A 57,671-nucleotide genomic window follows, 5' to 3' on the forward strand; every position below is an offset into this window, starting at 1 on the left:
GACCAGGCCGGGCTCGACCACGTCGCCGACGAACTCAACGGAAGACCCCGCATGACCTTGGGCTGGGCCAACCCAGCTGCAAAAATGGCTGAGCTAGTCGGTGTTGCAACCACCAGTTGAGTTCGCCCTAACGACCGCAGGTCCACAAGATCGGGCGTCCGTGGGGTGACGTGCTAGCGGCCGGGGCGTTCGCGGTTGGTCCAGCGGCTGCCGACCGAGGGCATCCGGCGTGGCTGCCGCTGACCGGGCACGACACCCGGTGGGACGGCCGGGTCCGGGCCGGGCGGCTGAGCTGCCGGGTCGGCACCGGCGCCGGGGGCCGACGGAGCGCCGGGGTAACCGGGGCCGGCGTTGGCTGCCGGGTACCCGGCGACCGCGGGCGGAACGGCGTCGCCACCCGACCCGTCAGCGGCTCGGACACCGGGAGCAGCCTGGCCTGCACCACCGGCTCCGCCGAAGCCGGAACCGACCTGACCGGCGCCGTGCATCCCCCGGAAGCCGGGACCAGCCTGACCCGCGCCACTCATCCCGCCGAAGCCAGGCCCGGCCTCACCCGCTCTACTCACCCCGCGGAAGCCTGAACCAGTCTCACCGGCACTTCCGGCACCCCGGAAACCAGGACCAGCCTCGCCCGCGTCACCCCGGAAGGGAGGACCGGCCTCGCCCCCGGCACCCCGGAAACCAGGACCGGCATCACCCACACCACCCCGGGAAAGGGAACCAGCCTCGCCCCCGGCACCCCGGAAACCAGGACCAGCCTCGCCTGCACCACCCCGGAAACCGGGGCCGGCGTCGCTCGCGCCCCGGAACACCGGGACGTCGGCCGGCCCCGTGGCGCGTGCACCGCGGACACCGGCATCGCCGAGGCCGCGGAAGGCCGGACCGCCCGCCGGGTCCTGGAAGACGGAACCTCCGGTGGCCCGGTGGCCGTGGCCGCCGAAGCGGGGGCTCTCGGACGCCGCCGGGGGTGCGGGATCGGCTTCGGTGCCCGGGGCGACGGCGGCGTCCGGGGCGACGGGCTTTCCGGCGCGGCGGGCCTCCAGGTAGGCCAGCGCGGCCCGGTCCTCGTCGGTGGGTGCGGCCATCAGGGCATACAGGAGGCCGAGTACGCCGAACAGGACGGCCACGCCGATCGGGATCAGCAGGGTGGTGGCGGTGGCGCCGGCGGGGGTGACGGTCGACGTGCCGGCCTGGACGGACATGGCGGACATGCCGGTGAAGTGCATGCCGTTCACGGCCACGCCCATGATCAGGGCGGAGACGACGATCGCCGGTGTGCCGCGGACCGTGACGGCGAGCCAGAGGGCGACGGTGGCGGCGACCACCGCGATCGCCAGGGACGCGCCTACCCGGGTGTCCGCGTAGCTGATCTCGCCGTCCAGGCGCATCGCGAACATGCCGGTGTAGTGCATGGCGGCGACGCCGAGGCCGGTGAGGACGCCGCCGACCACGATGCGGGTGCGGCGGGCGCGGGTCCCGAGCGACACGATGGCCAGGCCGACGCCGACCGCCGTCACGGCGATCACCGCGCTGATGGCGGTGGTGGGGACGTCGTACCGGATCGGCGTACCGACCACGCTGAAGCCGAGCATGGCCACGAAGTGCATGGTCCAGATGCCGGTGCCGCCGATGGCGACCGCGGCCAGGCCGAGCCACCAGGCGCGCCAGCCGGTGCTCGGCGCGGAGCGCAGTCGGACCGCGCAGATGAGCCCGAGCAGTGAGCCCAGGACCGACAGAACGTAACTGATGGTGGGTGTGACCCATCCATGTTCGAGGTGATGGATCTCCGCCATGTCCGGTTCCCCTCCGGTTGAGGTACAGCATGCATCCTGCCCCCTGACCAGCAGATTTGCAGTTCGGGAGCGACCTGCGAGGCAAGAAGGGGACGATGGGCGGGTGTGCACTTAACCGGTTCGGTGACCGGGCGTGGACCGATCGGCACCCATCGTGGTGTGGCTCACAGCACGTGGGACGCTGCGGGGTAGCGGCGGGAGCCGGTGAGGCGTTACGCACGATATGAGTCTTCGCTTATATAAGCTTGGTCTGATACATTCGGCCGGTGCACGCCTTCGATGTGCTCGGCGATCCGGTGCGCCGGCGGATTCTGGAACTGCTCGCCGACGGTGAGCAGTCGTCCGGCGCGCTCACCGAGGTGATCCGCGCCGAGTTCGGCATCTCGCAGCCGGCCGTGTCCCAGCACCTGCGGGTGCTGCGGGACAACGGCTTCGCCTCGGTCCGCCCGGACGGCGCCCGCCGGCTGTACGCGGTGGACGACACGGCCCTGCGCGAGGCCGACGCCTGGCTGGACCGGTTCCGCCGGTTCTGGACGCCGCACCTGGCGGCCATGGCCACCGAAGTGGCGCGCGGGAAACGACAACGGCGTCTCGCCGCCGAGACCCGCGCCGACGATCACCGCAACGATGAGACTGGAGCCCACGATGATTGACACGAAGCATCAGATCAGTGCCGTCCGCCGCGCCATCGGCGACCGGGAGCTGGAGGCCGGACAGGCGCGGGTCCTCACGGTGAGCGAGGTGTACGACACCGACATCGACGACCTGTGGGACGTGGTCACTAGCCCGGAACGCATCCCGCGCTGGTTCCTGCCGATCTCCGGCGACCTGACCGTGGGCGGCCACTACCAGCTGGAGGGCAACGCGGGCGGCACGATCACCCGTTGCGACAAGCCCCGGTCGTACGCCGCCACCTGGGAGGCGATGGGCCAGGTCAGCTGGATCGAGGTACGGCTGACCCCGGAGGGCGACGGCCGCACCCGCTTCGAGCTGGAGCACGTGGCGCACGTGGGTGACGACATGTGGGACCAGTTCGGACCGGGCGCCGTCGGCATCGGCTGGGACATGGGCTTCCTCGGCCTGGCGAACTACATGAGCGACCGGGACCCCACATTGGACCCGAAGAACGGGGTGGCCTGGGCGGCGTCCGCAGAGGGCAAGGAGTTCATGCGGCTGAGCGGAGAGGCCTGGGCGGAGGCGGCGATCGCGTACGGCGACGACCCCCAGGCCGCCCGGGAGCGCGCCGATCGGGTGTATGCGGCGTACACCGGCAGCTGACGATCCTGAGTGGAGTCCGCCGTCCCCGAGGGGGCGGCGGACTTTTCATATAGACATCTTTACTTTCGTCGATGCACGGCTTAAGTTTCTCGCATCTGACAGAAGTTGTGATCTTCCCGATCAAAGTCTGTAACAAGCAGTACGTCGGCGATGGCGGCGCCGGCCGAGCACGACGCTTCCGTGCCCCGGCACGCCTCAGTACATCCGATTAGACACCTGTCACCGCACGATGGCGGCCCGGTCCACCGTGCCCGCCGGACCGTGAAGGACGCGCATGGACGACAACGTTGTCAGGTGGGACCGCCTCCCGCTACCCCGTCGCTCGGTGATCGCCACCGGCGCGCTCGGCCTCACCGCTTCCGCGGTCGGGGCGGGCGCCGTGGTCCGGGCCGAGCCGGCCCGCGCGGCGGGCGCCACCAGGAAGATCACCATCTACGCCGAGGCCCTGCCGGGTGGCCTGTTCGGCTACGGCCTGACCCCGGGCAGTGCCACCGTGCCGGGGCCGGTGCTGGAGATGTGGGAGGGCGACACCCTCGAGATCACCCTGGTCAACACCACCACCCAGCGGCTCTCGATCCACCCGCACGGCGTGGACTACAGCACCGACTCGGACGGCAGCCCGCTCAACGCGTCGTACAACAACCCGGGCGAGACCCGGACGTACGTCTGGCGGTCGCGGGAGATGTTCGCGGCCGCGGGACGGCGCTTCATGCCGGGCAGCGCGGGCTACTGGCACTACCACGACCACGCGATGGGCACCGACCACGGCACCGGCGGCGTCGCCAAGGGACTGTACGGCGCGCTGATCGTCCGGCGGCGCGGCGACATCCTGCCGGAGAAGCAGTTCACCGCGGTGTTCCACGACTCGACGATCAACAACAAGCTGGCGCCGAACACCCCGATGTTCGAGGCGAACCTCGGCCAGCGGGTGGAGTGGATCGCGATCGGGCACGGCAACCTGTTCCACACCTTCCACCTGCACGCACACCGGTGGGCGGACAACCGGACCGGCATGCTCGAAGGCCCGTCGGACCCCAGCCACGTCATCGACAACAAGGACCTGAACCCGGGCAGTTCCTTCGGCTTCCAGGTGCTGGCCGGCGAGGGCGTCGGCCCGGGCGTCTGGATGTACCACTGCCACGTGCAGCTCCACTCCGACACCGGCATGTCCGGCCTGTTCCTCGTGCGCAACGCGGACGGCAGCATGCCGGCCGGTGCCGAGGAAGCGATCCACCGGTTCCGCGGCCACACCCACACCGCGGGAGACCACGCAGCACACGGCGGCTGACCCGCCAACGGAGAACCGACGACGCAGCGAGGGAGCACAGCAATGACGCGAAGGCTTACCGGCAGACATCGACCAGTGCTACGACGGGCCCTGGCGGCGACCACGGCCGCGGTGCTGGTCCTGGGGATCGCGCCGGTGACGGGGGCCGCTCCCGCATCCGCCGCCGCGGCGGCACCGGTCTCGGTGCTCGTCTTCCACGGCGCGGCGTCGGCGCAGCAGGACCCGGTGGTCCGGGCGGCACAGGCGATCAAGGATCTCGGCAAGGCCGACGACGTCGCGGTCACCACGACCACCGACCCCGACGTCTTCAGCGCGAGCGGGCTGGCTCCGTACCGTGCCGTGGTGTTCCTGTCCGCGGACGGCGTGACGCTCACCGCCCAGCAGGAGTCCGCGCTGCAGGCCTTCATGAAGGCCGGCGGCGGCTTCCTCGGCATCGGCGACGCGGCCAAGGCGCAACTGGACTCGACCTGGTTCACCGGCCTGATCGGCACCCGGCCGGCCGGCAGCATCGCGGTCCCCGAGCCGGTCTCCGCGGTCACCGCCAGCGGGGAGAACCCGCCGAACGAGACCAAGGAGAAGCTCACCGACGGCGACGCCAACACCAAGTGGCTCACGTTCAACCCGACCGGATGGGTGGCGTACCAGCTCGGCAAGCCGACCCGGATCACCGCGTACGCGCTCACCTCGGCCAACGACGCACCCGGCCGCAACCCGAAGGACTGGACGCTGCAGGGGTCCACGGACGGGCAGAACTGGTCCGATGTGGACCGTCGCACCGGCGAGGCGTGGACCGACCCGTTCCAGACCCGCCGGTTCCAGGTCGCCAGCCCCGCCGAGTTCCTGCACTACCGGCTGAACATCACGGCCACCGCCGGTGACCCGCTGATCCAGCTCGCCGACATGCGGCTGTCCGCCGGCGCCACCACCGCACCGGAAGCGCCCGCGGTCAACCGGGCCGTGGTGGACATCCTGGACCGGCAGCACCCGGCCACCGCCGGCCTGCCGCTGACCGTCACCCGGTCGGACCGCTGGTACAACTGGGACCCGAACCCGCTGGGCACCGTGCACACGGTCGCCCAGGTCGAGGAGCGCCACTACAACCCCGGACCGGGGGCCAACGGCGCGTTCCACCCGGTGTCCTGGTGCCGCGACTTCGAGGGCGGCCGGTCCTTCTACACCGGCATGGGCCACACCGAGGGCAGCTACGGCGAGGACGCGTTCCGCCGGCACCTGTCCGGCGCGCTGCGCTGGACCAGCGGCATCGTGCGTGGCGACTGCCAGGCCACCATCGCCGCCAACTACAAGGTGGAACGGCTCACCGCCACCAACAAGACCGGCGAACTGGACCAGGTCGGCGAGCCGCACGGCCTGACGGTCGCGCCGGACGGCACCGTCTTCTACGTCGGCAAGGCGGCCTGCCCGAGCGGGCCGGTGGAGGACTGGGCCAACCCGAACGTCGGCCTGGGCTGCGGCACCATCCACTCCTGGAACCCGGCCACGAAGCAGGCCAAGCTGCTCACCACGCTCGCGGTGATGGGCAACCGGGGCAGCGGCTCGGAACTGGTGAAGAACGAGGAGGGTCTGCTCGGCATCGTGCCGGACCCGAAGTTCGCGGACAACGGCTGGCTGTACGTGTACTGGATGCCGCACGCCTCGATCGACCGGGAGAAGCGGATCGGCCAGCGGACCGTGTCCCGGTTCACCTACGACCGGACCACCGGCACCATCGACCAGTCCACCCGCAAGGACATCCTGCAGTGGCCGGTGCAGATCCACAGCTGCTGCCACGCGGGCGGCGGCATGGCGTTCGACAAGGACGGCAACCTGTACATCGGGTCCGGTGACAGCAACTCGTCCGGCGGTTCCAACGGCTACTCCGGCAACAACTGGACCGCCGACTACCAGGGCTTGTCGTTCCAGGACGCGCGCCGGACCTCGGGCAACACGAACGACCTGAACGGGAAAATCATCCGCATCCACCCGGAGGCGGACGGCACGTACACGATCCCGTCCGGGAACCTGTTCCCGCCGGGCACCGAGAAGACCCGCCCGGAGATCTACGTAATGGGCGTCCGCAACATCTCCCGCCTGCAGATCGACCCGAAGCGCAACTGGCTGACCGCCGGTTGGGTGGGCCCGGACGCCGGCGCGCCCAGCCCGGAACTCGGCCCCGCCAAGTACGAGACGGCCACCATCATCACCGAGGCCGGCAACCACGGCTGGCCGTACTGCATGGGCAACCGGCAGCCGTACCGGGACCGCAGCAACACCGACGCCACCGTGCTGACCGGCTGGTACGACTGCAACAACCCGAAGAACACCTCGCCGCGCAACACCGGCCTGGTGGACCTGCCGCCGGTCAAGGACAACATGATCTGGTACTCGCCGGACGGCGGCGGCCCGGTCTTCCCGCTCCGCCCGGACGGCAGCGGCATCCCGACCTACAAGGCGGCCGACGCCACCTACACCCAGCCGTACGTGCGCGGCGGCTCCCAGGCCGTGATGAGCGGACCGACGTACCACCGTGACCTGGTGGACCCGAAGAGCACGGTGGCCTGGCCGGCGTACTGGGACAACAAGTGGCTGATCGGCGACCAGTCCAGCGGGAGCAACCGGATCGCGGTCACGGTCGACCCGGCCGGGGTGGCGAAGCAGGCACCTCCGGCGTTCGCCGAGTCGCTGCGGGCGATCGTCCCGTTCGGCACCGCCGGCAACCAGCTGTACTCCTGGATGGACGCGAAGTTCGGCACGGACGGCGCGCTCTACCTGCTGGACTACGGCGGCGGCTTCTTCAGCCTGCACCCCAACCAGAAGCTGATCCGGATCACGTACCAGGGCGGGGCACCGACCCCGGCGCCCAGCGCGACGTCGGTGGCGGTGCAGAACAAGCCGCTGACCGTCGCGTTCACCGGCGCTCGCTCCGGCGGGGTGAAGCACGAGTGGAACTTCGGTGACGGCGGCACGTCCACCGAGGCGAACCCGCGGCACACGTACGCCCGGGTGGGCACCTACACCGCCACGCTCACCGTCACCTACGCCGACGGCGAGAAGGTGACCACGCGGACCACGGTCACGGTCGGCTGCGCGGTGACGGACAGCGGCACGACGGTACGCCTGGACGAGGCGGACACGAAGGTGCCGAACCGGGCGGTGGGCCAGGGCTGCACGATCGACGACCTGATCGACGACGAGAGCACCTGGGCCGACCACGACAGTTTCGTCCGGCACGTCACCGCGGTGGCCCGCACGTTGCAGGACGACGGCCTCCTCAACGGCCGGGAAGCCGGCACGCTCACCCGGGCGGCGGCGGCCTCGCCGATCGGCCGGGCCGGGCACACCGGGTACGAGCCGCTGTTCGACGGCACCGCCGAGTCGCTGCTGGACTGGGCGCAAGCCCCGACCGGGCAGTTCACCATCCAACCGGACGGCTCACTGCGGCCGAGCGGCGGACTGGGCATGCTGTACTACACCAAGCCGTTCAAGGACTTCTCGCTGAAGCTGCAGTTCCGGGACATCGCCCCGGGCACCGTCCGGGCCAACAGCGGAGTGTTCACCCGCTTCCCGGACCCGCGGATTCCGCTGGAGGAACGCCCGCCGGGCAGTTGCGGCACGGTGGGCTCGGCGCGCACGTCGCAGGCCTGGGTCGCCATCTACTGCGGACACGAGGTGCAGCTCTACGACGGCGAGACCGGTGAGCCGCAGAAGACCGGATCGATCTACAACTTCGACGTGAACCCGCTGAGCGCGGCCGGCGCCACCGCCAAGAACGTGTGGAACACGTACGAGGTCCGGGTGGTCGGCCAGCACTACACGATCGCGCGCAACGGCGTGGTCATCAACGAGTTCGACAACACCCCGGGCAAGCAGTCCTCCCGGGCCGGCGACCCGCCGACCGATCTGCGGCAGTTCGCCGAGGGCCTGATCGGGCTGCAGAACCATGGCGACAACGACCTCATGGAGTTCCGCGACATCAAGGTGCGGGCGCTGTGAGGGAGAGGACACGGATGACCCGGGTACGACTGACCGCGGCGCTGGCGGCGCTGCTGCTCGTGGCGACGGCGGCCCCGGCCGCCGCCGCACCACCGGCCGAACGCGCCGCCGCGCAGACCCTGACCTGGACCGCCGACGACGACATCACCCGCTACAAGACGGCACCGGCGCAGGCCGTGGCCGGCGAGACCACGATCGTCTTCGAGAACAGCGCGGCCACCGGCAACACCACCGGGATGCCGCACACGCTCACCTTCGACACCAGCACCGACGGCTACAACCACGACGTCAACCTCAACATCCTGGCCAACCCGTTCGACGCGAACAACGGCCGGCACACCGCGACGGTGCGGCTCACCCCCGGTCGGTACCGCTACTTCTGCGCCATCCCGGGCCACCTCTCGATGGTCGGCGAGTTCGTCGTCACCGAGGGCGGCGGTGAACCGGACACCACCGCACCGACCGTGTCCGCGCAGGTGTCCGGCACCCGGAACACCGACGGCCACTACGTCGGCAGCGCGACCGTGGCGGTCACCGCCACGGACGCCGGCTCCGGCGTCAGGACGGTGGAGTACGAGCTGGACGACACCGGGTTCCGGCCGTACACCGCGCCGGTGCCGGTCACCGCGATCGGCGACCACGCGGTGCAGTTCCGGGCCACCGACAACGCGGGCAACACCTCCGAGGTCGGGTCGGTGTCGTTCCGGGTGGTCGAGCCGGAGCCGGCCGAGGACACCACCCCGCCGACGGTGACCGCGCAGATCACCGGGGCGCGGGACGGTGCCGGCAACTACGTCGGTACGGCCACCGCGACGCTCACCGCCACCGACGCCGGATCCGGGGTCAGGTCGGTGGAGTACTCGCTGGACGGCGGGGCGTACACGGCGTACACGGCGCCGCTCGTGGTCGACGCGGTCGGCGCGCACATGCTGCACTACCGGGCCACCGACGTGGCCGGCAACGTGTCCGCCGAGCAGATGGCGCACTTCACCGTCGTGGCGCCGCCGCAACCGGACACCACGCCACCCACGGCGACCGCGACGGTCGGCGGGGAGCGCGACGGCGACGGCAACTACGTGGGCGCGGCCACCGTCACCGTCACGGCGACCGACACGGAGTCCGCGGTCGCCTCGATCGAGTACGCGCTCGACGCCGGCGGGTGGACCCGGTACACGGCACCGGTGGCGGTCCGCAGCACCGAGGCGCACACCGTGCGGTACCGCGCCACGGACGCGGCCGGCAACACGGCGGCCGAGCAGTCGGTGACGTTCACCGTGGTCGGGTCCGGGGCGGACACCTGTCCCGGCTCCGACACCCGGAGCACCGTGATCATCGGGGCCGACGACACCGGCGTACCCAATTCCGACACCGGCAACGGCTGCACGGTCAACGACCTGATCGCCGAGCACGGCGACTACGCCGACCACGCCACGTTCGTCCGGCACGTCGAGGCGGTCACCGCCGAACTCGTCACCGGCGGCACGCTCACCAAGCGGCAGCGGGGCGCGATCGTCCGGGCCGCCGCCCGATCCACCGTCGGCTCATGACCTCGTTCCACCGCCCCACCGCCGCCCGACAAGGGAGAATCGTGATGCCCATACGAACCGTCACCACGTTGGCCACCGTGACCGCCGCCGTCACCGTCGGGGTCCTGGCGGTCGCACCCGCCGCCAACGCGGGCCTCGTCACCCACTGCATCGGCACGGGCGGGGCGGTGACCGTACCCAATGATCTGTATGTGCCGGCCGGCGAATCCTGCGCCCTCACCGGGACCACCGTCACCGGCAATGTCAGCGTCGCCGCCGGTGGCAATCTGGTGATCACCGGCGGGCACCTGGCCGGCGAGATCAAGGTCGCCGGGGACAGCTACCTGGACGCCAGCAACACCGTGATCGGCGGCCCGGTGGTGCTGGCCGCCGGCGGCTACGGCGTCTTCCTGAAGGACGCGCAGAGCGGCGCCGTGACGGTCAAGCCCAAGGGCACCAGCACGGTGGACAGCTTCCTGTTCGTGGAGGGCACGACGATCGGCGGCAACGTCACGGCCGGCGCCGGGGAGGTACGCCTGGACCGGACCACCGAGGTGGAAGGCAACGTCAACACCACCGGTACCTACTACACCGACGTGCACGACTCGTTCGTCGACGGCACGCTGTCGGTGCTCAACAGCGCGACCGGCAGCGTGGTGTGCGGCAGTTCGGTCCGCGGCCGGGCCACGTTCGCCGGCAACCTCGGCGGCGTCCAGCTGGGACCGAACGGCTCGCTCGACGGCTGCGCGTCCGGCGGCTTCTGGGGCCGGGACGTCAGCGTCACCAGCACCACCGGCGGGGTGACCGTCGACGACAACATCATCGACGGGAAGCTGACCGCGACCGGCAACACCCCGGTCGCGCAGATCGCCGCGAACAACCGGATTCGCGGCGGCGTCGTCGGTGACCCGCCGGCGGCCGCGGCGGCGGCTCGCTCCGCCCGCGCCGCGACCGGTGCGGTCGAGGGCCGGGACGACGCCGGCGATCAGCGGGCCACCGCCCGCCGGTCGTCCGCCGTCCAGGAGGCGACCGCGGCCGGTGCCGCCGACCTGTAGGACGGCACCGGAAGCGCGCAGGCTCCCGGCCAGGGACAGTGGGGTCCCTGGCCGGGAGCCTGCCCGTTGGGGCCGACCTGGGGTGATGGTCTTGACGCCCGGCGAAGACCGTCAGAAACAATGCGGCCCGGGGCGGGGGTGGTGGCACGATGTGGGACGAACTCGGGCTGACCGAGACGGAGGAACGGGTCTACCGAGCGGTGCTGGCGAACGGGTCCGGCACGGTGGCGGATCTGGCCGGACGGCTCGGCGGCGAGGTGGAGCCGGCGCTGGTGGCGTTGCAGGAGAAGGGCCTGGTGCAGCGGGACGGCGACGGTGCCCGGGCGGCGCCGCCCGACCTGGCGATCGACTCGCTGCTGCTGTCCCGGATGCACCGGCTGCAGGAGGCGCGGATCGAGCTGCGCGACTGGGCCACCCGCCAGCAGGCCACCGGCGCGGTGGACCAGGGCGTGCACATGGCGGTCGGCGCGGCCGCGATCACCCAGACGTTCGACCAGTTCCTGCGCGCGGCCCGCGAGGAGGTGCTGGGTTTCGACCGGCCGCCGTACACGACGGCGAAGTACGAGAACCCGGCGGAACTGGAACTGCTCGGCCGCGGCGTGCGGTTCCGGGTGGTGTACGACCGGCGGGCCCTGGAACGTCCGGACGCGTCCGCGGTGATCGGCCGGTTCGTCGCGGCCGGCGAGGAGGCCCGGGCGGCGCTGGACGTACCCGGCAAGCTGGCGGTGGCCGACCGGCGGGCCGCGCTGTTGTACTTCCCGGGACGCAACGCCGACGCCGAACCGTGGGCGCTGGTGGTTCGCGGGCCGGCCTGGGTGGAGGTGCTGGTGGCGCTGTTCACCGAGGTGTGGGAACGGGCCAGCCCGCTGCGGCTGGCCCCGGCCACGGACACGCTGGCCGATCTGGACCGGTGGACCATGCCCACCGCGACCGACCGGCGGATGCTGTCCCTGCTGATGACCGGCCTCCCGGACAAGGCGGTGGCGTCCCAGCTGGGCATGTCACTACGGACCGTGCAGCGCCGGCTGCGGCAGCTGATGGACATCACCGGCAGCGCGACGCGGATGCAGCTGGGCTGGTTCGTCGCGCGCAACGACTGGTTGTGACCCGCGGGCCCGGATGGCGGTCCGGGCCCGCGGGACCCCTCAGGTGACCGTGAGGGTGACGGTCACCGGCACCGCCGGCGCTTTCGCGCCGTTGCTGACCAGCAGGACGTTCATGGTGTACGTCCGTCCCGCCTGCAGTCCCGTGGTGTGCACGGTCAGGGTCAGCGCGCCGTCCGCGCCGGCGGCCAGTTCCCCGGTGGGGTTACCGACCGACAGCCACGGCACATCCCGGTACTTCGTCGTGCCGGCCTCCACGTGGTAGACGACCGCCCGGTACGCGGGGAACCGGTAGCTGCCCACCACCCACAGGTTGCCGTCGTCGTCGAGGTGCAGCCCGGCGCCGCTGTTGTAGGACGGATCCGGGTCCGGCAGGGACCCCTGGACGGCGCAGGTGTCCGGGTCGAGCGCATAGATCTGCCCGTCGGTCTGCTCCATCGCCCACAGCGTGTTCGTCTTCTCGTTGAGCGCCATGCCGGCGATGTACGGCTCCGGCGGCGTGCAGCCGCCCAGCACCGCACCCGGTTCGGGGTGGGACAGTCCGGCGAGCCGCTGGATCTGGTCGCCGCCGGAGATCAGGAACGTGTCGTCGGCGGCCCGGTAGGTGAGCCCGTAGTGCGGGTTCTCCAGGCCCGGCGTCGGGATGGAGTGCTTGATCTCGTGGGTGTCCGGGTCGAAGCAGAGGATCGGCAGGTCGCCGTTCAGCGAGATGGTGGCCCCGCAGTACAGGTCCCGTTCCTTCAGATAGGTGATGTCGGAGAGGAACCTCCCGTCCGCCGCCACCCGGGACAGGCCGCGGGACCTGCCCTTGGTGTCGAAGCGCTGCACCTGGCCCCAGAAGTAGCTGTCGGTGACCAGCAGCTCGTTGTTGCGGTAGCCGACGCCGTACGTCTTCGGCATGTCCCCGGACCGGAACGAGCTCAGCACCCGTCCCGGCGTGGCGGCCGGTGGAACCGCCTCGTCCAGCTCCCGGACCTCCCAGGTGGCCGACGCGGTGCCGGTGTTGGCGATCGGTACCGAGACGGTTCGGGACTGGCCGGCCGGCACGGTCAGTGCCACCCGCGGATCGGCGGTCAGCCGACCGGTACGCAGCGCCAGGTTCCGGACGGTGACCGCGGATTCGGCCACCGTGGCCGGTTCCGACGCCTCGGTGTAGGACGCCGCCGCCGCGGCCGTCTGAACCGTGGCCGCCGGCGCCTCGACCTGGTAGCGGCCGGCGGAGTCGGTGACCGTGCTGACCGGCACGCCCCCGGGATCGGCCGGGCCGGTCACCCGGACCGTGGCGCCGATCACCGGTGTGCCGTCGTTGGCGTCGGTGACCGTGCCGCGGAGCACGCCGGCGTTCGCCACGTGGAACGTGAACGGCCGGTCCGGGCCGAGCACCGCCTGGTTGTGCGAGATCTGCAGGCTGCTGCCGGTGAATCCGGGCGGGCCCTGGATGCCGACCGTGGCACCGGCGCCCGACGCCGGGCCGGCGCCGGACGAGAGGTGCTCGACCCGGATCGCGCCGCCCTCGGAGAGCACGGCCTGGAACTCCACCCGGACGCCCGGCTTCGCCTTGAGCTTCGCGCCGGACCAGGTCACCCAGAAGGTACGGTTCGGCTCGGCGCCGGCGGTGCGGGTGCGCACCGTGGACGACTCGTCCAGGATCAGGTCGTCCCAGAACGCGAACACCGCGGGGGCGGTGACGGCGGCCGCGGGCAGCGCGGTGTTGTCCCCGCCGCCGGCCGCGTCCGGCTTACCGAAGGCCAGGTAGCCGTTGCTGTGCACGGTCGCCGACGAGTACGTCTCGCCGTAGAACGTCAGCGGGAACGGCAGCGCGACCTCGGCGGTGGCCTCGTCGCCGGTCAGCTTGAGCGCGCGGCCGGAGTTGTTCCGCTTCGGCGCCGCGACGCCGGCCACGTACCCGTGGGCGTCGGTCTTGGCGGCGAGGGCGACGTCGACCTTCTCGTCGCCGTCCACGGAGACCGGCACGGTGGCCGGGGTGAGCCACCCGCCGACGTCGACGGCCAGGTCGAAGTCGCCCTCCGGCAGCGCGGCCTTGAACCGGCCGCCGGGCCCGGTGGTGAACGTCTGCTCCGGGTAGCCGGCCACGCTCACCGCGGCCTTGGCGACCGGCTCGCCGGCCGGGTCGGTCACCGTGCCGGACACCACGTGCCACGGGACGTGCTCGTCCAGGTCGACGGTCACGTTCGCAGCCCCGGTGGCGGGCACCGTGACCGTGCTGGTGTGGGTCTGCATACCGAAGTAGCTGACCCGCAGTGTGTAGTCGCCGGCCGGCACCCGGCCCAGTTGCACGGTGCCGGCGGCGTCGGTCCGCCCGGAGCGGGTGACCTGCGACGAGGTGAGCGTGACCCGGGTGTCCGGCAGCTTCGCCGCGGTCCGGGTGGCGGTGACGGTCACGCCGCCGAGTGCCGCCGTCGACCCCTTGGTGACCAGCGCGTACGCGTCGAGGATGCCCTCGCCGTACACGTTGTTGTCGGCCGCGGTCCCGCCACACTGCAGGTCCTCGACGTCTCGCGCGGTGGCGTCCAGCAGTTCGCGGGTGGTGGCCACGTCCCGGCGCAGGTTCGGCACCGCCGACCAGAGCAGCGCGACCGCCGCGGTGACGTGTGGCGCGGCCATGGAAGTGCCACTCATCGTCGCGTACCCGCTGCCCGGCACGCTGGACCTGGTGTCGACGCCCGGTGCGGCGATGTCCGGGCGGATCGAGCCGTCGGAGGCGGTGCCGCGGCTGGAGAAGTCGGCCGCCTTGCCGTCGGCGCCGACCGCGCCGACCGCGTAGGCCAGCGGGTGGGTTGCCGGGTAGCCGGCGGTGTCGCAGCCGCTCAGGCCGTCGTTGCCGTTCGAGAAGACCGGGAAGATGCCGGCCGCCACCCATGCCTCGACGATCTCGTCGTAGAGGTGGTCCCGGGTGCCCCAGGAGTTGTTGATGACGTCGGGCGACAGTTCCGGCTTCGGGTTGGCGCCGGTCCGGTCGGTCGGCGCGAGCATCCACTGTCCGGCGGCGAGCAGCGCCTCGTCGCTGCAGTACTGGGTCTCGCAACCCTTCGCCGCGATCCACTTGGCGCCCGGAGCCACGCCGAACGTCGCGCCCCGGCCGTCGTCGCCGACCATGGTGCCGACGGTGTGCGTGCCGTGGCCCATGTTGTCGCAGGCACCGCTGGTCGGCCCGCCGCAGACGCCGGCCGGGTCGTACCAGTTGTAGTCGTGGTCGACCGTGCCGTCCGGCCGGGTGCCGCGGTACTTCCGGAACAGGGCCGGGTGGTCGAACTGGACGCCCGTGTCGATGCTGCCGATCACCACGCCCTCGCCGCGGACGCCGTACTCGGAGCGGACCTTGTCCGCGCCGATCTGGGCCAGGTCGGGGAACACGGGCAGCGCCGCACCCTGGGTCGTGGTCGGTGCGAGCGGGGTGGCGGACACCGGTTCGATGGCGGCCACGTCGGACCGGCCGGCCAGTTCGGTGATCAGGCCGCGATCGCCGGACACCCGGATCACGTTGGCGATCCAGAACGGCGTGAAGTCGGCCTTGCGCTCCCGCAACAGCGACCGGAGCCCGTGCTGGGTACGGTCGGCGTGCCGCACCTTCGCCCGGTACACCGCGGTGGTGCGGGCGACCCGGCCGGCGCGCACGGAGGAACCGCCGGCGGACCGCTCGGCCGAGTCCAGCGCGGCGTCGTCGAGGTCGGCCTTCCCGGTCAGCCGGACGAAGAACTCGGCCGGTGCGGTGCCCGCGGTGGCCCGCAGGACGCTCTCGTCCACCTTCGACAGCGGATCCGGCTTGGCCGGGTCCGGCGCCGCCACCGCGGCGGCGTTCGGGAACGCCGCCACCGCGACCAGTATCCCGGCGAGCCCGGCCGCCCATCGGCGCCTTGACGTTCTCATGTAGCGATCTCCCCTCCGTGCCGCGCCGAGGTCCGGGCGCGCACCGCGGTCGAGTCTGGACCGGCCGGAGGCGGTTGGGCCGGGTTGCCCGCTGGCGGATCACTGCCATGACGCGATGCCGCCACGGGTTTGTTTTGGATCGATGTCTGGCAGGTGACGGACAGGGCCCACACTGCGCTGTGTTTCGTCGTGTTAACGTCTCGTGATGGCTTCCGGATCGACGTTTGTGATGGCCGGGCCGGACCTCTCGGCCGACGATCTCCGAGCGCTGCGGCGTTGGATGATCGACACGGGTGACCTGCGTGGACCGTTCGATCTGCGGCAGGCCGATCCGCGACCGGGTGAGCTGGGTTCGCTGACCGACGCGCTGGTGGTGGCGGCCGGCTCCGGTGGTGCGGTCACCGCGCTGGCCGGGGTGCTGATCTCCTGGCTGCGGCACCGGACCACCGACCTCACGATCAAGGTGACCCGTCCGGACGGCAGCTCGCTGGAGGTGAGCGGCAGCCGGGTGCGCGGCCTGGACGCCCCGGCGCTCGGCGCCGAGATCGAGCGGCTGGCCGGCCAACTCGCGGCCGCGGCGCCCCCGGCGGTGGAAGCCGGCGAGAAGGGGACGACCGACGCCCGCGCCTGAGCGCGGGAGGGGAGCGCGGGGGTGCTGGACGAGAGCGGGGTGACCGACGCCCAGAAGCCGGACGACGGTCGGCGGCAACTGCGCGGCCTGGGCGACGCGATGGTCCTGCTGTGCGGCACGGGCAGCCACAAACGCGGCTCCCGGCTGCCGGACATCCCCGCGGTGAAGTCCACCCTGGCCGATCTCGGCGAGGCGCTGGTCGACCGGTGCGGCGCCCGGCAACCCCGGGTGGTCACCGATCCGCGGTCACTGTCCGACCTGGGCGACGCGATCAGCAACGCCGCCCAGGCCGCCGAGGAGATCCTGGTCCTCTACTACGTCGGGCACGGCCTGGTCGACCCCAACGGCAACCTGTTCCTGGCCGCGGTGCAGACCGACCCCCGCCCGAACCGGCTCGGCCACACCGCACTCCCTTATCAGACCGTCCGCGAGTACGTGATCAACAGTCCGGCCCGGCTGAAGATCGTCATCCTGGACTGCTGCTACTCGGGGATCGCGATCGGCAACCTGAGCGCCACCACGGACATCGCCGGGCGGGCCGCCATCGAGGGCGCGTACGTGCTCACCTCCGCGGCCCGGGACACCGCGGCACTGGCCCCGCCCAGGGCGCGGTACACCGCGTTCAGCGGCAAGCTCATCGAGCTGCTGTCCGACGGTGACCCGGACGGCGGCCCGATGATCACGCTCGGTTCCGTCTACACGTACCTGGACAAGGTGCTACCCGCGTCCGGCTATCCGCGCCCGCGGCAGCGGACCATCGGCGGGGCGAGCCAGTTCGTGCTCACCGACAACCCGGCCTTCGGCGGCGTGCCCGGCCCGCACCGGCGACTGCCCCCGCCGCGCCGCCGGGTCCGGGTGCCGGTGGTCCTGTCCGCCGTGCTGGGCGGGACCGTGCTGGTGCCGTTCCTCGCCTCGGTGCGGCACGGCGGCGGCTGGCTGACGATCCCGGCCGGGGTACGCGGCGACATCCTGCGGGACCGGTGGGGCCTGCTGCTGCTCGCCACCACGGCGGCGCTGGCCGCGTTCGCGGTGGCCGGCCCGATGGCGCACTGGATCACCCGGGTCGCGTTCCGGTCCCGGTGGCGCCTCCTGCGCCGCCTGCGGGTGCCGCTGCTCGGCCTGGTCGCGTTCGTGCTGGCCACCCTGCTGGGCAGCGCCGCGCTCACCGCCGGCGCGGGCACCCGGGTGTGGGCGGCGACCTGCCCGACGACCGCGCACGTGAGCGTCCTCGTACCGGCCGAGAGCCAGGAGCCGGCGCGGGAGGTCGCGCAGGCGTTCGAACGCGACACCGCCACCGGCAACTTCGGCTGCCCGGACGCGCGGCTGCTGGTCTACTCGGCCACCGCGCCGCAGATCCACACCGCGCTGGTCCGGGGCTGGGGCGACGCGGAACACGTCCGGATCGGTCCCCGGCCCGACGTGTGGCTGCCGGACTGGTCCGGCGAGACCCGCGCCGCCCGCGCCGCCGCCGGCGCCACCGGACGGACCCTGCCGATCGTCGCGGAACACACCGTGGCGTCCACTCCGATGGTTCTCGCGGTCGCCGCCGGATCGGCCGACGCCGCCACCGAGACGGGGCTGGTCGACGGCGTCGTCTGGCCGAAGCTGCTGGACCTCATGCGCCTACGCGGCTGGGGCACCGTCGTGCCCGACCCGGTCACCTCGCTCGGCGGGCTGGCCCGGATCGCGCTGTACCACCCGCCCGCCGACCCGGGCCTGCCGGAGCTCACCGAACGGACCGTGGAACGGCACATCGAGCAGTCCTACGACCGCGGCAACCACACCCTCGGCGCGGACGCCGCCACCCTCGTCTGCGCGCCGGACGGCCTCCGGGACCGCACCGGATACTTCGTCACCGAACAGACGGTGGCCCGGTTCAACCACGGCGACCCGATCGGACCGGCCTGCCCGCAGCGGCCCCCGGTCCGGCTCCGGGCCGTCTATGCCGGGCACACCCCGGTGCTGGACCGGCAGGCCGTCCGGTTCCGCTGGACGTCGGACGACGGCCCGCGGACCCGGGCGGCGGCACGGTTCACCGAGTGGCTGCGGGCCCCGGACGGGCGGGCCGCGCTGAACGACGCGGGACTGCGCCCACCGGACACCGCCACCGGAGCCCCGTTGACCCCGGACTGGGGTGTCCAGCCGGATCTGCGGCCGCGACCCGCACCGATCTCGGTGGACCTGATCGAGGACGTACAGACCCGGTACGCGCGGGAGCACCGGCCCGGCCGGGTGCTGGTCGCGATCGACGCGTCCCGCTCGATGGGGCACCGTGGCGCCGGCGGCTCGCTGTGGCAGATCGCGGCGCGCGGCGTCCAGCAGGCGATGGGCCGGCTGGGCCGGCGCGACGAGGTCGGCGTCTGGTCGTTCCAGGGCCCGGAACGCACCGGCGTCCGGGAACTCGTGCCGGTCGGGCTGCGCGACGCCGCGGTGCGCGGCCAGCCCCGGCCGGTGGCCACGGCCAGGGCGCTCGGCACGGTCCGTCCACAGGGCCCCGCGCCGCTGTACCGCACGATCGTCGCCGGGCTCGCCGAGATCGGCCCGACCAGCGACGACCGGGTGACCGCGATGGTGCTGCTCACCGACGGCGAGGACGACAACGCCAGTGCGCTGAACGCCCGCCAGTTCCGGGCCGCCGTCACCGGCAAGGGCGTGCGGGTGTTCGCGATCGCGATGGGCACCACCGGCTGCGCGGCGCCGGTCCTCAGGACGATCACCACGGCCACCGCCGGGAAATGCCTGGAGGCCGACACCGGCACGGTGACCGACCAGTTGGCGACCATCTTCGAGGCGGTGCTGTGAGCCCACGTCTTCCGTCCCGCGTACCCGACGCATGGTCCTGGATCCGCGCCCGGCCCGGCCGGTCCGGCCTGGTCGCCGGCGGTGCCGCCGGCCTGGTCACCGGGCTGCTGCTGGCCCTGATGGTGGTGCCCCGGCTGGACGGCGACCAGGCCTGGGAACCGGGCGAACTGGTGATCCTCAGCAGCGTGGACGAGAGCCAGGGCGGGCAGCGCCAGCGGCTGCTGGACCAGTGGAACGCCATGCACGGCGAGCGCAACCCGGCCAGCATCCGCCCGGTGAGCCGCTCACCGGAGACCGCGCACACCGAGATGCTCAGCGCCGGACCCGAGATCGACATCTACAACCTGGACGTGACCTGGACCGCCGAGTTCGTCGCCGGCGACCGGATCCGCCCGCTGGACAAGGCCGGAATCGAGCGCCGCGGGCTGTACTCCGGCTTCCTCGAGGAACCGCGATCCACCTGCGAATACCGGGGCACGCTGTACGCGCTGCCGTTCAACACCGACGCCGGGCTGCTCTACTACCGGACCTACCCGCGCGGCAACACCACCTGGCCCCCGCCGCCGACCAACTGGGACGACATCCGCAACGCCACCGACCAGGCCCTCGGCACGGCGGTGGACACCAAACTCGAGGCCGGGTACGCCGCCCAGCTGAGCAACTCCGAGATCCTCACGGTCACCGCGCTGGAGGCCATCTGGGCCGAGGGCGGCGAGGTGGTCGACAACGGCGGTGCGGTGGTCTTCGACTCGGACAAGGCCGAGCGGGGACTGCGCCGGCTCAAGGACGGACTCGACGGCGGCGCCCGCCCGCTGATCCTGCCGGACTCGCGCACGTTCGACGAGAAGACCAGCACCAAGGCGTTCGGCGACGGGCGGGCCATGTTCATGCGGAACTGGCCGGTGGCGTACCGGGACCTGCGGCCGGACGTCGAGTCGGACAAGGACTTCACCTTCGGAGTGACCACGGTGCCCGGCAAGCGCAGCGTGCTCGGCGGCCAGAACCTCGCGGTGGCCCGCAGCAGCGACCAGCCGCGGGCGGCCCAGGCCCTGATCGAGTTCCTCACCGGCGAGCGCAGCCAGCAGATCCTCTTCGAACACGGCGGGTTCGCGGCCACCCGGGGAATCGTCTACCAGGACGCGAACATCACCACCAAGTATCCGTACGCGACCACCCTGCTGGAGGCGATCCGGCGGGCCGAGAAGCGGCCGGTGACGCCGCACTACACCACGTTCAGCCTGGAGTTCCGCAAGGTGGTGACGGACGTGTGGGCCAACGACGGCGAGATCACCGCCGAGCACGCGCGGCGCCTCAGCGAGGCGCTGCAGGGCAAGAGCGGCGGCTGACCGTGGCCACCCGCACGCCCGCGGCGGCCGAACCGGTCAGCCCACCCGCATGCGCTCGCTGAGGCCGCGCAGCTCAGCGCCGGCGGCCGCCCGCCGGGACCGCTCCAGCAACGCCCGCGTCGTCTCCTGCACCAACGCCGACGTGTGCACATGCTGCGGCGCCAACCGTTCCGCGACGAGCAGGAAACGGACCGCCTCGCCCTCGCGGCCGCGGAGCCGGGCCAGCGCGCGGGCCGTGTCAGCGTAGAAGAACACCTGGCGGAAGTTGGCCTCGATGACCGACGGATTGATGGCTCTGGCGATGTGCATGGCCCGGGCCGGGTCGCCCCCGTCGGCTTCGATGCCGACGCGCCAGATGCCGATGTTCGTCGGGCCGAAGAACAACCCCATGGTGCCGGTCTCGCCGGTCCGGCCGGCCAGCTCCGTGGCACCCCCGATCCAGGTCTCGCTGTCGTCCGGCATCTTCAGCCCGCGGGCCGCGTACGCGCAGATCAGCTGCAGCGACCCGGCCATCTCGAGGCCGCCGGGCCGGTTCAGGTGCGGCCGCAGCTCGTCCACCGCCCGGGCGGCCAGGGTCAGGCTACGCCGGAACGAACCGCAGGCACCGGCGGCGCTGGACCGGGCGTACGCGGCGTAGCCGATCAGTACCGGGTCGCCGGTGGCCTCGGCGGCGGCGCGGCACCGCTCCGCGCCCAGCCACGCCTCGGCGGGGTGACCGAGGTTGCGGACCACCGAGGACGCGATGAACGTCGCCTCGCAGAGCAGCCGCAGCGCCGGTTCCCGGTCCGGGCCGCCGGCCGTGGCGTGCAGGCCGCGGAGCAGGTCCGGCAGCATCTGCGCGGCGCCCGCGTAGTCGCAGGCCCGGCGCAACGTGTCGACCAGGGCGGCGGTCTGCGCCAGGCCGGCGATCGGCGGTGCCGCGCGGGTGGCGGGCTCGCTGAGGTCGATGTCCACGAGGGCCTGCCGGATGCCGTACACCCGGGACTGTGCCGACATGGCCGCCCGGTCCGTGGCCGGAACCGGCGCGCCGGCCAGGTCGTCCGGTGCGCACTCGAGGGCGGCGGCGATGTCGGCCAGCATGAACCGGTTGTCGGCGGCCTGCCGGCCCCGTTCGATGCGACTCCAACTGGCGTGCGAGATGCCGGCCCGGCTGGCGGCGTGGCGGACGCTCCAACCGTGGCGGGCCCGGCGTTCCCGGATCCGGTCGCCGATGGTGGGGGTGGGAAGGGTCATGGCATACACCTACCGGTGAGGGGCCGTTGCGGGTCTGCACCGACGGTAACCGCGACCGGACCACGGGTGGTACGTGCGCGTACCACCGCCTAGCCTGGCAGGCGGACGGGGGTGGGCATGCACATCATCTTCTCCACCGCCGCGGCGGAGCGTGAGCTGGACGTGCGCCTGCGCAGCCGCGACGCGACGCTGGCCGACCTGCTCCGGGCGGTGGACGGCGGCGAGGTGCCCGGGACCGTGGCGATCGACGGGCGGCCGGTGGACACGTCGGTGGCCGTCGCCGACTCCGGCCTGTACGAGGGCGCGGAGATCACCGTGTCCTCGGTGGCCGATGCGGGTGACGTGACGCTGGCGGCGTACCAGATGATCGCGGTGGCAGGCCTCGACGCGGGCCGCGGCTTTCCGCTCTCGCCGGGCCGGTGGGTCCTCGGCCGCGACCCGGGCTGCGACCTGGTGCTGGACCACGACACCGTGTCCCGGGAGCACTGCGCGCTCACGGTGGCCGGCGACCGGGTGTCCGTGACCGATCTGCGGTCCGCAAACGGGGTGCAGGTGAACGGTGTCCCGGTCACCGCGGACACCGGGGTCGGGCCGGACGACGTGCTCGGGATCGGCGCGGTGGCGCTGGCCGTCCGCCGGGTCACCGACGCGGACCGGCCGCGCAGCCTGGACCTGCGACGGCATCTGGGGCCGGGCGGGACGGTGTCGTTCAACCGGCCGCCCCGGTCGGCCCCGCCGGCCGGACCGGGTGAGCTGACCGCGCCGGACGAACCGGCCGAGCCGGGCAAGCCGCACTTCAGCATCGCGTCCACGCTGGGGCCGCTGGTGCTGGCCGTGATCATGGTGGCGGTCACCCGGGACCCGCGGTTCGGCCTGTTCGCGTTGCTGTCGCCGCTGATCGGCGTCGGCACCTACCTGGAGTCCCGGCGGCGGAACCGGCGGGAGACCGCGGCGAACCGCCGTACCTTCGCTGCGGACCTGTCCGCCTTCACCGACCGGCTCGCCGCGGCCGGCGAGCGGGAACGCACCCGCCGGCGCCATCTGGCGCCGGACGTCGCCGAGGCGCTGCGCCGGGCCGCGCTGCCCAGCACCACGCTGTGGGAGCGCCGGCCCCGGCACGAGGATTTTCTCCGGCTCTACGCGGGCGTCGCGGACCAGGGCTGGACCCCCGCGGTACGGGCGAACCGCGGCACCCTGCCGGCCGAGGTGAGCGACCTGGTCGAGGCGGCCCGGCTGCGCGCCGCGCCGGTGGTGGTGGACCTGTCGCCGGGCGGGGTGGTCGGCATCGCGGGCGACCGGGCGGCCGCGCTGGCCACCGCGCGGTCCCTGCTCTGCCAGGCGGCGGTCCACTCCGGACCGGCCGATGTCACGGTCGGGGTGTTCGTCGACCCGGGCCGGGAACCGGAGTGGGACTGGTGCAAGTGGCTGCCGCACACCCGCCGGCCCGAAGGCACCGGCCGGTGGCTCGCGCACCGGCGCGAGCCGAGCGACGCCATGCTGCAGCGGCTGGCCGCCAGGGCGGGGCACGGCACCGCCCTGGTGGTACTCGATTCGGACGTGCTCACCGAGGGCAAGCGCTCCCCCGCCCGGGACCTGCTGAACGCGGCGCGGCCGGCCACCCCGGCGCCCGGACCGCCGTCCCCGCCGGTGCCGGTGGCCGGCATCGTGATCGCCGCGACCGTCGACCGGCTGCCGGCCGCCTGCGACACGGTGATCGAGATCGTGGACCCGGACGGTGACGCCACCGTGCGGCGGCCGGCCGAGGGGGTGGTGGCCGAGGACGTGCTGCTCGCCGGCCTCACCGTGGCCCGGGCCCGGGCGTGCGCGCGGCACCTGGCCCGGTTCGACGACCCCGAGCTGCGGCAGCCCGGGGCGGGACTGCCGGACGGGGTACGCCTGCTGCCGATGCTCGGCCTGCCGCGGGTCGACGCGGCGTCGGTGCGGGACCGCTGGCGGCGTACCGGACCCGCGTCCGCGGTGGCGCCGCTCGGCGTGACCGAACGTGGCGTGTTCACCCTCGACCTGGTCCGCGACGGCCCGCACGGCCTGATCGGCGGCACCACCGGCTCCGGCAAGAGCGAACTGTTGCGCAGCCTGGTGGCGGCGCTCGCCGCCCACGCCGACCCGACCCGGCTCACGTTCGTGCTGATGGACTACAAGGGCGGCGCCGCGTTCGACGAGTGTGCCCGGCTGCCGCACACCGTCGGGCTGGTCACCGACCTGGACGAGCAGTTGGGCGAGCGGGCACTGCGCGCGATGGAGGCGGAACTGCGGCGCCGGGAGCGGCAGTTGCGCGCCGCCGGCGCCGACAACCTCATCGAGTACGTGCAACGCGGCGCTCCCGAGCCGATGCCGCGGCTGATCGTGGTCATCGACGAGTTCGCCACGCTGGCGTCCGAGCTGCCCGACTTCCTCGCCGCCCTGGTCGGCGTCGCGCAACGCGGCCGTACCCTCGGGGTGCATCTGATCCTGGCCACCCAGCGCCCGTCCGGTGCGGTGAACGACAACATTCGCACCAACACGAACCTGCGGGTGGCGCTGCGGGTGCAGGACGCTGCGGACTCCGTCGACGTGATCGGCATCCGGGACGCCGCCGAGCTGAGCCGGCTGCTGCCCGGCCGGGCGTACGTGCGGTTGGGTCCGGGCGAGGTGGTGCCGATCCAGACCGCGCTGGTTACCTGCGTGAGCGCCGCCACCGAGGACGCCCCGGTGGCGGTGACACCGTTCGTCTTCGGACCGTCCACTTCGGAACCGGCCGGGCCGGACCGGCCGCTCGGCGACCGGACCGACCTGGCCCGCCTGGTCGACGCGATCGCCGAGGCGGCGGCGGACCTGCCGCCACCGCGGCGCCCGTGGCCGGAACCGCTCGGCGCCGACGTCGACCTGGCGGCGCTCGCCCCCGACCCGGACCGCGCCCTGGTGGCGCTGGCCGACGACCCGGCCCGGCAGGCGCAGTACCCGATCGGCTGGGACCCGGCCGAGGGCAACGTGCTGCTGTTCGGCATCACCGGCAGCGGAACCACCACCACGCTGCTGGCGATCGCGTTGAGCCTCGCCGCCGGCGCCGGCCCGGACAGCCTCGAGCTGTACGCCGTCGACTACGGCACCGGCGCCCTGTCGGTGCTGGACGGGCTCCCGCACACCGGCTCGGTGATCGCCGCCGACGACCGCGAACGCCAGGTACGCCTGATCCGGCACCTGCGCGCGGAATTGGACCTGCGCCGCGGCGGCCCGCCCCGGCGGCGCATCGTGGTGCTGATCGACAACCTGGCGGCGATGCGCGCCGAGTTCGACGACATCGCCGGCCTGGAACTGTTCGACGTGCTCACCCGGCTGTACGCGGACGGCACCCCGGCCGGCATCTCGTTCGCGGTGACCGCCGACCGGTTCAGCACGGTCCCGCCGGCCTGGGCGTCGGTCACCACCCAGCGCTGGCTGTTCCGCCTGCCCGACCCCTTCGACTACGTCCAGGCCGGGCTGACCCGCCGCGACGTGCCGGCCCGGACCCCCGGCCGGATGGTGGCGCTGCCCGGCGCGCTGCAGGCCCAGGTCGGCCGCCCCACCCCGTCCCCGGCGGCCGCGGTCGACGCGGTGGCCCGCAAGTATCCGGACGCCACCCGCCCGGCGCAACGGATCGGCGCGCTGCCCGGCGAGGTGCCGATCGACCGGCTGCCGCCACCCGAGGTGACCGGCGAACCGTGGCGCCTGCCGCTGGGCATCCGGGAATCCGACCTGCAGGTGGCCGGCCTGCTGCTCTACGAGGGCGAACACGCACTGGTGGCCGGCCCGGCGCGGTGCGGCAAGAGCACCGCGCTGCTGACGCTGGCGGCCGTGCTGCGCGGCCCGGCCCACGTCGCCGCGATCGGCGGCCGGCGGTCCCCGCTGCGCACCCTGGAGGAGTACGCCCCCGCACCCGAGGCGGCCGGACTGCTGGCCCGGCTCCGCACCACGCCGGGCCCGGTGGTGCTGCTGATCGACGACGCCGAGAGCATCGACGACGCGGACGGCGCGATCGCCGGGCTGCTCGCCGCGAACCGCCCCGACCTGCACGTGGTGGTGGCCGGCCGGTCGGATGCGCTGCGTTCCGCGTACGGGCACTGGACGCAGGCGGTGCGACGCTCGAAGGCCGGGATCCTGCTGCGGCCGAACATCGACCTGGACGGAGATCTGCTGGGGATGACGCTGCCACGGCGGGCGCCGGTGCGGCTGGGGGTGGGGCGCGGCTACCTGATCCACAACGGCGAGTGGGACATCGTCCAGGTCGCTAGCCCCTGACCGTCTGCGTGCCGGCCCCGGCGGACTTGCAGCTCGTCAGACGCCGCTGTTCCACTGGACGCTGGTGTTCCACTGGAGCGCTCCAGTGGAAAACCACGGCTTCAGATCTTGGAGCCGATCGCGAATCTTGGCGGCGGATGGCCCCCAGGAGGGCGATTCCGCTCCAAGATTTCACATCGCCTCCAAGATCTGCGTGCTGCGGCGCGGTATATCCGGCAACAGCATCATCAACGGTGAGCCTGAACAGGAGAATCGGCATCACGACAAGGCGAGGCACCCGAGCCGGCTCCGCCATCCTCATCGTGCTGCTGGCCGGCTGCGCCGGAAATTCCGAGACGCCACAGTACGTGCAGCCCGGTAGGTGCCCTCCGGTGACGACCGGCGCCACGGTGTCCGGGACGCTGCCGGCCGACTTCGCCGCCGTCACGGTGCGGCGATGCACGTTCACGGTGCTGCTCGTACCGCAGGCCCGGTCCGATTCGACCGGGACGGCCCGCGACGGCGGTTGGGTCTGGGAGTCCGTGCAACAAGCATCCGGCCCCCTGGATCGGCTGCTTCAGGCTCTGCGCCTGCCACCGCAGACGCAGGACGACGACTCGGGCGTGTGCCCGGCCATCGCCACGGCACCCGTCACGGTCGGGTTGACCGACAGCGCGGGCCGGACCGTACTGCCCGCCATCCCCGCCACCGCGTGCGGCATGCCGTTGCCGGACGTCACCGACGCCCTGGACGGCCTGTCCTGGACCACCGTGGAAACCCGGGCGGGCCCGGCACCGAGCCCGTCCCGATAAGACGGGGCACGGCTACCCAATCCACAACGGCGAGTGAGACATCAGCCAAGTCGCAAGACCCGTCCAGTTCCCGGAGCCGCCGGCCTTCCTCCGCGAGCACGGCAACGATCGCCGTCCGCACCTCGGCCCAATCCCCGCCCGCCACCACTGCTCCACCCTTCGGGCCATCGAACCCGTTCGCCCCGGCCGTCGAAGGTTGTCCCCGCCGTCCTACTTTCAGGGCGCGTCGATCACTTCGAGGATGTAGAGCGACAGATGGCCGCCGCAGACCGGGCACTCCTGACGGAACCGGTGTTCGCGGAGCCGGCGACCGCGATCGGAGGCGAACAGCGGATGGCCGGTGTCCACCACGATCGCCCGGATGACCGCCGCACAATGCGGACAGACGACGGACTGTGCCTCGCCGAGCAACGCCGCGCGGACGTCTTCGTCGGCGGCGGTCCCGTCGGCTACCTTCTCGTCGAGCCGGTGCAGGTCTGTGCCGTCGCTGAAGTGCAGGTAGTAGTAGAGGACCGGGAGCGAGGGCAACAACCGCATCAGGACTCGCCGCAAACGCGGGTGACCCGCGAGCGCGCGATCCTCGTTCTCGTCGAAGTTCGCGATGCCTGCACCCGCCGGCACCGGCACGCCCGCCGGAAAGTAGGTGAGCGGCCGACCTTCAAGGGTCAGGGTCAGCCCGTCCATCGCTCAACACCGATCATGTGACGGACCAGAACCTCCGACTCGCCCGCACCCGGCAGGGTCTGCGTGATGACCTCGTCCGGCCGCACCTGGGTGGTCCAGACGGTGCCGTTCGGACCGGCGAACTGTTTGGCGACAGCGGGATCGGTACTGAAAGATATCATCGAGCGCTCACCGATCTCGGCGAGTTCGGTGCCGAACTCGGCGTGTGCCTGTGCGTACATTTCCTCACTCCCCCACGCCTCGATGCCCTCGGCGTGGGCTCGCCGGGACGCCGCCATCGCCTCGTCCAACGAGCCCGTCTCCGCATAGACCCGTCGTGCCGTATCACTCATCGCCAGTCCCGTGCTGTCTGCCACCATGTTTTCCAGCACGAGCGACGTGCCGCGATAGACAGGTATGCGATCGTCGACGTCCGGTGAGATCCGTCCTGGCGCACCTAGAGCATTGCCTGGCGCCGGGGCGGCGCCGCCGGTCAGCAGGTCGGTCGCCAGCGCTCGGGGGCTGAAGATGTCGCCGCCGGTGAGGCCGCGCTCCACTCCCCCGCTGACCACCGACTCCACGCCGTTGATCAGCATTTCCCGGGCGAGCGGATTCGTCGCCGCCAGCCGGGCCGAACTCGTCAACGCCGCCGTGGCGCCCGCGCCCAGCCCGCCCGCCGCGGCGCCGACCAGGCCGTCCTTCGCTACCTGTCCCCAGTCCACCTCGCCGGTGGTGAACTTCTGGATGCCGGCGCTCGCGCCGCCCGCGATCAGCCCGCCGGACGCCGCCATCAGCGCCACCCCGGCCGGCCCGCCCACTCCGGTGAACATCAGCGCCACGCCGCCGACGATCATCGCGCCGGCGGCCAGGTACTCCCAGTTTTCGCCGACCCAGTCGGTGGTCTTCGCCCAGGCGTCGCGGCCCAGTTCGTCGCGGTAGGCGCGTAGTTCGGCGTCGGTGACCGGGCGCAGTCCGAGCGGGTCGGCGCGGTTGACCGGGTCGTTGCCGGCGTAGTGGTACGGGTTGCCGGACCAGGCGGTGCCGGGGACCGCGGGCAACGGGTCGGGGCTGAGGAAGCCGCGGGTCGCCGGGTCGTACACCCGGTTGCGCAGCCAGGTCAGTCCGGCGAACTCCAGTTCGCCGCGGAAGCCACGCCCGGGTTCGGTGCCGGCCGGCGCGCCCCACGGGTCGCGTCCGGTGCCGACCGTGCCCTGCCAGTCGGGGGCCGGCTCGGCGGTCCATGGGCCGACTATCGGGTCGTCGCCGAGCCAGCACGGGTCGCCGCCGTCCCAGAGCACCGCGCGGCCCGCGACGCCGGCCAGTTCGCCGCGGGCGTCGACGGAGACCTCCGTGGTCCGGTCGCCGTCGGTGACGGCGGCCAGCCGGCCGAAAGCGTTCCAGCGGTACGTGCGTGCGCTGCCGTCCGGCCGGGTCTCGCGCACGCGGCGGCCGGAGCCGTCGTACGCGTAGGTGGTGCCGTCGCGGGTCCGGAGTTGACCGGCCGCGTCGTAGGTGCACGTGATGTCGCCGTCGCGGATCAGCCGGCCGGCGGCGTCGTACCCGAAGGTTCGCTCCCCGGCCGCCACCAGTTGTCCGGCCGGGTCGTAGCGGAATTCGAGGGCACCGGCGGCGGCGACCCGGCCGGCCGGGTCGCGGCGTAGCCGGAGGTGGTCGCCACCGGAGCGGTATCCGGTGAGCCGGCCGTCGGTGTACTCCCAGCGGGCCCGCACCCGGGCACCGTCGGCGGCGACGATCCGGCCGTCCGCGTCCCGCCGGAACGTGACCGGGCCGGTCGCCGGGTGCCGCAGGCCGCTCAGCAGACCGCCGTCGTCGTACGTGTAGGTCGCTTCGCTGCCGTCCGGGAACACCAGCGCGGTCCGTTCGCCGTCCGGGGAGTAGCGGCGGCCCAGCACCAGGTGGTCCCGGCGGCTCTCGACCAGCCGGCCGGCCGGGTCCCAGCGCAGCCGGTGCCGGTACGAGCCGGGTTCGTCGATCCGCACCGGCCGGCCGAGCGCGTCCCGGTCGACGGTGACGGCGGGGTCCGTCCCGGCGGCGGTCGACGCGACCCGGCCGGACGCGTCGTAGGTCCAGCGTTGTTCGCGGCCGGCGCCGTCGACCCGGGCGGTGAGCCGTCCCGCCGCGTCGTAGCGGAACGTGGTGACCCGGCCCAGCGGGTCGGTGTCGGTGACCGGGCGGCCCATCTCGTCGTACCCACGGGTGGTGGTGGCGCCGAGCGGGTCGGTGACCGTGGTGAGCCAGCCGCGCGGATGGTAGGCGTACCGGGTCACGCCGCCCCTCGGGTCCTCCGCCCGCACCAGCCGGCCGGCCGGGTCGTAGGCGAACCGGCGCACGCCGCCGGCCGGATCGGTGACCGTCACCACCCGCCCGGCGGGGTCGTGGGCGAACCGGGTGACCGCGCCGCCCGGCGATTCGTGGGCGACCAGCCGGCCGCCCGCGTCGTACCGGAACAGCTCGGCGGCGCCGGACGGCCGGATCCGGGCGGCGAGCGCGCCGTCGGCGTCGTACCGGAACTCCGTACGCCGGCCGGCGCCGTCGGTGCGGGCGGTGAGGCGGCCCGCCGGGTCGTACCCGAAGGTGGTGGTCCGGCCGCCCGGCGAGAGGGTGCGGCGGACCCGTCCGGCCGAGCTGTACTCGATCCGGGTGACGCCGCCGGACGGGTCCGTGACGGTGGTGCGCCGGCCGCAGCGGTCGTAGCCGGCGCGGGCCGCGGTGCCGTCCGGCCGGACGTGCGCGACCGCGCGGCCCAGCTCGTCGTAGTCGAACGTGCTGCCGGTGCGGCCGTCGTCCAGGGCGGTCACCCGGCCCGCCGCATCGATCGTGGCGGTGTGGTGGATGCCGGCCGGGTCGATGCTGCCGACCAGGTTGCCGACCGCGTCGTACTCGCGCCTCCAGGTGGCGCCGGCCGGGTCGGTGGTGCCGGTGAGCCGGGACAGCGCGTCGTAGCCGAAGTCCCAGGTGGCGCCGTCCGCGGTGGTCAGGCGGGCCAGGTTGCCGCGGTCGTCGTACCGCCGGGTGGTGGTGTGGCCGAGCGGGTCGACGGTGGCCTCGACGGCGCCGTGGGCGCCGTAGCGGGTCTCCCGGCGGGCACCGGCCGGGTCGGTGACCGCGGTGATCCGGCCGGCGCCGGAGTACTCGTAGCGCCAGACGCCGCCGGCCGGGTCGCGCCGCTCGGTCAGCCGGCCGCGCTCGTCGTAGCCGAACCTGGTGCGCCGGCCCAGCGGGGTCACGGTGGCGATCACCCGGCCGGCCGCGTCGCGTTCGATCCGGGCCGTGTTGCCGAACGCGTCCGTGGTGGACCGCACCGCGCCGTCCGCGTCGAACGTGCACGACACGGTGACGCCGTCGGGGTCGGTGACCCGGTGGACCAGGCCGTCGCGGACCGTCAGGCGGGTGACTCCGCCTTCGGCGTCGACGATCTCGGCGGGGGTACGTTCGGCGCCCTCGTAGGAGTACCGCACGGTGGCGCCGGTCGACGCCGCCACCTCGAGGACCCGGCCGGCGTCGTCGTAGGTGTAGGTGAACGCGGCGCCGTCCGGCTGGGTGCGCCGGACCGGGCGGGACGCGGAGTCCCACGCCACCGTGGTCACGGCGCCGTTCCGGTCGGTCACGGTGACCGGGTTGCCGTGGTCGTCGTAGGTGCGGCTGAGCCGGCGCCCGTGCCCGTCCACGACGGCGAGCAGCCGCCCGTGCGCGTCGTGCAGGTACGTGTTCGCCGGGCTGTCGTCCTCCGCGCCCGCGGTCACCGTGACGCCCCCGGGCAGGTACGCGAACCGGGTCCGGTGCCCGAACCGGGAGATCTGCTCGCGCACCCGGCCGCCGTCGTCGTACATGTTGGCCGCCTCGAGCACGCCGTCCGCGTCGTGCACCGCGACCACCCGGGCGTCGGCGTCCACGTCGTACCGCCGGGCGCCGGCCGTCACCAGCCTGCCGTCGGCATAGCCGTAGTCGACGCGGCGGCCGTCGGCGGCGACCGCCGCGGTGATCCGCTCCCCGGTCCAGGTGAACTCCACCCACCGCCCGCCGGTGTGGGTCATCCGGTGCAGCCGGCCGGTGGCGTAACCGAACCGGACCGCCGTGCCGGGGCCGTGGCTCGCGGCGACCGGGCGGCCGGCCGGGTCGAACTCCCAGGTACGCCCGTCGAACCAGCGCATGGTGAGGCCGGCCGGCGTCGCGGACACCTCGACGGCGACCCCGAGCACCGGTCCGTAGCCGGCGCCCTGCCGGGGGAACAGCGCCCGCTGGCCGTCCGGGCCGGTGTACTCGGCGCCGTCCGCCCGCGCGTGCAGCCGCGCATCCGCCCACGCGGACCAGCCCGGGCCGAACGCGCCCGCGGTGTCCGACCGGCTGTTGTAGGTGCGGCGCACGGTCAGCCCGCCGGCCAGCGCGCCGGCCGGGAGCTCGGTCTCGGCGATCAGGAAGTTGCCGCTGGCCGTGTTCACCGGGTCGTCGGCGTAGCCGGAGGTGGCCGGGAAGCCGTACGCCACCGGGCTGTCGAACGTCACCGACGTCCGCCCGCCGGCCAGGCCGGCCGCGCGCAGGCTGGCGTCGATCGCGGCGTCCGGGAGCCGGGCCAGGCCGCCGTCGCCACCGGCGGCCCGGAACGCCGCGGCGATCTGGGCCACCCACCGGGCGTCGGTCTCGTTCAGATCGAGGTAGCGGCCGAACGCGCTGATCAGCGAGGTGGCGTCGAAGTGGCCCCAGCGGGTGCCGCTCAGGAATTCGCCGTACGCGGCGCGCAGGCGCTGGTCATGGGTACGCAGTTCGCTGTCGGCGGCGCGACTGTCGCGGGCGAAGGCGTCCAGGTCGTCGGGCCGCGCGGAACTGGTGCCCATCCCGGCTCATCCCCGGCTTGCCGCGATCGGCGCCGGTGAGGTGAACCGGGGCGGGGTCACCGGGTCCGGCACCGGCGGCAGGTCGTCCTCGCCGAACAGGAAGTCGCCGGCCTTCTCCAGCAGGCTCTCCTCGTCCTGCCGGCGCTGCCAGTCCCGGGCCCGCTCCCGGCGCTGCTGCTCCTCCCGGGCCAGGCGGGCGAGCTCGTCGACCTGGTCGGCGGCCTGGCGGAGCGCCGTGCCGAGTCGTTGCGCGTCACCGGTGCAGATCCGCATCCGGTCGGCGAACTCGCCGGCGTACCGGCCGCGCCACTCGGTCGCGGCCCGGCCGCCGATCGCGACCCGCCGGGGGATCTGGCCCTCGCAGTCGGTCGCGGCGGCGCGGAAGGCGGCGGCCAGCCGGGTGGCGGCGTCCCAGTCGAACGGAACGTCCTCGGCAATTCCGCGAAGATCAACCATACCTGTCCCCCGAAATGGTTGCCCCGGTGGCGGGTGTCGATGATAGTACGGTTGTACTTCATATCGGGCGACGTCAATGATCAATTAACCGGGTGGGGGGCGAAATGCCGGGACGGGTACTCTCGACCGAGCAGGCGAAGACCTCGATCCAGCAGGTCCAGGCGATCATCAACGGTGGCCTGACGGATCAGATCGCGCAGCTGGACGCGCAGGGAAAAGTGCTTTCCAACCCGGATGTCTGGGACGGTCCGCTGGCTCAGCAATTCCGCGATCAGACGTGGCCGGAGACCAAGGCCGCGCTGGACAAGGCGAAACAGGAATTGGATCAATTGCGCGATCAGTTGCAGAAGATCGCGCAGAACATCATGACCGCGGGCGGCGGCGCCTGACCCATGGCGGAGCCGGAACCGCTCGGTCGCGACTACCTGCTGCACGAGGAGATCGGCCGCGGGGCGCTGGCGGTCGTCCGGCGGGCCACCAGCCGGCAGGGCGGCGGGGTCCTGGCCGCGAAACTTCTCAAGCCCGAGTACGCCGGCGACCGCCGGGTGCGTGAGCTGTTCCTCCGCGAGGAGGCGGCGCTGCGCGAGCTGGAGCACCCGTCCATCGTGGGCGTCCGGGACCTGGTCGTGGAGCGCGGCCGGCTGGCGCTGCTGATGGACTACGTGGACGGCCCGAACCTGCGCCGGTACCTGGCCGACTTCCGCGGCCGGCTGCCCGCCGCGGACGCCGCCTGGGTCGCTGCCCAGGCCGCCGCGGCGCTGGCCGTGGCGCACGTCCAGGGCGTGGTGCACCTCGACCTCAAACCGGAGAACATCCTCGTGGTGCGGGGTACGGACCCGGTACGCATCCGGATCTCCGACTTCGGCGTGGCGGCGTTGCTGCTCGACGCGGACGCCGCGGTGGTCGGCGGCACACCGGGCTATCTGGCCCCCGAGATCGTCCGGGGCGGCCCGCCCACCGCCGCCGCGGACGTGTACTCGCTGGGCGTGGTGCTGCGCGAGATGCTCGGCGGCGACCTGCCGGAGCCGCTCGCCGAACTGGCCGCCGGCGCTCTCGCCGAGGACCCGCGGAGCCGCCCGTCGGCACGAGCGCTGGCGATCCGGCTCCGGGACGCCCGGATCACCATCCTCGGCGGCGGCACCGCCCCGGCGGGGACCGGCCCAGCGGGGACCGGCCCGGCGGCAGCCGGCCCAGCGGTGACCGGGGCTGCGGTGACCGGGGCTGCGGCCGGTGAGCAACGGGACACCCGGTTGCGGCCCGGTGTCGCACCCGGAGTGGCCGGGCCGTCGCTCGTACCCCCGGCTCCGCCGTCGCGGTGGCGCCGTGGTCCGCTGCTCACCCTGGCCGCCGGCGCGGTCCTGGCCGCCGTGCTGGCCGGCCTGACCGTGGCCGCCGCGGCCGGGCCGGAGGACCCGGACGACCCGGTGGCGGCGCCGCCACCGGCCATCGCGACGTCCGCCACCACCCCGGCGGCACCCACCGGCAGCGCCGGGGCGCCGGCCGTCCTCCCGCCCACCACACCGCTCGCCGCCAGCACGCCGGCCGACCGCACCCGGGCCACGTTCGCCGGCCGGGTGCCGGGCGCCGGCACGCTGGCCATCTCGGTGCGCGACGGCGTCGCGATCGCGTACGTCTGCGACGGCGCCCGGATCGAGTCCTGGCTGAAGGGCACCGCGGTGGCCGGAAAGCTCTCGCTGACCGGCAAGGGCGGAGCCCGGATCAGCGCGACCTTCGACGCGCGGCGGGCCCGCGGCACGGTGACCGTGGCGGGCCGGACCAGCGACTTCGACATCCGGGTCGCGAAGAAGCCGTCCGGGCTCTACCGGGCCGCCGCGCAGGTGCGCAACGCCCGGGTGGTCGGCTCCTGGATCGTGCTGCCGGACGGCAGTCAGGTCGGCGTGCTGACCGCGGACGAGGTGCCCCGCCCGGCGCCGCCGTTGAACGTCGCCGGCGGTACCACCACGGTGGACGGGGTCGCCGTGACCACCTCGACGATCGACGTCGACACCGGCGCGGGCTTCTGACCGTGCGGGCCGTCGCATGGCTGCCGGTCGCGGCCGGGACCGGGGTGGCCGTCGCGCTGGGCGTGTACGGCCGGTTCCACGAGCCGCCCGCCACCGTCGACCTGGCCGGTCTCCTGCCGCCGCTGACCGCCAAGGTGTGGCTGGCCACCGTCGCCGTCCTGCTGGCCGTGCTGCAGCTGCTGTCGGCGCTGGCCATCTACGGCCGGCTGGGCGGCCTCGACGCCCCGCCGTGGACGGCGGCCGCGCACCGGTGGTCCGGCCGGCTCGCGTTCGTGCTGTCGCTGCCGGTCGCGGTGCACTGCCTGTACGCGCTGGGCCTGCGCGCCGACGACTCCCGGGTGCTGGTCCACTCGCTGTGCGGCTGCCTGTTCTACGGAGCGTTCGTCACCAAGATGCTGACCCTCGGCCGGCCCGCGGGCGACGGCCCGGGGTGGGCGCTGCCGGCGGCGGGCGGCGTGGTCTTCACCGCGCTCACCGGTGCCTGGCTGACCTCGGCGTGGTGGTTCTTCACCCGCTGATTTACATCTTTCTATCGAACAGGTACGGTCGCCGCAGCTATGGGAGCGCTCCCACGCTCCCTGTCCCCGACGCAGCAACGCTGCGGACATCCCCCATATGACGGAGTTCGTCATGCGCAGACTCACCATCGCCGCGGCCGCGGCCGTTGCGGTCGCCGCCTCCGCGGCGGTCGTCATCGCCCAGCCGGCCAGTGCCGAAACCGCGGCCTTCACCGTGGTCAATTCCTGGAACAGCGGGTACGAGGGCCGCGTCACGGTCACCAACGACACCCCCTCGACCATCACCACCTGGCAGGTCCGGCTCACCCTGCCGGCCGGCACCACGGTTGCCAGCTCGTGGAACACCACGCACACCGCCTCGGGCAACACCTACACGTTCACGCCGGCCGCCTGGAACGGCACCCTGGCCAGCGGCGCGTCGGCCAGCTTCGGATTCACCGCCAACGGCAGCGGCCAGCCCACCGGCTGCGAGATCAACGGCCGGGCCTGCGGCAGCTTCCCCACCCCGACGCCCACCGTGAGCACCCCGGGCAGCAGCGTTCCGCCGCCGCCGACCGGCACCACGCCGGTCGCGATCAACGGCCAGCTGCGGGTCTGCGGCGTGAACCTGTGCAACCAGTACAACCGGCCGATCCAGTTGCGCGGGATGAGTTCGCACGGTCTGCAGTGGTTCGCCGACTGCTACAACAACGCCTCGCTGGACGCGCTCGCCACCGACTGGCAGTCCGACCTGTTCCGGATCGCAATGTACGTGCAGGAGCAGGGCTACGAGACCAACCCGAGCGCGTTCACCAACCGGGTCAACAGCCTGGTCGACATGGCGCAGGCCCGCGGCATGTACGCGCTGATCGACTTCCACACCCTGACCCCGGGCGACCCGAACTACAACCTGGACCGGGCGAAGACGTTCTTCGCCGCGGTGTCCGCCCGCAACGCCGCCAAGAACAACGTCATCTACGAGATCGCGAACGAGCCGAACGGGGTCAGCTGGGCCGGCATCAAGAGCTACGCCGAGCAGGTCATCCCGGTGATCCGCGCGAACGACCCGGACGCCGTGATCATCGTCGGCACCCGCGGCTGGTCGTCGCTGGGCGTGTCGGACGGCGCCACCTCGGCCGAGATCGTCAGCAACCCGGTCAACGCCACCAACATCATGTACACGTTCCACTTCTACGCGGCGTCGCACAAGGACAACTACCGCGCCGAGGTGGAGCGGGCCGCCGCCTCGCTGCCGCTGTTCGTCACGGAGTTCGGCACGGTCACCTACACCGGCGACGGCGGCGTCGACACCGCCAGCAGCACGACGTGGCTGGACCTGCTGGACCGCCTGAAGATCAGCTACGCGAACTGGACGTACTCCGACGCCGACGAGGGCAGCGGCGCGTTCCGGCCGGGCACCTGCGGCGGCTCGACGTACGCGGGCACCGGCGTGCTGACCGACTCGGGCACGTTCATGCGCAGCCGGATCCGTACCCCGGACAACTTCCCGACCAGCTGACCCACCCGCACTCCGCCGGGAGCCTCGCCCACCTCGGGCCGGGCTCCCGGCGCCGTACTCCGGTCAGATCCCGGCGGCCGGCGGTCAGCGCGGCGGACCGAGACCCCGGACGCCGAGCACCGCCCGCAACCGCGGCCACACCCCCCGCCGCGCCAGCCCGCGCCGCACCGCGCGCACCGCCGCCCACGCCTCCCCCACCTGACGTTCGTCGGCGGACTTCCCGCTCCACAACGTCCGGTCCAGCGCCACCCCGAGCCGCCGGATCTCCACGGCCACCCCCGGATCGGTCAGCCCCGCGGCCAGATCGCGCGGGGTCATCGCGGGCGGAGCCGCCACCCCGTACGCCCGCAGTCGGTCCCGCGCCTCCTCCCACGCGCCCACCACCGCACCGGCACCCGCCCGGCGGCGCCGGCGCCAGGACCGCACCGTCCACGCCGCCGGGATCACCACCGGCCAGCACACCAGCGCCAGGACCGGCACGATCAGCAGCGCCGACCAGGGCACCGGCGCGCCGCCCCGCCGGACGGCCGGGGCCGGTACCTCGGGCAGCGGGGCGGGCAGCGGCGGGTCGCGCAGGTCCTCCGGGGCGGGCAGTTCGGCACGGGCCCGGTCGGTCGTGGCGGCCAGGCTCTCGCCGGTGGGTGCCGACACCGCCGCGCCCGCCGGATCGAGCGCCACCCAGCCGACCCCCTCGACGGCCACCTCCGGCCAGGCCAGCGCGTCGCCGTTGCGGACCGTGTACCAACCGTCCGGACCGGGAGACTCGGGGGTGCGGAAGCCGACCGCCATCCGGGCCGGGATGCCGTGGATCCGGGCCAGGGCGACGTACGCGGCCGCGAACTGTTCGCTGGTTCCGCGCCGGGTCCGCTGCAGGAACCTGACGAGCTGCGGCCAGGCGTGCCCGGTGGGCAGATCGTCGCCGACCGCCAGCCGGTAGTTGCGGCGGAAGTGGCTCTCCAGCACCAGCGCGGTCCGGAAGGACGGCCGGATCCCGCCGGTGGCCCGCGCGGCCAGGTCCGTCATGTCGGGCGGGGCGATGCCGACCCCGCCCAGACCGCCCAGGGCGGTCGAGTCGACGGCCGCGTCGGCGAGTGCGCCGGGGTCGGCCCGCGGTTCCCACCAGTCCAGGTCGTAGCGGACGGGTCCGTCGTCCCCGGACCGGATCAGCGTGCCGTGGCGCTCCGCCACCAGCGGCGCGACGCCGCCGACCGCGGCCGGCCAGGTCTGGCTGGGCAACCACGGCCCGCCGACGTCGGTGACCTCGACCGTGGCCGTGCGGCGTTCCGCCGGCACGGTCACCTCGGGCCCGGGCGGCAGTTCCGCGCCGAGCCGCCGGTAGGTCCCCGGCGGCCGCCAGTTGACGCCGTCGAACTCGTCCAGCACGACCAGCGGCCAGCGGTCCGGCGGCGCGACGCCACGGAACCGGAACACCGGCGTGCCGGGGTCGGTGAGCCGGCGGGCGAGGTCGTCCAGCGGGCTGGTCACCTGCAGCGCGACGAGCGGCGCGGCCTGGCCGTGGCGGAGCGCGTACCGCGGCGGCCCGGCCGGCAGCAGCAGTCCGGCCAGGACCGCCATCGCCACCGCCCCGAACGCGGGTGCGGCGAACCGTAGCGGTGGCGACGACCCGCCGGCCCGGACCGCGGACAGCAGGGCGCCGGCCACGGCCGTGTAGAGCAGGGCGGCGACCACCGCGGGCCCGGCCGGCGCGGCCGCGTAGAGCTGGGTGAAGAGCACCAGCGCCAGACTGGGTACGAGCGCGGGCAGCGGCCCGCTCAGGTGATGCAGCAACTCCACGCCGAGGACGGCGGCCGCGACCACCAGCAGCGGGACGAACAGCAGCAGCGCCGGATCCGGGCGGGCCGGCCAGGTGGACTGCAGGGCCAGGCGCCAGGACTCGGTGACGCCGGCCGCGATCGCCCGCCCGGTCGCGGCGGTGGGCAGGCCGGCCATCGTGGTCGGCCACGCCACCGTCTCGGCCACGACCAGCAGTCCGGCGCCGGCGGTCAGCAGCGGACGCCACGCCGCCGGCCCGGACCCGGGACGGCAGAGCAGCGCCACCAACAGGACACCCGCCGCCGGCCCGGCGACCGGCAGGAGCAACGCGGGTACGCCGAACACCGGCGCGAACAGCATCCCGGCGACGACGGCGGCGAGCACCACGCACACGGTCGCCGGAATCGGCCGGCGGTTCACCGGTTCGCCTCGTTCCACCGGCGTACCGCCTGCTCCGCGTCCGCCGCGCGGATCACCCGCCGGGTCGCCTCGCCCGGGTCGGGTGCCGGACCGGTCGCCGGGCCGAGCAGGATCAGCACCGCCCCGGGAAGGCCCGCTCGCGGCCCGGCGGTGATCACCACGAGGTCTCCGCCGGCGCGGCGGGCCTGGGCCGGCACCAGGGCGGTGTCCGCGGTGGCCCGGTCCTGCCGGAGTTCGGACAGCGCGTCCAGCATCGGGCGGATCGCGTACGGGCCGTCCACCGCCGACTCCCGGCCGGCGGAGGTGATCAGCCGGGCCGGATGCCCGGCCCGGGCCGACGCGCTCAGCAGCGACGCGGCCACGTCGACCGCCTCGTCGAAGTCGGCGGCGGTGAGGATCCCGTCCCGGGTGTCGAGCAGCACGGTGAGCCGGCTCCGCCGGGGGTCGGACAGGTCCCGGACCATCAGCCGGCCGGTCCGCGCGGTCGCCTTCCAGTGCAGGTGGCGCACCTCGTCGCCGGGCACGTACTCGCGGACGTCGCGCAGGTCCGCGGAGCCGCGGCGGGACTCGTCGACGGTGCCCTCCTCGTGCACCACCCGCCGCCGGCCGCTCGCCGGGGGCTGCGCCGGCCACTGTCGCGGGTGCACCCGGACGGTGGCCCGGTCCCCGGCCGTCACCCGGCTGCGGGCCAGTCCGAACGGGTCCGCCCGCTCGACCACCAGCGGGCCCACGGTGAGCCGGCCGCGGCTGCCGGTGGGCAGGTGGTAGTCGCGGGTCGCCTCCTCGTCCGGCGCGAGGTCGCCCAGCGGGAGTACCCGGGCGTCCCGGCCGAGGGCGTCGGTGGCCAGCAGCCCGACGAGCCGGCGGGCTCCGGTGTTGCGGACCCGCAGGCGCGCGGTGGCCGGACGGCCCCGTTCCACCAGCTCCGGGTGGATCGACCGGCCGGCCTGGACGGTGGGCGGGCGGGACGTGGTCAGCAGCGCGGCCAGGACGACGCCGAGGAACGCCGCGCCCAGCGCCACCGGCAACGGGTAACGCCCCCACCAGCCGGACACCACCAGCAGCGCCGCGACGGCGAGCACGGCGATCCCGCGCCGGGTCAGTCGCACGGTCAGTGGCCGGCGCCCGTCAGCGGCGTGGCGGTGGCGGTGAGCACGTCCGCGACCACGTCCGCGGGCTCCCGGAGGGCCAGCTCCGCCTCGGCGGTGAGCACCAGCCGATGCGCCAGTACCGGCACCGCGACGTCCTTGATGTCGTCGGGGGTGACGAACGCGCGCCCGTCGATGACCGCCCGTGCCTGCCCGGCCCGGATCAGCGCGATGCTGCCCCGCACGCTGGCGCCGTAGCGCAGCGACGGGTGGGTCCGGGTGGCCGCGGTCAGGCGTACCGCGTATTCGGCCACCGCGTCGTCCACGTGCAGCGACCGTACCTCGGCGATGGCCGCCCGCAGGGCGACGGTGTCGACCACCGGACGCAGGTCGTCCGGGCTTTCCCCGGCCCGGTCCCCGAGGACCACCCGGACCTCGGACTCCAGATCGGGGTAGCCCACCGAGAGTCGCATCAGGAACCGGTCCAGCTGGGCCTCGGGCAGGCGGTACGTGCCCTCCAGCTCGACCGGGTTCTGGGTGGCGATGACCAGGAACGGCCGCGGCACCTCGTGGGTCTCCGCGTCCACCGTCACCCGGCGCTCGCTCATCACCTCGAGCAGCGCGGACTGGGTCTTGGGCGTACCCCGGTTGATCTCGTCGGCGACCACCACGTTGGCGAAGACGCCGCCGGGGTGGAACTCGAACCGTTCGTCCTTCTGCCGGTAGATGGTGACGCCGGTGATGTCGCCGGGCAGCAGGTCGGGGGTGAACTGGATCCGGCGCCAGGACCCGCCGATGCTGCGGGCCAGGCACCGGGCCAGCGACGTCTTGCCGAGCCCGGGCACGTCCTCGATCAGCAGGTGCCCCTCGGCGAGCAGCCCGGCCACCGCCTGCCGGACCAGTTCCGGCTTGCCGCGGATGATCCGCTGCACGTTGTCGATGAGCCGGGTGGCGATGCGGGTGGCGGTCATGACGGTTCCCCGCTGGGCCAGGGGTAATGGTTGGATTCCATGCCGTCCACGACGACCCAGATTTCCTGGTCATTGGTGTCGATCGGGAACCGGTCGTCGACGGTCAGGTTGCCCTCGTTGTCGGTGGTGAGATTGGCGCCGGGGTTCCACGTGCCGCCCCATCGGGACCCCCACGGATCGATGTCGTACGCCGTGTTCGGCTCGAAACCGCGCATCTCGATCAGGATGAACGCGCACCCCGGCGGCAAACAGTCGGGCTCGTGGGTGGTGGTGGCGCCGCGGGACACGGTGATGCTGCGGGGTGGCAGCACGGTCGCGTCGATGGTGGCCGCCACGCCGCGGCCGACCGCGTTCTCCGCGCTCACGGTGATCCGGTAGGTGGCGCCCCGGGTGAGGCCGGTGAGCGTCATGGTGCGGGCGTCGCCGGGCTGGACCGCGCTGCCGCCCGGGTTTCCGGCCGACTCCCAGGCCACGTGGTACGCGCTGATGGCGGCGCCGTTCGACCCGGCGGCGCCCCAGGTCAGCACGAGCGTGTCGGCACGGCGGGTGGCGGTCAGCCGGGCCGGCATGGTCGGCCGGGTGGCCGGCAACGCATCCTGTCCGGGACCCGGGTCGCCGCCCTCCCCTGGTGGTGCGCCGGTGGGCGCGGTGTTCGGCGCGGTGGTGGGGCCGGACGACTCGGGCGCGGATCCGGACGGCGGCCTCGACGACCGGGTCGGATCCGAGGTCGGCGGGCGACCGGTGGGCGAGGTCGCGGTTGGTCCGGTGGTGTCCGGTGCGTCGGGCGAGCCGGGTGCGGTCGACGGGTCCGTCGCACCGGGCGTGCCGGGCGCGTCCGGTGCGCCCGTGGCACCGGGTGAGCCGCCCGGCCCGGGCGCTCCGGCGCCGGCCAGTGTCACCGTGGCGGACCGGCCGGCGTCGTCGACCACCATCACGTGCCGGCCGAGGTCGCCCTCGACGTAGATACGGCCGTCCTGGCCCCGGTTGAGCCGCGGGCGGCCGATGCCGGCCGGCATCGGGGCCACCTGCTGGACGCGGCCGGCGCTGTCGAAGGTGTGCAGTTGCCCGCGCCCGACCTCCAGCAGCGCCACCGAGGACCGCCCGGCCGCCGGCGCCGCGTACCGCCCGGCGGGCAACCGCACCCCGAGCGGCGCGGCGGCCGCCCGGTCCGTGCCCAGGCCGGAGCCGTCCAGCAGGTGCAGGCGGCGCGTGCCCGGGTCGAGGACGGCGATCCGGCCGTCGAGGTCGGAGACGGCGGCCTGGGCGGTGGCCGGGAGGTCCACCCCGACGCTCCGCGGCCGGCCCAGCCGGGCCGAACCGTCCAGCGGGGTCAGCGTGTCCGCCACGGTGTCCAGGAACGCGACCGTGTCGCCCACCACGGTCAGGGCGCCGGCGTGCCCGTCCGGCGTCCGGGCCGAACAGGACACCTGGTCGGCGTCGGGGGCGAGGTGGCAGAGCAGCCCGGCGTCCGTGCGGTGCAGCCACAACGTGCCGTCCGGGGCGGCCGCGGGCGGGCCCAGCGGACCGCCGGCCCGGATGGTGGCCGGCTCGCCACCCAGCCGGACCACGGCGCCGGCCTCGCGGTAGACCAGGTACGGGCCGCCGCGCGCCTCGACCGCCACCGGGCGTTCATCGGCCGGCGGGCGCAGCGTCTGCTCGACGGCGAGGCTGGACTTGTCGAACCGGCGGACGCTCTTGCGGCCCACCACGTACCCGCTGATCTCGCCCTCCACCACCTCGCTGTCCGGCTCCAGGCCGGTCACCCGGACCCGGGCGTCGACCGTGCGGGTGGTGTCGTTGACGTGCACCACGGAGTCCGTGCCGGGGCTGGTGAACCAGTGCCCGATCTGGTTGAAGCGGAGCCCGGTGAAGTCGGTGCCGGCACCGGAGACGGCGGCGGTCGCGGCCACCAGGCACACCGCGAGGAGCACCACCAGCGGCAGCCGACCGCGGTGCTGCGCGCGCATCGTCCGGGTCCACGTCACCACCCGGCGAGCATAGAAGACGGTGTACATGATCGGTCCACTGCCGATACAACGGTCAGGCATCACCGCTCGGCAGCACCAGTTCGAAGATGGCGCCGCCCTCCTCGGCGTTGTAGACCCGCAGCGTGCCGCCGTGCGCCTGGGCCACCCAGCGCACGATGGACAGGCCGAGGCCGCTCGACCCGCCGGTGCTGCTGAACCGGTCGAACGTGGAGCGGGCCAGCTCGGGGTCGATGCCCGGGCCGTGGTCCGCCACGATGATCCGGCCGCCCGCCACGGTGATGTGCACGACCGCCGCCTGACCGGGCACCCGGCCGTGCCGGACCGCGTTGTCCAGCAGGTTGGCGATGGCCCGCTGCAGCAGGGCCGGGTCGGCCTCCACCTTGGTCGGCGCGGTGGCGAGCGTGATCTGCGCGCCGTCCGCGGGCGTCTCGTCGACCACCGTGGTGACCAGCTGGTCCAGCCAGACCGGCTCGACGGCCAGCGGATCGACGCCGGCGGCCAGCCGGGCCCGGATCAGCACGCCGTCGATGATGGTGCCCATCCGCTGCGCCAGGTCCACGGTGCGCGGCAGCAGTTCGGTGCGGCGGTCCGGGTTGAGCAGGGCCGCCTCGGCCAGCGCCCGTAACGCCGCGACCGGTGTCCGCAGGTCGTGCGCGGCGTCCGCGAGCAGCGCCTCCTGCTGCTCCAGGACGCCCACCACCGGGCGTACCGCGCGGGCCGCCAGCAGGTGGCTGGTGGCGCCGACCGCGGCCAGCAGCAGCACGCAGCCGCCCACCAGCAGCAGCACGAACCGGCGGTGGGCGGCCCGGGCCGGACCGGCGTCGGCCAGCGCCACCACGGCGCCGACGAACTGCCCGTTCGACTTGCGGAACGGTTCCACGCCGATCCGTACCGGCCGCCCGTCGGTGCCGGTGAGGTTCGCGTTGAGCAGCCGCCCGGTGGCCACCGCGTCGGCGGCCCACCCGGCCAGCACGGCCCGGTCCACCGCCGCGCAGTCCAACTCGCTGACGTAGCCGGTGAACCGCTCGGTGGCCCCGGGCAGGATGGCGAACTCGGGGCAGCCCCGGCTCAGCTCGTCCTCCGCCACGTCCACCGTGTTCACCGTGCCGTCGTACCCGACCAGCCGCACCACGCTCGCGGTGACCCGGCGCAGGTTGCCGTCCAACTCGGCCTCCCGCTCGGCGGTGTCCGCGCGGATCAGCAGCGTGCCGAGGACCAGCAGGCCGATGGTGGCGGCCCCGCACGACCACACGGTGATCCGCCGCGGCAGCCGGCGCAGGTGGCCCAGCGCCGAGCCGGTCACGAGGCCGCGGGATCGATGGTCATCCGCTGGAGCGTAGGCCCTCCGGTCACGTCGGCGACAGCCGGAGCACGGCCTTGCCGTCGGCCACGGACAGCACCTCGATGCGCAGCCGGTTCAGCGTGAGCCGGGTGCCGGTCGTCCCGCCGGCCTGCATCATGCCGTCCTCGGCCACCACCCGGACCCGATCCGGTCCGGTGATCGAGACGGTCAGCCCGGCCAGCCCGACGTTCTTCCGCAGCGGGATCACGGTGCGGCGGCTCACCTGGATCTCGCAGGTGCCGTCGTAGCACGGCTTGACGTCGGTGCCGGCCGACACCGGCGGCCGCACGCTCGGTGTGGCCGGGGGCGGGGCGCTCGGTGCGGTCGGCGGCGCGGCGGACGGCGCGGTCGCCGGGCCGGACGGGACCGCGAGCGGGCGGGTGTCCGGCTCGCCGGCGGCGCAGCCGGCCGCCGCGCCGAGCAGCACGGCGGCGCCGAGCAGCGCCCGCACCGGCCGGTTCACGGTTTCGCCCAGTCCGGTTCGGTGGACCACGGGTCCGGTCCGGACGGCCGTTCCACCGCGTCCCGGGGATCCGGCCCGTGCCGGTTCGGCCCGCGCTCCCCGGGCAGCAGGAGCAGCACCAGCAGCGCGATGCCGCCGAACGGGATGAACACGATGAGCTGCAGCCAGCCGGACTGCCCGGTGTCGTGCAGCCGCCGGGCGGCCAGCGCCACGCCCGGCACGATGGTGCCGAGGTAGTAGAGCGAGAACAGGGCGGAGAGCGCCTCCTGCCACACGGCCAGGCCGAGCAGGCCGGCCAGCACCAGCAGGTGGATCAGCACGAACATCCAGTACTCGCTGCGGCCGGCGCGGCCACGGAAGTCGACGTACCGCCGGAAGGCGGACAGGTAGGGTCCCAGCACACCGCTCGTCATCACACCTCCCAGGAGAGGTCGTCGGGAAAGGCCGAGTCGCGGAGGTACGCGGTGAGCGCCCGCTCCACATCGGCCCGGCGGAGCAGCCACCGCATCGGCGTCGGCGTGGGCTGGCCGCCCAGCGTCGGCACGATCTCACCGCTCGCCTCCGGGTCGCCCACCAGTTGCTGGAAGTCGCCCTCGTGGTGCCGGGTCAGCAGCCAACCGGCCGCGGTGACGGCCACGATGACCTCGGCCTCCTCCGTCTCGGCGTCGAGTCCGAACGAGAGGGTGGTCTCCTCCCGGCCCGCCCACTCGTCCAGCAGCCACCCGACATCGTCCGGACCGGCGACCGTCCGCTCCACGCGGTCGTGACCGGATGACTCCACCAGCACGCGCATCAGACGCTCTCCCGCAGGGTCCGGTATCCGCCGCCGCGGACGTACTGCCCGAGGTATCCGTTCGGGCCGACCACCGTCAGCGTGTCCAGGTTCAGATCCTTGGCATAGCCGGCCAGGCTGGAGCGACAGTAGCGGCAGGGTACGAGGCCGTCCACGTACAACGTCGCGTTTCCGCCGGCCGCCTGCGCCCGGGCCGCCTGCCCGAAGGCGTCGCCCTCGGCGTGCGTCATGGACTGTGGCGTCACCCCGGCCGGGCGCGGGTTGACCTGGCCGTGCCCGCTGATCCCGTAGAACTGCTGTCCGCCGACGTCGAGCCGGGACAGCACCACACTGTCCCCGGGCGGGGCGCCCAGTCCCTGGCGCATCCGGGCCAGGTCGTCCAGCCCGCCGCAGTTGTGCACGAGCACCGCGGTGGTACCCGCCGACACGTAATAGGTGTGCAGGTCCGCGACGGTCAGGTTGTGCACCGTGGCGGCGGCCCGGTACGTCCGGGTGGAGACGACCTGCACGGTCCGCCCGGCGTCGGTGCGCAGCCGGGTCCGGGGCGCCAGCCGGTCGGCGTCGACCCAGGCGGCCCGGTCCGGGGCCCAGAACGGATGCCGGGCGGTGGCGGTCAGCACCTCGGTGCGGTCGCCGAGCGGGCCGTCGACGTCCACCACGACGTCCACGAGCGTCTTGTCGCCGGTGCCGGTGATCAGCCGGGTGACCGGCCGGGCCGCGGTGACCCCGGTGCCGGGATCGGTCGCCACCACCAGCTCGCCGAGGCGCACGTCCTCGATCGGCCGCCGGGTGCCGTCGGCCAGCAGCACGGGCGTACCCGGTACGAAGCTGTTCGCCAGGTTGCAGGTCGGGGCGAGGTCGGCCCGGGCGAGCAGCTCGTCCATCCGGCGACGCGCCGCGGCGGAGTCGTCCAGGAACTTGAACAGCTTGGGCACCAGCGCGAACAGTTCCGGGGCCGCCTTGAGGGCCTTGCCGAACGGCAGCAGACCCACGATGGTCCACAGGCAGGCCTCGATGTTTCCCTCGCCGATGCACCGTTGCAGATCGGCGATTCCGGTGAGCTCGAGGAACAGCTCCGGGGCGGTCTCCCGCAGGAAGTCGAGTACGCCCTTGTTCGCCAGGGCCTGCGCGTCCCGCAGTTCCTGCTGTTCGGCCGGACTGAGTGCAGCCAACGTGTCGGCCGACGGCGGGGGCGCGTTGCCGGCGGCGGCCAGTTCGGTGAGCCGCTTGCGGTCGGCCTCCTCCGCGCGCTGGGCGGCGGCCTGTGCCTCCACCGCGTGCTGCAGCGCCTGGGTGGCGGCCGCGGCGGCGCTGTCGGCGTACTCCTGGGCCTTGGTCGCGGCGCGCTGCGCGGTGGCCGCGTCCGCCTCGGCCGCGGTGGCCGCGGTCCGGGCGGCCTCGGCCTCGCCGGCCGCGGCCCGAGCGGCGCCGGCCGCCCGGTCGGCGTCCTGACGCGCCGCGGCGGCGCTGCGCCCGGCGATGTTCGCGTCCCGGGCGGCCTCGTTCGCCGCCGCCCGCGCGCCGCGTGCGTCCTCCCGGGCCTGGGCGTCCGCCCGGCCGGCGCTGGCCGCCGCGGTCCGGGCGGCGGCACCGTCGGCCGCCGCCTCCGCGGCGGCGCGCTTCGCCTCGGCCGCCGAGGTGGCCGCGTCGGCGGCCGACCGGGCCGCCGCGGCCGCCGCGTCGAAGGCCGGCTTCACCTGGGCGTTGGCGTTCCGTGCGGCCTCCGCGGCGAGCCGGGCCGCTTCCACCGCCTCGGTCGCCCGGGCGGCCGCCGCCGCGGCCTGCTCGGCGCCGATGGTCCGGGCCTGCTCGACCACCTGGGCGACGAAGTCGGCGTCGATGTCCGCGCCGGTGAACGCGGTGACCATCCCGATCGCCGCGTTGTGCGGCTCCGCGATGCCCGCCGACGAGGCGCGCGCGGCGGACGCGGCGGTCACCGCGATCTCGGCCTGCGCGGCCGCGGCGACGGCCTCGGTGGTGGCCGCCTCCGCCTCCGACTGGGTCCGTTGCGCGGCCCACAGTGCCTGCACCGACTCGTTCGCCGCCTGCTCGGCCAGGCGCACCGCGGCGTTCGCCGCCTCGGCGGCCCGGGCCTCCTGTGCGGTGGCCTCCGCGGCCCGCGCGTCGGCCTCCAGCCGGGCCTGGTGCGCGACCTTCGCCTCGGCCTCCGCGCGATCCGCGGCGGCGTCGGCCCGGGCGGCTGCCGCCTGGGCCTGGCGGGCGGCGGCCTCGGCCCGGCTCGCCGACCGGTGCGCCTCGGTGGCCGCGGATCCGGCGTTCGCCGCCGCGCCGGTGGCGGCGTGCGCCGAGGCCCGGGCGTTGCGGGCCGCGGTGCCGGCGGAGGTCGCGGCCCGCCCGGCCGTGTCCGCCTGGCGTTGCGCCTCCTCCTTGTCGGCGCCGCTCGCCATGGCCGCCGCCATCGCGGCCCGGGCCTGCGCCTCGGCGACCCGGGCCTGGTGCTCCCGCTCCGCCTTGAGCGCGGCGTCCCGGGCCAGTTCGGCGCGGTTCTCCTGCTCCCAGGCCCGGTCGTCGGCGGCCGAGGCGGCGCTTTCCGCCTGCTGGGCGCGCCGCCGTGCGTCCGCCGCCACCTGCGCCTGCGCGTCCGCGTTCCGGCGCGCGTTCGCCGCGGCCGCGGCCTGCCGTTCGGCGGTGGCGCGGTGGGTGGCCGTGTCGGCCCGTTCCTTCTCCGCGGTCTGCCGGGCGGCCCGGGCGGTCGCCGCCTCCGCCTCGGCGGTGCGCCGGTGCTGCCGGGTCCGTTCCGCGGCGGCCCAGGCCCGCGCCTCGGCGGCCTGGGCGGCCTCGCGGGCCTGCTTCGCCCGCGCCGCCGCCGTCTTGGCCGCGTTCGCCTGTGCCCGCGCCGCATCGGCAAGCCTGGCCGCAGCGGCGGCGTGTTGTTCGGCGTGCGCCCGCCACTGCACGGCCTGCCGCTCGTGCGCCTCGGCCCTGGCCTGCGCGGTCTGCGCGTTGTTCGTGGCGATGGTGGCGTCGACCGCGTGCGCCGCCGTGGTCGCGGCACCGACCGCCGCGGTGGCGGCCTGGTGCATGCCCTGCACGATCAGCGACCATTCGGCGCCGTAGGTGAGTCCGGTGTCGACCAGCGTGTCGGCCGCCGCCACCGCGGCGGTGGCGGCGCTGCGCGCCCGCTCGGCGGCCTGCTGCGCGGCGGCGAGCTGGGCGGTCGTCTCGCCCTTCGCGACGTTCAGCCGGGTGGCCTTGGTGGCGGTGGGTTCGCCGCCGGCCAGGATGCGCTCGGCGGACCGGGCCGCGTTGGCGGCACCGGCCATCGCGTTCGCGGACCGTTGCAGTTCCCGGACCGCGTTGCCGTGCGCCCGGAGCAGGTGCCCGCGGGCCTCCGCCGCCCGCGCCGCCCGCTGGGCCAGGTCGGACAGTTCCTCGGCGGCCTTGTTGCGTGCCTCCAGGTCCTGCAGGTACCGCTCGCGTTCGGCCGCGTCGGCGTTCGCCGCGGTCAGGTAGCCGCCGTTCCAGAACGCCTCGACCGCGGCGTCGTCGCCGGCCACGGCGGCCTCCGCGGCCCGCTTCAGGTGCGACTCGGCCGGGGCCGAGGCGGCCAGCTGGGCGGCCCGTTCCCGGCGGAGGGTACGGCGCTCCCGTTCCGACTTGGCGGCCTGCTCGTCGCGGTCCCGGGCGATGTCCGCGCCGTACGCCAGGAACGCGGCCCGGTCCTGGTCGGTGCCGCGCAGCACCCGGGTGACCTCGGCGTTGAAGTAGCCGTTCGGCACGCCGGTGCCGGCCATCGGCCGGATGGTCGCCAGGTTCCGCCGGGCGGTCTCCTCGTGGCGCTGCTCCGCCTCCGCCACCAGCCGGGGATGGGTCTCCTCCAGGAAGTGCGGGATCGCGTTGTCGTCGTCGGCGGCCAGAGCGGCGGCCGCGGCCTCCCGGACCTCCGCCTCCTCGTGCAGCTCGGCGATGTTCACGACCAACCCGCGCAGCCGCGGGTCGGCCGGGAAGTCGACCCCGGTGCGGCCGTCCCACTGCTCGGTGACCAGTGGCGGGATGGGCAGCGGCGTGTCCTGGCGCACCGCCGCCGGGCGGGGTGCGGCGGCGGCCGGAGTGGCGTGCAGGCCACCGGCGAACAGCAGCGCGGCCAGCACGGCCGCGGCGTGGCGCCTCATCGGGCACCGCCGGACATGGCCAGTTCGCCGGCGAGCGCCTCGGCGTACAGGTTCTCCCAGTACGCGGCCTGTTCCGCGGCGTTCTGCCGCTCGGCCGCCCAGGTCTCCGCGGTGGTTCCGGCGGCACCGGCGATGGCCTCCCAGTTGATGCCGGTGGCACTCCCGGCCGCCTGCGCGACCTGCCGCCAGTTCGCGGCCTGCGCCTCGGCGTGCTGCTCGGCCCGCGCCCAGGCGACCCGGGCCGGCCCGGTGTGCGCGCCGGCCGTGGCCCAGGCGCGGGCCGCCGCGGCACGGGCCTGCTCGGCGGCCTCCCCGGCGGTGTCGCGGGCGGCCTGCTCGGCGGCCCGGGCATCGGCGACCAGGCGGACGGCCTGGGCGCGGCGGCGGACGTCCGCGTCGGCGCAGTTGATCCGGAACGCCTCCAGGTCCAGCGCGGAGGCGTTCACCCAGTCGTGCGCGAAGAAGTCCACCAGGTCGGCGTCGGTGGCGGCCGGGCGTGACGCGAACGTCGCCGCCGCGCGTACCTGTTCGCCGGGATCGTGGTCGCGCAGCAGGGCGACGAAGTCCCGGTCGGCCTGGGCCAGCGCCGCGGCCTGGGCCCCGGCGGCCTCGCGGGCCTGCCGGTCGCGTTCCTTGGCCTCGGCGTATCCGGTGCGGGCGAAGTACTCCTGCTGCGCCGCGGTGCCGTAGTAGGCCGCCTCGGCCGCCGCGTGCACCTCGGGCGCGAACTCCGCGGTGTGGGTCTCCAGGACGCGGCGGGCGAAGTCGGCGTTACGCACCTTGGCCTGGGCGGCCCGGCGTACCGCGTAGTCGAAGTCGGAGGCGAAGAACCGGGCTATCGCGGCGTCCACATTGCTGCTGATCAGGGCGGCCCAGGCGGTCGCCTTGACGGTGGACCGCGGGTCGGCCCGGGCCAGCAGGCGCACGTACGCCCGGTCGGCGGCGCTCGCGGTCGAGGCGGTCGCCGGTGTCGGCGGCAGCGCGCAGATCGAGACGGCGGCCATGGCCACGGTCACCAACGACGCCCGGATTCGTGCAGTCGCAAACATGGAGATTCCCCACCCGAGACGGAATGTCGGAGCGGAGCTAAACACCTTTCCGGCACCCCGGCGGGCGGATGGCCGGAAGCGGACTTTCGCTTGCCTGGCAAGGGATTCCGGCACCCCGCGGGCAATGTATCGGGGCTGGAGGACGGTTGTATCGGCGGCGTTATAAGTGTGGTGCGAACCTGTGGGAGGAAGCATGAAATCGTGGAGAAAACGCAGACCGGCCGCCGCCGCTCTGCTCGTACTGGTGATGGTTCCGATGCCGGCCGGTCCGGCCGCGGGCGCCGCACCGGGCCCGGCCGTCCGCGCGGCCGCGTCGGCTCAGGCGGCGGGGCTGGAGTCCTCCACCGAGGACCGGGTCCGCGCGGCCGCCGTGGTCGGCGTGGTGGCACCGGAGAGCTGGCTGGTGCTCGGTGAGCGGGACTTCGTCTTCAAGCTGTGGCAGAACGCCGAGAATCTGCCCGAGGTCCGCGGCTCGGCCGAGCTGGCACTGATCAACAGCACCACCGCGTCCTTCGTCGAGTGCACGGTCTTCATCGAGTCCGGCATCCATGCCGCGAAGGCCCGCGACGTGGCGAACGAGGTCCGCGACGCCACCGCCGCCCGGGAGGCCCGCGAGGCCAAGCAGCGCGCCCTGGTGACCGTCGAGATCCCGGTGACGCCGGAGCTTCTGCTGCTGTCCGACCGGGACTTCGTGTACGCCGTGTACCAGCGGGCCACGGGGACACTGGTACGGGCCGGCGCACTGGCCGCCTTCGGGGGTACCGCGCAGCAGCAGCGGGACTTCATCAACACCGGCATCGTGCAGGCCCGGGAACAGGACCGGATCGCCGAGATCGAGGCGGATCAGGAACGTACCGAGGCGGAACGCGCGGCGCTGCTGGAACGGGAGGCGCGCAAGCGGGCCGCCGCGGTGCTCAGCGTGGTGGCCACCGAGGGCATGCTGGTGCTCAGCGACGAGAACTTCGTGCGCTGGGTGTGGAACACCGCGGCCGAGACCACCGAGGTGTACGCGGCGGCCATGGCGGCCCTGCGCAGCAACAGTCCGGCCGACTGGCGGGCCTACATCCACACCGGTATCCACGCCGCCGACAAGCGGGACCTGGACGCCGCGCTGAAGAAGAAGGGCGAGGAGGACCGGCGCCGGGTGACCGCCATCGAGGCGGAGGCCGAGCGGGCCGGCAAGACCAACCTGGCCCGGGCCGCCCGCGCCGCACTGGCCGGATCCGACACCGACGTCGACTACTTCCTCCGGGTCGGTCAGTACCAGGTGTCCGACAACGAGTGCGCCAACCCGGTGTTCGCCGCCGACGCGGCCGGCTGGGGCCCGCTCGGCGACCTGGTGACCACCCGGCAGGCGATCACCGATCACCCGACGGCCCGCTGGGAGTACGCGGTGGCGAACGGCACCGCCAGCACGGTCGGCATCTACCTGCCACAGCAGCGGGTGCTCCCCGGAGCGGTGTGGGACGTGTCGGTGGACGCGCGGACCGCGAACGACCCGGCCCGCCTGCGCATGGAGATCGACTGGTACGCCAGCGGCAACGTGTACCTCGGGCACACCAACGGCGCCTACCTTCCGGTGTCCGGCGCCCGCGCGTTCACCCGGATCGCCGGACGGTTCACCGTGCCGGCCGGGGCGTCCCGCGCCAACGTGCTGGTCCGGGGCACCGATCTGGCCGCGAACAGCGGCTTCGCCAGCACCATGTGCACGTACAAGCCGAACGTCACGCCGGACGTGCGGCTCACCGCGTCGCCCGGCAACGGCACCGTGACGGTCTCCTGGCAGACCGCCCGGACCGACATCGTCGGCTGGAACGTGGGCCGGGACGGCACCGACACCCGCGGGAACGGACCGTGGGCGACGGACCGGCCGGCCGACGCCACCAGCCACCAGTTCAACCTGCTGAAGAACGACACCTCGTACTCGTTCACGCTGATTCCGCGGACCTCGGCCGGGCCGCTCACCCCGGTTACGGTCAGCGCCACCCCGGGCACCCGGCCGTCCGACGGCGGCAACGGAAGCAACGTCGAGGCCGCCACCCTGCACGGCTGGGGCACGCCGCTGCCGGACTTCAGCGACGAGTTCGACTACGTCGGGCCGCCGCTGGCCGCCAAGTGGGGTCAGGCCGGCGAGTGCTGGGACAACCCGCACGCCGACGGCGGGCAACGCTGCGCCAGCGCCACCACGGTGGACGGGTCGAAGCTGGTGATGACCGGCTCCGCCAGCGGCAAGACCGGCTGGATGCAGAGCGAGTGGAGCACCCGGTACGGCCGCTGGGAGGCCCGGGTCCGGTCCCGCAACACCGGTTCCGACAACGGGCGGACGTACCATCCGCTGCTGATCGTGTGGCCGGACGGCGACATCTGGCCGGAGGAGGGCGAGTACGACTTCCTGGAGAACCAGGAGCCCGGCGCGGACTGCGCGGAGGCGTTCCTGCACTACCCGCACAGCGAGTCGGTGAGCATCCAGCAGGAGCACGCCGAGGAGGACGACTGCGGCGCGCCGCTGAGCGAGTGGCACAACATCGCGTTCGAGTGGACCCCGGACCACGTCCGCGGCTTCGTCAACGGCCGGGAGTGGTTCAAATACTCCGGCGGGGCGAACTCCAAGCGCCGGGCGATGCAGTCCATGGCGTCCGGTCACCTCACCATGCAGCTGGACAACTTCGACGGCACGAACATGACCCCGGCGGTGTACGAGGCCGACTGGATCCGCGTCTACCGGGTGTGAGACCGGCCGGCCGGGCGACCCCGGGTCGCCCGGCCACCGGCTAATCTCCGTCGATGAGCTGGCGGAAGTACCTGCTGATCCCGCAACTGACCTGGTACGGCCTGCGGGCGCCGCGGGACCAGCAACGGGCCTGGGAACGCTACTGGTCCGGGGTGGACCGCACCGGGGTCACCGGCGACGTGCTGTGGGACGCCGCCGCCGCGGACGAGCGCGCGCACGTCCGCGCGCTGTTCCGGGCGCACGCCGATCCGGCCCTGCCGCTGGTCGACCTGGGCTGCGGCAACGGCCGGCAGGCGCGGGACCTGACCGGATCTATCTGCTCCGGCAGGGCGCCACGCCGACGTCGCTGCCGGAGGTGGTACGCCGGTGCGTCGCCGCCGGTCTCCGGGCGCCCCGCCACTTCGGCGCCGCGCAGCTCGCGGAGGCGTTCCCCGGTCCCGGCTGGCAGGTGGTGGAGGCCGGTCTCGGTACCGTGCACGGCGTGCCGCTGCGGCCCGGCGAGGGTCTGCAGGACATCCCCAGCTACCACGCCGTGCTGCGCCGGGCGCCCCGCTGACCGCGACCGCCGCCGGTCAGCACTCCCGGCGGAAGATCGTCATGGAATGCCCCACCGAGTCGATCCGGGTGCTGGTGGCCAGCACCCGCCGGAGCGCGGCACCCGGCTGCACCAGCCGGCTGTTCGAGACCACCACCAGGCCACACACCTGCCCCGGCGGGGTGGTGCGGGGATCACCGGCCACGATGCCGTACGCCGCCGGCGGCCCGCTGCCCTTGTAGCTCAGCCAGACCCGCTCGCCCGGATAGCGGCTGCGCAGCCGGTCGGCGAGCCGTCCCAGGTCCTGCCCCCAGTCGACGTTCGAGTCGTCCAGCCTGCGGTAGGTGTGCGCCGGACCGCCGAACGCCTCGTTCGAGTACGGCAGGTAGTACGGGAACGTGCTGACCGAACTCACCGCCGTGTACGCCACCAGCACGCCGACCGCCAACCGCACCCGGGGCAGCCGCAGCGTCACCAGGCCGGCGGCCGCGACGGTCAGGAACAGCGGCACGAAGATGGCGTACCGGGTGCCGTAGTTCCGGGTGGCGTCGAACACGCCGGCGAACAACGCCAACGGAGGGAGCAGCAGGTACGGCGCGGCCGGCCGCAACCGGCGCACGGCGAGTAGCGCCACGGCGCCCGCGGTCCACAGCACCAGCGCCCCGATCGGCGTCTTCACCAGCAGCGCGGCGGGCAGGTAGTACCAGCGGCCACCCCGGTAGGTGCGGCCGAACAGGAAGTTGGTGTAGGTCTGCGCGTCGAACCCGAACTGGATCCGCATGCCGTCGCGGAACGGCTCCGGGAACGGCATCAGGCCCACCAGCAGCCCGCGCAGCCCATCGACCGCACGCACGTCCGGCGGCATGGTCCAGCGCAGCCGCGGATCCACCGCCAGGTAGACCACCCAGACCGTGGCCACCGCGATCAGGCCCACCCCGGCCGCCCAGGCCAGCCCGCGCCAGCGCCACCCGGCCGGTTCCGGCGCCGACTGGCGGGCGTGGTGCCGCACCGCCAGGACCGCCAGGATCGCCAGCGCCGGCACCGCGGGCAGCGTGTTCATCCGGGTGGCCAGCGCCGCGCCCAGGGCCAGCCCAGCCAGCGGCAGGTAGAGCTGCGGCCGGTCCCGGGCCCGCCACACCATCCACGTCGCGGTCAGCACGAACCCGGCGGCCGGCACGTCCAGCGTGGCCAGCGCGCCGTGCGTGATCAGGTCCGGGGTGAACGCGTACAGGGCGAGCGCCACCAGGCCGCCCGCGCGCCCGGCTAGGGCGTGTTTCGGGGTGGGGGCCGGAGCGAGGCGAGGTCCAGGTGTCGGCTGGGTGTGCGGCGCGGGCGCCCGAATACCGGGGTTGTATTCGGGTGTTCGCGACGTGCGGCCAGACGGCGGCTGGGCCACGCCGCAGCCCGTCTCCCACCCCGAAACACGCCCTAGGTCCCGGGCGAACCCGAACACGACCAGGCCGAAGAGCAGCGTGAGCACGATGATCGGCAGCCGGCCGGCGAGCATCACGGTCCACGGGTTGTTGCCCGACTCGTACAGCAGGTGCCGGCCGACGTCCTGCTGGGTCCCGCCGAACGCCGGGTCGTAGTGCGGATCCGCCACCACCAGCCCCACCGCCATGATCAGCTTGGCCAGCGGCGGGTGCTCCGGGTTGCGGCGCAGTTCGTGCTCGCGGACGTAGTCCAGGGCGGCGCTCACGTACACCGGCTCGTCGATCGTCGGTGCCTGCTGCACGGCCGAGGTGACCATCGGCACGGCCATCGCGGCGAGCAACAGCACCACGACGGCGGGGACGGTCCAGCGGGACCCGCGCACCACGGACCAGACCCTCCGCCCGGATTCGGCGGTCGATGTGCCACTCACCGGGCAAGCATGCCCGGGGCGGCCACCGGCTGCCATCGGACCCCCCGCAACCGCGCCCGGCTACGGTGAGACCGGTCCGGCAGTCGGGGCGATCGGGGTGGGCGACGGATGGCAGTGGGCACCGCGGACGTCCGCGACCGGCTGGACCGCGTCGCGCACGTGGTCTCCGAGGTGCTGGCACCGGCCGTGCTGGTCGGCGCCCTGCTGATCGCGGTCGGCTGGCACGCGGGCGGGCAGGCCGGGGTGTCCCGGTGGTGGGGACTGCCCGGCGCGGTGTTCGCCGCGGCGATCCCGCTGGCGTACGTGCTGCGCGGCGTCCGCCAGGGCCGGCTCACCAGCCACCACATCCCCGAGCGCGCCCACCGGCGGGTGCCGCTGCTGTTCGGCATCGCGTCGGTCGCCGTCGGCCTGACCCTGCTGATCCTGCTGGACGCCCCGCGCGACGTGATCGCCCTGCTCGCGGCCGGCGGCGCCGGCCTGGTCGTCTTCACCGTCGTCACGCTCTGGTGGAAGATGTCGATCCACGCCGGCGTCGCCGGCGGCACGGCCACGGTGCTGGTCGCCGTGTACGGGCCGGTGGCGCTGGTCGCCGCGCCGTTCGCGCTGCTGAGCTGCTGGGCCCGGGTACGCCTGTCCGCGCACACCCCGGCCCAGGTGGTGGCCGGTGCGCTGGTCGGCGTCGCCATCGCCGGCACGGTCTTCCCGTTGCTGCGCTGACCATTACCACCTACCGTGGCCGGGTCAGTACGCTCAGCATCAGTCGGTCGGGGCTCCGGCCGGCCGTGCAAGGAGATGCCGTGACCCGAGACCTCATCTCCGGTGTGCTCTCGAGCCTGCTCGTGGTGCTGTTCGTCGAGGCCTATCTGCGGGTACGAGCCCGGTGCCACAAACGTTCCCTCCGGCTCGCGCTGGGCCGGCCATCGAGCACGACCGTGGTGGCGTCGGTCTTCCCCAGCGAGGTCGGTCCCAACTCGGTCTCGCTGATGGGGACGCACGACGCGTACGCCATGGCACACATCCTCACCGCCTGCCAGAAGGTCGGCGTGCAGCCCACCCTGGTCTCGGTGCGGTCCCTGCCGGACGGGTTGAACGACAACGTCATCTGCATCGGCGGCCCCTACGTCAATGCGCTGACCGAGGCACATCTCACCCAGTTCTGTCCAGCCTTTCAGTTGTTCCGGCCGGCCGGCCCGGAGGTCTTCAACGCCACCGCCCGCCGGTGCGGCCCGCACGAGTTCGTCGAGACCAAGGACCTGGCCTGGGGCTTCGTCGTCAAACTCGCACCACGACTGACCGGCCGGCTGCACACCACGATTCTGGTCTGGGGACTTGGCGCGATCGGCACGTCCGGGGCGGCCTACTTCCTGTCCGACCTGCACCGCAGACTGCCGGTGCGCAAGGAGTCCTTCTTCATCGCCATCCCGATCCAACGGGCCATCGGATACCGGGGCGTCCGCACCGCGGGGATCGACATCAGCGCCGACGTGTGGGCGCCGGAGGCAGGCACCGT

General features: G+C 73.9%; 37 protein-coding genes and 1 pseudogene (1 of these 38 running past the window's edge). 21 read left to right on the forward strand and 17 right to left on the reverse strand.

Annotation, left to right across the window (positions count from 1 at the left end):
* Positions 1 to 120 (forward strand): annotated as a pseudogene (locus tag LDL48_RS45220) (IS30 family transposase); the annotation flags it as partial.
* 53 nt (positions 121 to 173) lie between these two features.
* Here LDL48_RS45220 and LDL48_RS44775 read toward each other — a convergent pair.
* Positions 174 to 1,793, reverse strand: coding sequence for an MHYT domain-containing protein (locus LDL48_RS44775; RefSeq protein ID WP_225259346.1), 1,620 nt, complete (start codon positions 1,791 to 1,793; stop codon positions 174 to 176).
* Positions 1,794 to 2,059: 266 nt separating this feature from the next.
* Here LDL48_RS44775 and LDL48_RS34555 point away from each other — a divergent pair, with 266 nt between their 5' ends.
* From LDL48_RS34555 to LDL48_RS34585, 7 genes are all read left to right on the forward strand, one after another.
* Complete coding sequence (locus LDL48_RS34555) at positions 2,060 to 2,446, forward strand: ArsR/SmtB family transcription factor (RefSeq protein ID WP_225259347.1); 387 nt, start codon at positions 2,060 to 2,062, stop codon at positions 2,444 to 2,446.
* Positions 2,439 to 3,071 (forward strand): SRPBCC family protein, encoded by a 633-nt coding sequence (locus tag LDL48_RS34560; protein WP_225259348.1) that lies wholly within the window; start codon positions 2,439 to 2,441, stop codon positions 3,069 to 3,071. Before LDL48_RS34555 ends, LDL48_RS34560 begins: the two co-directional genes overlap by 8 nt.
* 274 nt (positions 3,072 to 3,345) lie before the next feature.
* Positions 3,346 to 4,359, forward strand: a complete 1,014-nt coding sequence (locus LDL48_RS34565; RefSeq protein ID WP_225259349.1) for a multicopper oxidase domain-containing protein — start codon at positions 3,346 to 3,348, stop codon at positions 4,357 to 4,359.
* Between the two features lie 42 nt (positions 4,360 to 4,401).
* Entirely contained in the window at positions 4,402 to 8,349 is a 3,948-nt protein-coding gene (locus LDL48_RS34570) for a ThuA domain-containing protein (RefSeq protein WP_225259350.1), read from the forward strand.
* A 14-nt stretch (positions 8,350 to 8,363) separates the two neighbouring features.
* Complete coding sequence (locus LDL48_RS34575) at positions 8,364 to 9,896, forward strand: cupredoxin domain-containing protein (protein WP_225259351.1); 1,533 nt, start codon at positions 8,364 to 8,366, stop codon at positions 9,894 to 9,896.
* A 44-nt stretch (positions 9,897 to 9,940) separates the two neighbouring features.
* Positions 9,941 to 10,930: a hypothetical protein gene (locus LDL48_RS34580; protein ID WP_225259352.1), complete on the forward strand. Its 990-nt coding sequence runs from the start codon at positions 9,941 to 9,943 to the stop codon at positions 10,928 to 10,930.
* Positions 10,931 to 11,079: 149 nt separating this feature from the next.
* Positions 11,080 to 12,036 (forward strand): hypothetical protein, encoded by a 957-nt coding sequence (locus LDL48_RS34585; protein WP_225259353.1) that lies wholly within the window; start codon positions 11,080 to 11,082, stop codon positions 12,034 to 12,036.
* 39 nt (positions 12,037 to 12,075) lie between these two features.
* Here the strand turns inward: LDL48_RS34585 and LDL48_RS34590 are convergent, their stop codons facing one another.
* Entirely contained in the window at positions 12,076 to 15,921 is a 3,846-nt protein-coding gene (locus LDL48_RS34590; protein WP_225259354.1) for a S8 family serine peptidase, read from the reverse strand.
* Positions 15,922 to 16,126: 205 nt separating this feature from the next.
* On the opposite strand from LDL48_RS34590, the gene LDL48_RS34595 reads away from it, so the two are divergent.
* The 3 genes from LDL48_RS34595 to LDL48_RS34605 are packed head-to-tail and all read left to right on the forward strand — an operon-like array spanning position 16,127 to position 20,700.
* Positions 16,127 to 16,552 carry an effector-associated constant component EACC1 gene (locus LDL48_RS34595; RefSeq protein ID WP_225259355.1) on the forward strand — a complete coding sequence of 142 codons (426 nt, stop codon included), beginning with the start codon at positions 16,127 to 16,129 and terminating at the stop codon, positions 16,550 to 16,552.
* Positions 16,553 to 16,573: 21 nt separating this feature from the next.
* Positions 16,574 to 19,354 carry a caspase, EACC1-associated type gene (locus LDL48_RS34600; RefSeq protein ID WP_225259356.1) on the forward strand — a complete coding sequence of 927 codons (2,781 nt, stop codon included), beginning with the start codon at positions 16,574 to 16,576 and terminating at the stop codon, positions 19,352 to 19,354.
* Positions 19,351 to 20,700, forward strand: coding sequence for an extracellular solute-binding protein (locus LDL48_RS34605; protein ID WP_225259357.1), 1,350 nt, complete (start codon positions 19,351 to 19,353; stop codon positions 20,698 to 20,700). Before LDL48_RS34600 ends, LDL48_RS34605 begins: the two co-directional genes overlap by 4 nt.
* A gap of 36 nt (positions 20,701 to 20,736) precedes the next feature.
* On the opposite strand, the gene LDL48_RS34610 is transcribed toward LDL48_RS34605, so the two are convergent.
* Entirely contained in the window at positions 20,737 to 21,933 is a 1,197-nt protein-coding gene (locus LDL48_RS34610; RefSeq protein ID WP_225259358.1) for a helix-turn-helix domain-containing protein, read from the reverse strand.
* Between the two features lie 117 nt (positions 21,934 to 22,050).
* Here LDL48_RS34610 and LDL48_RS34615 point away from each other — a divergent pair, with 117 nt between their 5' ends.
* Together LDL48_RS34615 and LDL48_RS34620 are read left to right on the forward strand one after the other, a co-directional pair.
* The gene (locus tag LDL48_RS34615) at positions 22,051 to 26,208 is read left to right on the forward strand and encodes a type VII secretion EssC family protein (protein WP_225259359.1); all 4,158 of its coding nucleotides are present in this window, start codon (positions 22,051 to 22,053) and stop codon (positions 26,206 to 26,208) included.
* Positions 26,209 to 26,579: 371 nt separating this feature from the next.
* A complete protein-coding gene (locus LDL48_RS34620; protein ID WP_225259360.1) occupies positions 26,580 to 26,999 on the forward strand; it encodes a hypothetical protein in 420 nt (139 codons plus the stop codon).
* Between the two features lie 216 nt (positions 27,000 to 27,215).
* On the opposite strand, the gene LDL48_RS34625 is transcribed toward LDL48_RS34620, so the two are convergent.
* Genes LDL48_RS34625 through LDL48_RS34635 form a run of 3 tightly spaced genes read right to left on the reverse strand, consistent with a single transcriptional unit; the run spans position 27,216 to position 32,971 of the window.
* Entirely contained in the window at positions 27,216 to 27,683 is a 468-nt protein-coding gene (locus LDL48_RS34625; RefSeq protein ID WP_225259361.1) for a hypothetical protein, read from the reverse strand.
* Positions 27,671 to 32,515, reverse strand: coding sequence for a DUF6531 domain-containing protein (locus LDL48_RS44305; protein WP_225259362.1), 4,845 nt, complete (start codon positions 32,513 to 32,515; stop codon positions 27,671 to 27,673). Before LDL48_RS44305 ends, LDL48_RS34625 begins: the two co-directional genes overlap by 13 nt.
* Before the next feature lie 6 nt (positions 32,516 to 32,521).
* Complete coding sequence (locus LDL48_RS34635) at positions 32,522 to 32,971, reverse strand: hypothetical protein (RefSeq protein ID WP_225259363.1); 450 nt, start codon at positions 32,969 to 32,971, stop codon at positions 32,522 to 32,524.
* A gap of 92 nt (positions 32,972 to 33,063) precedes the next feature.
* Between LDL48_RS34635 and LDL48_RS34640 the strand changes: the two genes are divergently transcribed.
* The 4 genes from LDL48_RS34640 (at position 33,064) to LDL48_RS34660 (ending at position 37,011) form a co-directional block, all read left to right on the forward strand.
* Positions 33,064 to 33,360 (forward strand): pyrophosphorylase, encoded by a 297-nt coding sequence (locus LDL48_RS34640; RefSeq protein WP_225259364.1) that lies wholly within the window; start codon positions 33,064 to 33,066, stop codon positions 33,358 to 33,360.
* Positions 33,361 to 33,363: 3 nt separating this feature from the next.
* The gene (locus tag LDL48_RS45415; protein WP_443667686.1) at positions 33,364 to 34,995 is read left to right on the forward strand and encodes a serine/threonine-protein kinase; all 1,632 of its coding nucleotides are present in this window, start codon (positions 33,364 to 33,366) and stop codon (positions 34,993 to 34,995) included.
* Positions 34,996 to 34,997: 2 nt separating this feature from the next.
* Positions 34,998 to 35,513, forward strand: coding sequence for a DUF6529 family protein (locus LDL48_RS34655; protein WP_225259365.1), 516 nt, complete (start codon positions 34,998 to 35,000; stop codon positions 35,511 to 35,513).
* Between the two features lie 112 nt (positions 35,514 to 35,625).
* On the forward strand, positions 35,626 to 37,011 hold the full coding sequence (locus tag LDL48_RS34660; protein ID WP_225259366.1) for a cellulase family glycosylhydrolase: 1,386 nt from the start codon (positions 35,626 to 35,628) through the stop codon (positions 37,009 to 37,011).
* An 84-nt stretch (positions 37,012 to 37,095) separates the two neighbouring features.
* Here LDL48_RS34660 and LDL48_RS44780 read toward each other — a convergent pair whose 3' ends face one another.
* The 10 genes from LDL48_RS44780 to LDL48_RS34710 are packed head-to-tail and all read right to left on the reverse strand — an operon-like array spanning position 37,096 to position 51,031.
* Positions 37,096 to 39,204 (reverse strand): transglutaminaseTgpA domain-containing protein, encoded by a 2,109-nt coding sequence (locus LDL48_RS44780; RefSeq protein ID WP_225259367.1) that lies wholly within the window; start codon positions 39,202 to 39,204, stop codon positions 37,096 to 37,098.
* A complete protein-coding gene (locus LDL48_RS34670) occupies positions 39,201 to 40,313 on the reverse strand; it encodes a DUF58 domain-containing protein (protein ID WP_225259368.1) in 1,113 nt (370 codons plus the stop codon). The genes LDL48_RS44780 and LDL48_RS34670 overlap by 4 nt, the downstream gene beginning before the upstream one ends.
* Before the next feature lie 2 nt (positions 40,314 to 40,315).
* Complete coding sequence (locus LDL48_RS34675; protein WP_225259369.1) at positions 40,316 to 41,263, reverse strand: AAA family ATPase; 948 nt, start codon at positions 41,261 to 41,263, stop codon at positions 40,316 to 40,318.
* Complete coding sequence (locus LDL48_RS44785; protein ID WP_225259370.1) at positions 41,260 to 43,251, reverse strand: fibronectin type III domain-containing protein; 1,992 nt, start codon at positions 43,249 to 43,251, stop codon at positions 41,260 to 41,262. The genes LDL48_RS34675 and LDL48_RS44785 overlap by 4 nt, the downstream gene beginning before the upstream one ends.
* Positions 43,252 to 43,303: 52 nt before the next feature.
* On the reverse strand, positions 43,304 to 44,554 hold the full coding sequence (locus LDL48_RS34685) for a sensor histidine kinase (protein ID WP_225259371.1): 1,251 nt from the start codon (positions 44,552 to 44,554) through the stop codon (positions 43,304 to 43,306).
* 46 nt (positions 44,555 to 44,600) lie between these two features.
* Positions 44,601 to 45,056: a hypothetical protein gene (locus LDL48_RS34690; RefSeq protein ID WP_225259372.1), complete on the reverse strand. Its 456-nt coding sequence runs from the start codon at positions 45,054 to 45,056 to the stop codon at positions 44,601 to 44,603.
* The gene (locus LDL48_RS34695; protein ID WP_225259373.1) at positions 45,053 to 45,469 is read right to left on the reverse strand and encodes a DUF805 domain-containing protein; all 417 of its coding nucleotides are present in this window, start codon (positions 45,467 to 45,469) and stop codon (positions 45,053 to 45,055) included. The genes LDL48_RS34690 and LDL48_RS34695 overlap by 4 nt, the downstream gene beginning before the upstream one ends.
* On the reverse strand, positions 45,469 to 45,849 hold the full coding sequence (locus LDL48_RS34700; protein WP_225259374.1) for an Imm1 family immunity protein: 381 nt from the start codon (positions 45,847 to 45,849) through the stop codon (positions 45,469 to 45,471). Before LDL48_RS34700 ends, LDL48_RS34695 begins: the two co-directional genes overlap by 1 nt.
* Positions 45,849 to 49,982 carry a polymorphic toxin-type HINT domain-containing protein gene (locus LDL48_RS44310; protein ID WP_272493123.1) on the reverse strand — a complete coding sequence of 1,378 codons (4,134 nt, stop codon included), beginning with the start codon at positions 49,980 to 49,982 and terminating at the stop codon, positions 45,849 to 45,851. Before LDL48_RS44310 ends, LDL48_RS34700 begins: the two co-directional genes overlap by 1 nt.
* Positions 49,979 to 51,031, reverse strand: a complete 1,053-nt coding sequence (locus tag LDL48_RS34710) for a hypothetical protein (RefSeq protein WP_225259375.1) — start codon at positions 51,029 to 51,031, stop codon at positions 49,979 to 49,981. The genes LDL48_RS44310 and LDL48_RS34710 overlap by 4 nt, the downstream gene beginning before the upstream one ends.
* Before the next feature lie 193 nt (positions 51,032 to 51,224).
* On the opposite strand from LDL48_RS34710, the gene LDL48_RS34715 reads away from it, so the two are divergent.
* Complete coding sequence (locus tag LDL48_RS34715; protein ID WP_225259376.1) at positions 51,225 to 53,762, forward strand: family 16 glycosylhydrolase; 2,538 nt, start codon at positions 51,225 to 51,227, stop codon at positions 53,760 to 53,762.
* A 355-nt stretch (positions 53,763 to 54,117) separates the two neighbouring features.
* Entirely contained in the window at positions 54,118 to 54,318 is a 201-nt protein-coding gene (locus LDL48_RS34720; RefSeq protein WP_225259377.1) for a hypothetical protein, read from the forward strand.
* Positions 54,319 to 54,334: 16 nt separating this feature from the next.
* Here the strand turns inward: LDL48_RS34720 and LDL48_RS34725 are convergent, their stop codons facing one another.
* Positions 54,335 to 56,161 carry a glycosyltransferase family 39 protein gene (locus LDL48_RS34725; RefSeq protein ID WP_225259378.1) on the reverse strand — a complete coding sequence of 609 codons (1,827 nt, stop codon included), beginning with the start codon at positions 56,159 to 56,161 and terminating at the stop codon, positions 54,335 to 54,337.
* 108 nt (positions 56,162 to 56,269) lie between these two features.
* Between LDL48_RS34725 and LDL48_RS34730 the strand changes: the two genes are divergently transcribed.
* Both LDL48_RS34730 and LDL48_RS34735 read left to right on the forward strand, forming a co-directional pair.
* Complete coding sequence (locus LDL48_RS34730; RefSeq protein ID WP_225259379.1) at positions 56,270 to 56,878, forward strand: phosphatase PAP2 family protein; 609 nt, start codon at positions 56,270 to 56,272, stop codon at positions 56,876 to 56,878.
* Positions 56,879 to 56,958: 80 nt separating this feature from the next.
* Positions 56,959 to 57,671 carry the 5' portion of a hypothetical protein gene (locus LDL48_RS34735; protein WP_225259380.1) on the forward strand. The gene runs 58 nt beyond the window's last position, so the window shows 713 of its 771 coding nt (coding positions 1–713); the start codon lies at positions 56,959 to 56,961; the stop codon falls past the right edge of the window.

This window comes from Jidongwangia harbinensis (genome assembly GCF_020216025.1).
Taxonomy (GTDB): Bacteria; Actinomycetota; Actinomycetes; order Mycobacteriales; family Micromonosporaceae; genus Actinoplanes; species Actinoplanes harbinensis.

Coding starts and splice junctions, on each gene's coding strand:
- LDL48_RS44775 (WP_225259346.1), bottom strand. CDS start 1,793: ATGGCGGAGATCCATCACCTCGAACATGGATGGGTCACACCCACCATC.
- LDL48_RS34560 (WP_225259348.1), top strand. CDS start 2,439: ATGATTGACACGAAGCATCAGATCAGTGCCGTCCGCCGCGCCATCGGC.
- LDL48_RS34565 (WP_225259349.1), top strand. CDS start 3,346: ATGGACGACAACGTTGTCAGGTGGGACCGCCTCCCGCTACCCCGTCGC.
- LDL48_RS34570 (WP_225259350.1), top strand. CDS start 4,402: ATGACGCGAAGGCTTACCGGCAGACATCGACCAGTGCTACGACGGGCC.
- LDL48_RS34575 (WP_225259351.1), top strand. CDS start 8,364: ATGACCCGGGTACGACTGACCGCGGCGCTGGCGGCGCTGCTGCTCGTG.
- LDL48_RS34580 (WP_225259352.1), top strand. CDS start 9,941: ATGCCCATACGAACCGTCACCACGTTGGCCACCGTGACCGCCGCCGTC.
- LDL48_RS34585 (WP_225259353.1), top strand. CDS start 11,080: ATGTGGGACGAACTCGGGCTGACCGAGACGGAGGAACGGGTCTACCGA.
- LDL48_RS34590 (WP_225259354.1), bottom strand. CDS start 15,921: ATGAGAACGTCAAGGCGCCGATGGGCGGCCGGGCTCGCCGGGATACTG.
- LDL48_RS34595 (WP_225259355.1), top strand. CDS start 16,127: ATGGCTTCCGGATCGACGTTTGTGATGGCCGGGCCGGACCTCTCGGCC.
- LDL48_RS34610 (WP_225259358.1), bottom strand. CDS start 21,933: ATGACCCTTCCCACCCCCACCATCGGCGACCGGATCCGGGAACGCCGG.
- LDL48_RS34615 (WP_225259359.1), top strand. CDS start 22,051: ATGCACATCATCTTCTCCACCGCCGCGGCGGAGCGTGAGCTGGACGTG.
- LDL48_RS34625 (WP_225259361.1), bottom strand. CDS start 27,683: ATGGACGGGCTGACCCTGACCCTTGAAGGTCGGCCGCTCACCTACTTT.
- LDL48_RS44305 (WP_225259362.1), bottom strand. CDS start 32,515: ATGGGCACCAGTTCCGCGCGGCCCGACGACCTGGACGCCTTCGCCCGC.
- LDL48_RS34635 (WP_225259363.1), bottom strand. CDS start 32,971: ATGGTTGATCTTCGCGGAATTGCCGAGGACGTTCCGTTCGACTGGGAC.
- LDL48_RS45415 (WP_443667686.1), top strand. CDS start 33,364: ATGGCGGAGCCGGAACCGCTCGGTCGCGACTACCTGCTGCACGAGGAG.
- LDL48_RS34660 (WP_225259366.1), top strand. CDS start 35,626: ATGCGCAGACTCACCATCGCCGCGGCCGCGGCCGTTGCGGTCGCCGCC.
- LDL48_RS34675 (WP_225259369.1), bottom strand. CDS start 41,263: ATGACCGCCACCCGCATCGCCACCCGGCTCATCGACAACGTGCAGCGG.
- LDL48_RS34695 (WP_225259373.1), bottom strand. CDS start 45,469: ATGACGAGCGGTGTGCTGGGACCCTACCTGTCCGCCTTCCGGCGGTAC.
- LDL48_RS34700 (WP_225259374.1), bottom strand. CDS start 45,849: ATGCGCGTGCTGGTGGAGTCATCCGGTCACGACCGCGTGGAGCGGACG.
- LDL48_RS44310 (WP_272493123.1), bottom strand. CDS start 49,982: ATGAGGCGCCACGCCGCGGCCGTGCTGGCCGCGCTGCTGTTCGCCGGT.
- LDL48_RS34710 (WP_225259375.1), bottom strand. CDS start 51,031: ATGTTTGCGACTGCACGAATCCGGGCGTCGTTGGTGACCGTGGCCATG.
- LDL48_RS34715 (WP_225259376.1), top strand. CDS start 51,225: ATGAAATCGTGGAGAAAACGCAGACCGGCCGCCGCCGCTCTGCTCGTA.
- LDL48_RS34730 (WP_225259379.1), top strand. CDS start 56,270: ATGGCAGTGGGCACCGCGGACGTCCGCGACCGGCTGGACCGCGTCGCG.